50 protein-coding genes and 3 pseudogenes (1 of these 53 running past the window's edge) are annotated in these 56,171 nt (G+C 70.6%); 26 read left to right on the top strand and 27 right to left on the bottom strand.

The features are described 5' to 3' along the window. From GAS53_RS14075 to GAS53_RS14050, 6 genes and pseudogenes are all read left to right on the top strand, one after another. Nucleotides 1–141 carry the end of a cation-translocating P-type ATPase gene (locus tag GAS53_RS14075; protein WP_151477878.1) on the top strand. The gene continues 2,613 nt to the left of window position 1, outside the view, so 141 of the gene's 2,754 nt are visible here — the last part of the coding sequence; its start codon lies off the left edge, out of view; it ends in the stop codon at nt 139–141. A 163-nt stretch (nt 142–304) separates the two neighbouring features. Further along, nucleotides 305–766, top strand: a complete 462-nt coding sequence (locus GAS53_RS14070; protein ID WP_151477877.1) for a GntR family transcriptional regulator — start codon at nt 305–307, stop codon at nt 764–766. After that, nucleotides 763–1,263, top strand: a pseudogene (locus tag GAS53_RS58780) (ATP-binding cassette domain-containing protein); the annotation flags it as partial. The gene GAS53_RS14070 and the pseudogene GAS53_RS58780, both read left to right, overlap by 4 nt. A gap of 407 nt (nt 1,264–1,670) precedes the next feature. Continuing rightward, nucleotides 1,671–2,657 carry a transporter gene (locus GAS53_RS14060; RefSeq protein WP_225858913.1) on the top strand — a complete coding sequence of 329 codons (987 nt, stop codon included), beginning with the start codon at nt 1,671–1,673 and terminating at the stop codon, nt 2,655–2,657. 91 nt (nt 2,658–2,748) lie between these two features. After that, entirely contained in the window at nt 2,749–3,552 is an 804-nt protein-coding gene (locus tag GAS53_RS14055) for a class I SAM-dependent methyltransferase (protein ID WP_151477875.1), read from the top strand. A gap of 17 nt (nt 3,553–3,569) precedes the next feature. Next, nucleotides 3,570–5,150 (top strand): glycosyltransferase family 39 protein, encoded by a 1,581-nt coding sequence (locus GAS53_RS14050; RefSeq protein WP_151477874.1) that lies wholly within the window; start codon nt 3,570–3,572, stop codon nt 5,148–5,150. Between the two features lie 22 nt (nt 5,151–5,172). Here GAS53_RS14050 and GAS53_RS14045 read toward each other — a convergent pair. Continuing rightward, nucleotides 5,173–6,501: pseudogene (locus GAS53_RS14045) on the bottom strand (peptidoglycan recognition protein family protein); the annotation flags it as partial. Nucleotides 6,502–7,244: 743 nt separating this feature from the next. Here GAS53_RS14045 and GAS53_RS14040 point away from each other — a divergent pair. Beyond that, on the top strand, nt 7,245–8,189 hold the full coding sequence (locus tag GAS53_RS14040; RefSeq protein ID WP_151477872.1) for an NAD-dependent epimerase/dehydratase family protein: 945 nt from the start codon (nt 7,245–7,247) through the stop codon (nt 8,187–8,189). A gap of 7 nt (nt 8,190–8,196) precedes the next feature. Continuing rightward, nucleotides 8,197–9,120, top strand: a complete 924-nt coding sequence (locus GAS53_RS14035; RefSeq protein ID WP_151477871.1) for an RNA polymerase sigma-70 factor — start codon at nt 8,197–8,199, stop codon at nt 9,118–9,120. Nucleotides 9,121–9,235: 115 nt separating this feature from the next. Here the strand turns inward: GAS53_RS14035 and GAS53_RS14030 are convergent, their stop codons facing one another. The 3 genes from GAS53_RS14030 to GAS53_RS55135 all read right to left on the bottom strand — a co-directional run bounded on the left by GAS53_RS14030 (nt 9,236) and on the right by GAS53_RS55135 (nt 12,067). Next, on the bottom strand, nt 9,236–10,972 hold the full coding sequence (locus tag GAS53_RS14030; protein WP_151478015.1) for a VanW family protein: 1,737 nt from the start codon (nt 10,970–10,972) through the stop codon (nt 9,236–9,238). A gap of 650 nt (nt 10,973–11,622) precedes the next feature. Further along, on the bottom strand, nt 11,623–11,889 hold the full coding sequence (locus GAS53_RS14025; protein WP_225858912.1) for a hypothetical protein: 267 nt from the start codon (nt 11,887–11,889) through the stop codon (nt 11,623–11,625). A 37-nt stretch (nt 11,890–11,926) separates the two neighbouring features. Beyond that, nucleotides 11,927–12,067 (bottom strand): hypothetical protein, encoded by a 141-nt coding sequence (locus tag GAS53_RS55135; protein WP_192583106.1) that lies wholly within the window; start codon nt 12,065–12,067, stop codon nt 11,927–11,929. A 399-nt stretch (nt 12,068–12,466) separates the two neighbouring features. Between GAS53_RS55135 and GAS53_RS14020 the strand changes: the two genes are divergently transcribed. Beyond that, nucleotides 12,467–13,246: a class I SAM-dependent methyltransferase gene (locus GAS53_RS14020; RefSeq protein ID WP_151477869.1), complete on the top strand. Its 780-nt coding sequence runs from the start codon at nt 12,467–12,469 to the stop codon at nt 13,244–13,246. Between the two features lie 337 nt (nt 13,247–13,583). Here the strand turns inward: GAS53_RS14020 and GAS53_RS14015 are convergent, their stop codons facing one another. From GAS53_RS14015 to GAS53_RS14005, 3 genes are all read right to left on the bottom strand, one after another. After that, the gene (locus tag GAS53_RS14015) at nt 13,584–14,750 is read right to left on the bottom strand and encodes an MFS transporter (RefSeq protein WP_151477868.1); all 1,167 of its coding nucleotides are present in this window, start codon (nt 14,748–14,750) and stop codon (nt 13,584–13,586) included. 247 nt (nt 14,751–14,997) lie between these two features. Further along, nucleotides 14,998–15,831, bottom strand: a complete 834-nt coding sequence (locus GAS53_RS14010; protein ID WP_151477867.1) for an alpha/beta fold hydrolase — start codon at nt 15,829–15,831, stop codon at nt 14,998–15,000. A 101-nt stretch (nt 15,832–15,932) separates the two neighbouring features. Continuing rightward, nucleotides 15,933–16,811 (bottom strand): alpha/beta fold hydrolase, encoded by an 879-nt coding sequence (locus GAS53_RS14005; protein WP_151477866.1) that lies wholly within the window; start codon nt 16,809–16,811, stop codon nt 15,933–15,935. A gap of 660 nt (nt 16,812–17,471) precedes the next feature. On the opposite strand from GAS53_RS14005, the gene GAS53_RS14000 reads away from it, so the two are divergent. Further along, nucleotides 17,472–18,842, top strand: coding sequence for an SAM-dependent methyltransferase (locus GAS53_RS14000; protein WP_151477865.1), 1,371 nt, complete (start codon nt 17,472–17,474; stop codon nt 18,840–18,842). 198 nt (nt 18,843–19,040) lie between these two features. Beyond that, entirely contained in the window at nt 19,041–19,673 is a 633-nt protein-coding gene (locus GAS53_RS13995; RefSeq protein ID WP_192583105.1) for a LysE family translocator, read from the top strand. Here the strand turns inward: GAS53_RS13995 and GAS53_RS13990 are convergent. Both GAS53_RS13990 and GAS53_RS13985 read right to left on the bottom strand, forming a co-directional pair. Further along, entirely contained in the window at nt 19,657–20,661 is a 1,005-nt protein-coding gene (locus tag GAS53_RS13990) for an LLM class flavin-dependent oxidoreductase (RefSeq protein ID WP_151477863.1), read from the bottom strand. The two genes, GAS53_RS13995 and GAS53_RS13990, sit on opposite strands and share 17 nt — an antisense overlap. Beyond that, nucleotides 20,658–21,869 (bottom strand): saccharopine dehydrogenase family protein, encoded by a 1,212-nt coding sequence (locus tag GAS53_RS13985; RefSeq protein WP_151477862.1) that lies wholly within the window; start codon nt 21,867–21,869, stop codon nt 20,658–20,660. Before GAS53_RS13985 ends, GAS53_RS13990 begins: the two co-directional genes overlap by 4 nt. A 244-nt stretch (nt 21,870–22,113) precedes the next feature. Between GAS53_RS13985 and GAS53_RS13980 the strand changes: the two genes are divergently transcribed. Both GAS53_RS13980 and GAS53_RS13975 read left to right on the top strand, forming a co-directional pair. Continuing rightward, entirely contained in the window at nt 22,114–23,583 is a 1,470-nt protein-coding gene (locus GAS53_RS13980; protein ID WP_151477861.1) for an FAD-dependent oxidoreductase, read from the top strand. Continuing rightward, the gene (locus tag GAS53_RS13975) at nt 23,570–23,938 is read left to right on the top strand and encodes a hypothetical protein (protein ID WP_151477860.1); all 369 of its coding nucleotides are present in this window, start codon (nt 23,570–23,572) and stop codon (nt 23,936–23,938) included. Before GAS53_RS13980 ends, GAS53_RS13975 begins: the two co-directional genes overlap by 14 nt. Nucleotides 23,939–24,316: 378 nt before the next feature. Here the strand turns inward: GAS53_RS13975 and GAS53_RS13970 are convergent, their stop codons facing one another. Both GAS53_RS13970 and GAS53_RS55130 read right to left on the bottom strand, forming a co-directional pair. Further along, entirely contained in the window at nt 24,317–24,760 is a 444-nt protein-coding gene (locus GAS53_RS13970) for a phage tail protein (protein WP_151478014.1), read from the bottom strand. 142 nt (nt 24,761–24,902) lie between these two features. Continuing rightward, the gene (locus tag GAS53_RS55130; protein WP_192583116.1) at nt 24,903–25,058 is read right to left on the bottom strand and encodes a hypothetical protein; all 156 of its coding nucleotides are present in this window, start codon (nt 25,056–25,058) and stop codon (nt 24,903–24,905) included. A 202-nt stretch (nt 25,059–25,260) separates the two neighbouring features. Here GAS53_RS55130 and GAS53_RS56245 point away from each other — a divergent pair. The 3 genes and pseudogenes from GAS53_RS56245 to GAS53_RS13955 form a co-directional block, all read left to right on the top strand. Further along, nucleotides 25,261–25,386: pseudogene (locus tag GAS53_RS56245) on the top strand (DUF4157 domain-containing protein); the annotation flags it as partial. Between the two features lie 319 nt (nt 25,387–25,705). Beyond that, nucleotides 25,706–26,413 carry a helix-turn-helix transcriptional regulator gene (locus GAS53_RS13960; protein WP_151478013.1) on the top strand — a complete coding sequence of 236 codons (708 nt, stop codon included), beginning with the start codon at nt 25,706–25,708 and terminating at the stop codon, nt 26,411–26,413. A gap of 236 nt (nt 26,414–26,649) precedes the next feature. After that, the gene (locus tag GAS53_RS13955) at nt 26,650–26,964 is read left to right on the top strand and encodes a COG4315 family predicted lipoprotein (RefSeq protein ID WP_225858909.1); all 315 of its coding nucleotides are present in this window, start codon (nt 26,650–26,652) and stop codon (nt 26,962–26,964) included. Between the two features lie 212 nt (nt 26,965–27,176). Here the strand turns inward: GAS53_RS13955 and GAS53_RS57600 are convergent, their stop codons facing one another. Next, nucleotides 27,177–27,299 (bottom strand): hypothetical protein, encoded by a 123-nt coding sequence (locus GAS53_RS57600; protein WP_263974136.1) that lies wholly within the window; start codon nt 27,297–27,299, stop codon nt 27,177–27,179. A 385-nt stretch (nt 27,300–27,684) separates the two neighbouring features. Between GAS53_RS57600 and GAS53_RS13945 the strand changes: the two genes are divergently transcribed. Further along, entirely contained in the window at nt 27,685–28,266 is a 582-nt protein-coding gene (locus tag GAS53_RS13945; RefSeq protein WP_225858908.1) for a sigma-70 family RNA polymerase sigma factor, read from the top strand. A 174-nt stretch (nt 28,267–28,440) separates the two neighbouring features. On the opposite strand, the gene GAS53_RS13940 is transcribed toward GAS53_RS13945, so the two are convergent. The 4 genes from GAS53_RS13940 to GAS53_RS13925 form a co-directional block, all read right to left on the bottom strand. Next, nucleotides 28,441–28,932, bottom strand: a complete 492-nt coding sequence (locus tag GAS53_RS13940; RefSeq protein WP_151477857.1) for a hypothetical protein — start codon at nt 28,930–28,932, stop codon at nt 28,441–28,443. A gap of 246 nt (nt 28,933–29,178) precedes the next feature. Continuing rightward, complete coding sequence (locus GAS53_RS13935) at nt 29,179–32,238, bottom strand: AfsR/SARP family transcriptional regulator (RefSeq protein WP_151477856.1); 3,060 nt, start codon at nt 32,236–32,238, stop codon at nt 29,179–29,181. A gap of 202 nt (nt 32,239–32,440) precedes the next feature. Beyond that, nucleotides 32,441–33,832 (bottom strand): amidase, encoded by a 1,392-nt coding sequence (locus tag GAS53_RS13930; RefSeq protein WP_151477855.1) that lies wholly within the window; start codon nt 33,830–33,832, stop codon nt 32,441–32,443. Next, nucleotides 33,819–34,034 carry a hypothetical protein gene (locus tag GAS53_RS13925; RefSeq protein ID WP_151477854.1) on the bottom strand — a complete coding sequence of 72 codons (216 nt, stop codon included), beginning with the start codon at nt 34,032–34,034 and terminating at the stop codon, nt 33,819–33,821. The genes GAS53_RS13930 and GAS53_RS13925 overlap by 14 nt, the downstream gene beginning before the upstream one ends. 144 nt (nt 34,035–34,178) lie before the next feature. On the opposite strand from GAS53_RS13925, the gene GAS53_RS13920 reads away from it, so the two are divergent. Further along, nucleotides 34,179–35,135, top strand: a complete 957-nt coding sequence (locus GAS53_RS13920) for an MBL fold metallo-hydrolase (protein WP_151477853.1) — start codon at nt 34,179–34,181, stop codon at nt 35,133–35,135. A gap of 72 nt (nt 35,136–35,207) precedes the next feature. Here GAS53_RS13920 and GAS53_RS13915 read toward each other — a convergent pair whose 3' ends face one another. Together GAS53_RS13915 and GAS53_RS13910 are read right to left on the bottom strand one after the other, a co-directional pair. Then, nucleotides 35,208–36,488, bottom strand: a complete 1,281-nt coding sequence (locus GAS53_RS13915; protein WP_151477852.1) for an FAD-dependent monooxygenase — start codon at nt 36,486–36,488, stop codon at nt 35,208–35,210. A gap of 94 nt (nt 36,489–36,582) precedes the next feature. After that, the gene (locus tag GAS53_RS13910) at nt 36,583–36,930 is read right to left on the bottom strand and encodes a hypothetical protein (protein WP_151477851.1); all 348 of its coding nucleotides are present in this window, start codon (nt 36,928–36,930) and stop codon (nt 36,583–36,585) included. Nucleotides 36,931–37,144: 214 nt separating this feature from the next. Between GAS53_RS13910 and GAS53_RS13905 the strand changes: the two genes are divergently transcribed. Beyond that, on the top strand, nt 37,145–39,220 hold the full coding sequence (locus GAS53_RS13905; RefSeq protein ID WP_151477850.1) for an ATP-binding protein: 2,076 nt from the start codon (nt 37,145–37,147) through the stop codon (nt 39,218–39,220). Between the two features lie 142 nt (nt 39,221–39,362). Here the strand turns inward: GAS53_RS13905 and GAS53_RS13900 are convergent, their stop codons facing one another. Continuing rightward, nucleotides 39,363–39,935 carry a TetR/AcrR family transcriptional regulator gene (locus GAS53_RS13900; protein ID WP_151477849.1) on the bottom strand — a complete coding sequence of 191 codons (573 nt, stop codon included), beginning with the start codon at nt 39,933–39,935 and terminating at the stop codon, nt 39,363–39,365. An 89-nt stretch (nt 39,936–40,024) separates the two neighbouring features. Between GAS53_RS13900 and GAS53_RS13895 the strand changes: the two genes are divergently transcribed. After that, the gene (locus GAS53_RS13895) at nt 40,025–41,344 is read left to right on the top strand and encodes an MFS transporter (RefSeq protein ID WP_151477848.1); all 1,320 of its coding nucleotides are present in this window, start codon (nt 40,025–40,027) and stop codon (nt 41,342–41,344) included. Here the strand turns inward: GAS53_RS13895 and GAS53_RS13890 are convergent. The 3 genes from GAS53_RS13890 to GAS53_RS13880 all read right to left on the bottom strand — a co-directional run bounded on the left by GAS53_RS13890 (nt 41,276) and on the right by GAS53_RS13880 (nt 44,780). Then, nucleotides 41,276–41,848: a sigma-70 family RNA polymerase sigma factor gene (locus GAS53_RS13890; RefSeq protein WP_151477847.1), complete on the bottom strand. Its 573-nt coding sequence runs from the start codon at nt 41,846–41,848 to the stop codon at nt 41,276–41,278. The genes GAS53_RS13895 and GAS53_RS13890 overlap by 69 nt on opposite strands. Nucleotides 41,849–41,886: 38 nt before the next feature. Then, nucleotides 41,887–43,014: a hypothetical protein gene (locus tag GAS53_RS13885; RefSeq protein ID WP_151477846.1), complete on the bottom strand. Its 1,128-nt coding sequence runs from the start codon at nt 43,012–43,014 to the stop codon at nt 41,887–41,889. A 446-nt stretch (nt 43,015–43,460) separates the two neighbouring features. Continuing rightward, on the bottom strand, nt 43,461–44,780 hold the full coding sequence (locus tag GAS53_RS13880) for a M14 family zinc carboxypeptidase (protein ID WP_151477845.1): 1,320 nt from the start codon (nt 44,778–44,780) through the stop codon (nt 43,461–43,463). 44 nt (nt 44,781–44,824) lie between these two features. On the opposite strand from GAS53_RS13880, the gene GAS53_RS13875 reads away from it, so the two are divergent. Continuing rightward, a complete protein-coding gene (locus GAS53_RS13875; protein WP_225858907.1) occupies nt 44,825–45,439 on the top strand; it encodes a TetR/AcrR family transcriptional regulator in 615 nt (204 codons plus the stop codon). Nucleotides 45,440–45,536: 97 nt separating this feature from the next. Here GAS53_RS13875 and GAS53_RS13870 read toward each other — a convergent pair whose 3' ends face one another. The 4 genes from GAS53_RS13870 to GAS53_RS13855 form a co-directional block, all read right to left on the bottom strand. Then, nucleotides 45,537–45,782, bottom strand: coding sequence for a zf-HC2 domain-containing protein (locus tag GAS53_RS13870; protein WP_151477844.1), 246 nt, complete (start codon nt 45,780–45,782; stop codon nt 45,537–45,539). A gap of 151 nt (nt 45,783–45,933) precedes the next feature. Further along, a complete protein-coding gene (locus tag GAS53_RS13865) occupies nt 45,934–46,458 on the bottom strand; it encodes a MarR family winged helix-turn-helix transcriptional regulator (RefSeq protein ID WP_151477843.1) in 525 nt (174 codons plus the stop codon). A gap of 124 nt (nt 46,459–46,582) precedes the next feature. Further along, nucleotides 46,583–47,374: a DUF3152 domain-containing protein gene (locus tag GAS53_RS13860; RefSeq protein WP_151477842.1), complete on the bottom strand. Its 792-nt coding sequence runs from the start codon at nt 47,372–47,374 to the stop codon at nt 46,583–46,585. A gap of 271 nt (nt 47,375–47,645) precedes the next feature. Then, entirely contained in the window at nt 47,646–49,718 is a 2,073-nt protein-coding gene (locus GAS53_RS13855) for an ATP-binding protein (protein ID WP_192583104.1), read from the bottom strand. Between the two features lie 372 nt (nt 49,719–50,090). On the opposite strand from GAS53_RS13855, the gene GAS53_RS13850 reads away from it, so the two are divergent. The 4 genes from GAS53_RS13850 (at nt 50,091) to GAS53_RS13835 (ending at nt 54,732) form a co-directional block, all read left to right on the top strand. Then, entirely contained in the window at nt 50,091–51,212 is a 1,122-nt protein-coding gene (locus GAS53_RS13850; RefSeq protein WP_151477840.1) for a catalase family protein, read from the top strand. Nucleotides 51,213–51,461: 249 nt separating this feature from the next. Further along, the gene (locus GAS53_RS13845; RefSeq protein ID WP_225858920.1) at nt 51,462–52,217 is read left to right on the top strand and encodes a GNAT family N-acetyltransferase; all 756 of its coding nucleotides are present in this window, start codon (nt 51,462–51,464) and stop codon (nt 52,215–52,217) included. 108 nt (nt 52,218–52,325) lie between these two features. After that, nucleotides 52,326–53,456, top strand: coding sequence for an FAD-dependent oxidoreductase (locus GAS53_RS13840; protein WP_151477839.1), 1,131 nt, complete (start codon nt 52,326–52,328; stop codon nt 53,454–53,456). A 271-nt stretch (nt 53,457–53,727) separates the two neighbouring features. Further along, nucleotides 53,728–54,732 carry a YdcF family protein gene (locus GAS53_RS13835; RefSeq protein ID WP_151477838.1) on the top strand — a complete coding sequence of 335 codons (1,005 nt, stop codon included), beginning with the start codon at nt 53,728–53,730 and terminating at the stop codon, nt 54,730–54,732. 117 nt (nt 54,733–54,849) lie between these two features. On the opposite strand, the gene GAS53_RS13830 is transcribed toward GAS53_RS13835, so the two are convergent. Beyond that, the gene (locus GAS53_RS13830; RefSeq protein WP_151477837.1) at nt 54,850–55,269 is read right to left on the bottom strand and encodes a hypothetical protein; all 420 of its coding nucleotides are present in this window, start codon (nt 55,267–55,269) and stop codon (nt 54,850–54,852) included. Between the two features lie 257 nt (nt 55,270–55,526). Between GAS53_RS13830 and GAS53_RS13825 the strand changes: the two genes are divergently transcribed. Further along, nucleotides 55,527–56,021: a hypothetical protein gene (locus GAS53_RS13825; protein WP_151477836.1), complete on the top strand. Its 495-nt coding sequence runs from the start codon at nt 55,527–55,529 to the stop codon at nt 56,019–56,021. Nucleotides 56,022–56,171 lie beyond the last annotated feature (150 nt).

Raw genomic sequence — 56,171 nt, 5'->3', positions numbered from 1 at the left:
GCGCGCACGGTCTTCGGGACCGTGCCGCTGACCGTGACCCAATGGGCCGTGTGCCTGGGCACCGCGTCCACCGTGCTCCTCGCCGAATTCGTCCTGCGCGCCGTACGGTCGGCGCTGCGCGGGGAGGACGTACGAGTCTGACCGCACGCCCGCCCAGGCCGACGAGCGGCACGAGTTGCTGGGCCACCGCGGCGAGGGGCGGCGCAACAGCGACGACAGCCGCTCGGGCAGTGCTCCTGTTTGACATCTCTGCGACCGCTCCACCATGCTTGTATTAATTCATTAATGGAAGCGTACTGGAAGCATGGAAGGTGACGTGGTCGAGTACCGGATCGACCGTGGCAGCGGCGTACCGGCCTACGTGCAGATCGTCGAGCAGACCGAACGGGCGCTCCGGATGGGCACGTTGAAGGTCGGGGACAAGTTGCCCACGGCGAGGGAGGTGGTGGCGGCGACCGCCATCAACCCCAACACCGTGCTGCGGGCCTACCGCGATATGGAGCAGGCCGGCCTGGTCGAACTGCGCCGGGGGCTGGGTACCTTCGTCACGCGGTCGCTCGCGCGGCCCGGCGCGGAGGACGACTCGCCCCTGCGCACGGAGCTCACCGACTGGACGGCACGCGCGCGGGCGGCGGGATTGGAGCGGGCCGACATCCTCGCCCTGGTCACCGCCGCCCTGGACGCCTACGACAACGAGCAAGGCGAGCACCATGAGCAACACGAGCACCCCTCGGGCGACCGGGAGCGGAAAGAGGAGGACGCATGACCGGGCCTGACGCGCCGGCCGCACTGCGCGCCACGGGACTCGGATTCCGGTACCGGAAGCGGGGCGGCTGGGCCCTGCGGGACTGCGAGTTCACCGTGCCCAGCGGACGCATCACCGCCCTCGTCGGACGTAACGGCGCCGGCAAGAGCACCCTGCTGCACCTGGCGGGCGGCCTGTTGCGCGCCGACTCCGGGGAGATACGCGTACTGGACGCCGCACCGGGCACACCCGAAGCCCGCGCCCGGGTCGCCGTGCTCACCCAGGACAAGCCGCTCTACCCCCGCTTCACCGTGGCGGACACCCTGCGGATGGGCGAGAAGCTGAATTCCTCGTGGGACCGCGCGGCGGCCGAGCGGACCGTCCGCGAGGGCGGCATCCCGCTCACCGCCCGCGTCGGCGAGCTGTCCCCCGGACAGCGCACTCGCGTCGCACTCGCCCTGGCGCTCGGCAAGCGGCCCGAACTGCTGCTGCTCGACGAGCCGATGGCCGACCTCGACCCCGTGGCGCGAGGCGAGATCATGGCGGCGCTGATGGCCGAGGCCGCCGACCGCGGCATGAGCATCCTGCTGTCCTCGCACGTCCTGCCCGAACTGGAGCAGACCTGCGACTGGGTACTGCTGCTGCGGAACGGCCGTATCGAGCTGAGCGAGGACGCCTACGCGCTGCGCGAGAGCCACGCCATGCTGACCGGACACGCCGACCAGGCCGACACCCTGGCCGCACGACACACCGTCGTACACCGCCGGACCGGTGGCAGACAGCTGACCGCCCTCGTACGGCAGCACGGACCGCTGCACGGCGACTGGCACGTCGAGCGGCCCAAGCTGGAGGACATCCTCATCGGGTACCTCCAGGACGATGACATGGTGCGCTCCGTGGCCGCCGAGCGGACGGAGGCGGCGGCGTGAAGGGTTCCCTGCGGAACGGCTCCCTCTGGAACGGGTGCCTCTGGCTCGCGTGGCGCCAGCAGCGGGTGCTGGTCAGCGTCGGCGCGGCCGTCCTGGTCGCCGTTGCGGCGATCGCCGCGTACTCCCGGTCGGGCATGCTGGACGATCTGGGCAGCGGGCTGTTCGACCACTGCGATGCCGGGCCCATTCACTGCACGCGTCCCGACACCGGTGTGCCCCTGCTGCTGGACATCGAGCCGCTGCAGTACCTCGGGGCGCTGAACATCGCCCTGCCCGTCATCATCGGCGTCTTCTGGGGCGCCCCGCTGCTGGGCCGCGACCGGGAACTGGGCACGCACCGCATGGTTCTGACCCAGGGAGTGAGCCGCGGCCAGTGGTTCGCCTCGCGGTTCGCCCTCGCGGCGGCGACCACGGTGGCCCTCTCCGGCCTGCTCGCGGGAGTGTTCGCGTGGTGGTGGCGACCGGCCGCCGACCGGAGCTACGGCCTGTTCTGGTACGAGACCACGGCCCTGAGCGGCTCGGGCCCACGCGCCGTCGCAGCCGCCCTGTTCGGTCTGGCGGCCGGCACGCTGCTGGGTCTGCTGGCCCGCCGGGTCCTGGAGGCCATGGCACTGACCCTCCTGGTCACCGGGGCGATGATGCTCGTGCTGGAGTGGACACACAGGATGCGCCTCCTCGTCCCGCCGCACAGCTACATCAGCGCCGGCGGCGTCCCCAAGGCGCCCATGGGCGAGAAGTGGTCGGCCGGCCACTACGGCCTGATCACCGCATCCGGCCGTCGCGACGACGTGATGAACTGCCCCTTCCCGTCAGGTGCCCAGCTCAACGAGTGCATGGACCGGCACGGGTACGTCGCCCGCTTCTACGAGGCCAACCCGGCCGGCGACTACTGGACCTTCCAGTGGATCGACACCGCCGTCCTCGGCGGCCTCGCCCTCCTGCTCACGGCCCTCACCGTGCTGCTCCTGCGCCGCCGCGTCTGACCGCGCCGCACCACCGCAGCTGTCACCCCCTAATCCCCTAATCCATTCATCCCCTCACCCGGGGCCCCCTTTGCACGGAGGTCGATTAGCCATGCCCGCTGACGCCAAGACACCGAAGAAACTGCGCAACAACCGCGCCGCCCTCACCCACAAGGTCGGCTACGCCCTGCGCCACCCCGGCCGCGTGTCCCCGTACCTCCGCCGGGCCGGCCGGGACGCCTGGCTGCGCCTGAAGCACCCCGACCACGTCGGCTACTACCGAGCGGTGATGGCCTCGGACACCCGCCGCAACCCGGAAGCCGCGGTCGGCAGTCAGACCCACGAACGCTGGCTGGCGCTCGGGCAGATGCAGTTCGACTACCTCATCGAACACGGCCTGCGCCCCGAACACCGCATGCTCGACATCGGCTGCGGCAACCTGCGGGGCGGCTGGCGCTTCATCGACCACCTCGACACCGGCCACTACTACGGCATCGACATCTCACCCGACATCCTGATGGCCGCCAAGAAGACCCTCGCCGAGCGCCACCTCCAGGACAGGCTGCCGCACCTGACCATCACCGGCGACCTCACCCTGGACTTCCTGCCCAGCGACCACTTCGACGTCATCCACGCGCACAGCGTCTTCTCCCACTCGCCGCTGAACGTCGTCGAGGAATGCCTCACCCATGTCGGCCGCGTGCTGACCGACACCGGGTTCTTCGACTTCACCTTCGACCGCACCGAGGGCACCGAACACCAGGTGCTGCGCGAGGACTTCTACTACCGCACCGAAACCCTCCTTGCCCTGGCCCACAAGCACGGCCTGCACGCGCGCTTCATGGAGGACTGGGAGCAACGCCCGCACGGCCAGTCGAAGATACGCGTCAGCCGCTCAGCCCTGCCCACCACCTGAGACGGCCGGGATCCGACATGCCGCCCCCCATAGTGTCCCCGGGCACCCTGCTCGACCCACCCACCGTCACCACGCCCCGGCCACCCGTCGTCCTGCGGCCGCCCGTGCCGCTGCACATCACACGGCCCGGCCCGAGCCGGGCGCTCACGGCAGCCGTGCCCGCGGGCCTCGTGCTCGCCCTGGGCCTATGGGGGATCACCCGCCAGGACAGCATGTGGCGCGACGAGGCCGCCACCTGGCAGGTCGCCCACCGCAGCCTGCCCGAGATCTGGCATCTGCTCGGGCACGCGGATGTCGTCCACGGCCTGTACTACGCCCTCATGCACGTGGTGTTCGAGGTCTTCGGCGACAGCCTCCTGACGCTGCGGATACCCTCCGTCCTCGCCATGGCCGTGGCGGCCTCCCTCGCCGCCGACCTCGGTGCCCGACTCGCGGGCCGATGGAGCGGGCTCGGCACGGGGCTCGCCTGCGCACTGCTGCCCGCCCTCCAGACGTACGCGCAAGAAGGCCGCCCGTACGCGATGGTGACCGCCGCCGTCGCACTCGCCTCCTGGTTGCTGGTGGCCGCCCTGCACCGCCCGCGCGCCCGCACCTGGAGCGCATACGCCCTCGTCGTCCTGCTCGGCGCGTTGCTCAACTGGTTCTCCCTGCTCGCGCTGCTCGCGCACGCCGCCACGCTCGCCCTCGCCCGGCCCCACCGCACCATCTGGGTGCACTGGCTCCTCGCGGCAAGCACCGCCGTACTCGGCGCCCTGCCCCTCGTCCTGGCCAGCCAAGGCCAATCCAGGCAGGTCTCCTGGATACAACCCACCACCCCCGGCACGACGTACGCAGTCGCAGCCACCATCCTCGCGGCCGGCGGCTGCGCACTCCTGGGCCGGGCACGCAAACCCGCCGGTCCGACTCCGGCTGCGGCGGGGAAACTGAGCCTGGCCGCTGTGGCCGTCCCGCTGTGCGCCGTCCCGCAGCTGACGCTCATCGCCGTCTCGCTCACCTGGCAGCCCCTGTACGTCGGCCGCTACGTACTGTTCGCCTACATCGGACTCGCCCTCCTCCTCGGGGCATTGACCGCCACACTCGCCACGCACCTGCCCACCCACCCCGGAGTTCCGCTCGCCGCCGTCACGGCACTCGCGTTCCTCGCCCTGCTACCCGCGGAACAGCACGTACGCAGCGCACACAGCCGCGTCGACGACGTACTGGCTGCGGCGACCCTCGTGGACGCAGCACGTGGACAGGGCGGCGCGGTCGTCTTCATTCCCTCAGCCCGACGCGACACCGCCCTGGTCACCCCAGGCGCGTTCCGCGGACTGCGCGACATCGCGCTCGCCCAGAGCCCGGTCGAGTCCGACACCCTGCACGGCATCGAAACAGACCCGGACACCACAGCCCGCGCACTGCTGCGCGAACGGCACATCATCCTCATCAGCGACGCAGACACCCGCCCTGCCCACAACGCCCGCGACCGCGCCAAACAACGCGTCCTGCGCGAACACTTCGTCAAACGCTCCACCACGATCCGACGCGGCCGCAGCCTCACCCTCTACGAACGAATCGACCGCCCGCAGCACAACCAGCCTGCCGCCAACAGGTCGTAAACCGACCACTTCAGCGTGAGTCAGAGACCTGACCGCCTGCCCAGGAGCGGATCGTGGGCAGCTGGTTGTAGAAGGCGTCACCCGGGCACTGAGTGTTGTAGCCGTCTCGGTGACCGTGGATGGCCGGGAACGTCAACTTCGCGCCCTTGGCCCAGGACTTGCGGAAGTAGTTCGTGCCATCCGCGCCCGCGGTGAGGGTGGTGGTGCCAGTCGGGTCGACGCCGTATTGGCCCAGCTTCCAGGCGGCGATGCGGGCGACCGAAGTCATCGCCTCCTTCGACGGGGCGGCGTCCGCGTATGTGCCCAGGACAGAGACGCCGGTGGTCTCGGCGTTGAAGCCGTAGGCGTGCGCGCCCATGACCGGCTTGTCCACGCCGCCCTTGCGGCCCTCGTACAAGGTGCCGCACTTGTCGACGAGGAAGTTGTAGCCGATGTCCTTCCAGCCCAACTGTTTCACGTGGTAGGCGTAGATGCCCCGGACGACCGCCGGGGCCTGTTCGCAGGTGTAGTTGTTGGACTCGGCAGTGTGGTGAACCACCACCGCCTTGACCTTCCCGCCTGGCAGATAACCCGGCTTCTCCGGGCTGATCGACTCGTCCGCGCCCCAGCCGGCACGCGAGGTGATCGCGGGCTTGGGCGCAATGGAAGGCGGAGCCGCGGGGACGCTTGTGGAAGGGGAGGGCGAGGCCGAGCCTGAACCCGAGGGTGACGTGCTCGGCGTGGAACTCCCGGACGCCGACTGCGGGGCGGAGGGCTCGGTTGTCGCCGTCTCGGACGTGGACACCTCCGGCGAGGCTGTCGCAGTGGATTCCTCCGCGGTGGGTGTGTCGGTTTCCGCCGTCGCGTGTGCGGCCGGTTCCAGCCCTGAAGCCGTGGCGTTCCCGGGGTCGATCATGTCCAGGCGCAGCCCTTTGGGCAGCCCCGCCGACGCCTTGCCGTCCACCCGTACTTCCACCCCGTCGGACTGCCCCACCCACGCCGGTTCGGTGCCGCCGCGTGCCGCGCCGGCCTCGCCCTTGCCGCTGTTCCCGTCCAGCTTCAGCCAGCTCGACCATTCGCCGGTCCTCGCGTCCCGGGTCCGGACCTCGACCACTCCCGCCACCCTCGCGGACGCGTCCGCCCAGGTGACACCGAGCATGCTGAACGGTTCTGTGTCCCGTTTGCCGAGCTGGGCGGATACGCCGTCGTCGGCCACCTCCAACTGGGCCGTTCGGGCCTTGCTCTCGACGGGCCGGGACTTCCCGTCGTCCGCCGAACCGTCCGTCGGCCCACCGGTGACGCCCTGGACGACCAGGGCTCCGGAGACCGCCGCGGCCACCACAGCGGTGGCACCCCACCAACGACGTCTCATGTCGACGCGCACATCCTTCTCCCATGAATGGGAAGCCAAAAGAGATCGAAGAAGAGCTTTTCTGCGCTCGCCCCGAAGACCCTCTGTCCTGGACGGAGCCGAAAAGCCAGGCAATTGGTCTCCTGCCGCCGCAGGTCAGCTGCATATCCCGGTGAGGAGCAGGCATGCGATCGCCTGTGCGGCGCCCATCAGCTGATAGGTGTTCAGTTTCATTGGTCCGATTTCAGGGGCAGCAACTTCAGCGCCTCTCCCTCCACCGATCCGTAAGGATCTGTGCTTTCCGGTCGAACGGCCCGTCGATGAAAGACATGGGCGCGCGCAGCATCGTGCGTCGTCCGTTCCTGGTGCACACGGCGACGTGGCTTACGCCCAAGGTGCGCTGGACGTCCAGCCGAAGGATGTCGGTCCATGGAATCTGCCGACGGCGGTCACCGTGGACAACGAGAGCGTCCTCGCTAATGCTCACGCCGTGGCTACGATAGAGGAACGCGGTTACCGCGCAGGCCACCACCGCGGCCGACACGCATTGTCCAAGTTCGCTTAGCTCCATTGGGCCAGGCGGGAGAATCAGCTGAGAGATTCTCGGGGCTGCTCGATCCGGCCGAATCGCACGCCTTCGGAGATGCCGACGCTTCGGAGTGCCCGGCGGCGCAACCGCGCCAGACTGTGACCTGGGTAACTGCCGGTCATGGGGCGCCGGGGCATCTCGTCTCTAGTTGGTGAGCACAACGAACGGAGACGTCATGAAGATCTTCATTGCCGGAGCGTCCGGCGCGATCGGCAGCCAACTCGTTCCCCAGCTCGTGGCACGCGGCCACGTGGTCGTCGGCACCACCCGCTCGGCTGCCAAGACCGGCGCGCTGCGCGCGCTCGGCGCCGAACCGGTCATCGTCGACGCGCTCGACCCCGACTCGGTGGCCGACGTGGTGGCCAAGGCCGAGCCCGATGTGATCGTCCATCAGCTCAGCGCGCTGGGCGGACCGATGAAGATGCGAAACGTGAAGCGGATGGTGGCCGCCACCAACCGGCTGCGCACCGAGGGCACCGACCACCTGCTGGCCGCCGGCCGCGCCGTCGGCGTCCGCAAGTTCGTGGCGCAGAGCAACTACGCATTGCTGGAACGCACCGGTGGGCCGGTCCTCGACGAGAGCGGGCGGATCGATCTGAGCCCGCCCAAGGACCTCGCGGAGGCGGTGGCCGCGTTGCGTCACGTGGAGGACGCGGTGACCGGCATTACCTGGGCCGACGGCATCGTGCTTCGCTACGGTGGCTTCTATGGCCCCGGGACCGGCATCGAGGCCGCGCCGGACGCGGGCATGGCCGAGTTGATCCGCAAGCGAAGGTTCCCGATCGTCGGTGGCGGCGGTGGGGTGTGGTCGATGGTGCATATCGCCGATGCGGCGTCGGCCACGGTCGCGGCGATCGAACGCGGCAAGCCCGGGATCTACCATGTCGCCGATGACGAGCCGGCGCCGGTGCGTGAAGTGCTGCTGGAGCTGGCCCGGGCGCTTGGCGCCAAGCCGCCGCGCCGCGTGCCGGCCTGGCTCGTCCGGCTGCTGGCCGGCAAGGGCGCGGTGGAAATGATGACGCGGGCCTGCGGGATCTCCAGCGAGAAGGCCAAACGCGAGCTGGGCTGGACGCAGCGGTACCCGAGCTGGCGAACGGGTTTCACCGAGGGATTGAGCTGACTTCGACATGTCCGTCTCGGATCTGTACGGCGAGCTGCGACCGCGGGCGTTCGCCATCGCCTACCAGATGCTCGGCAGCGTCAGCGAAGCCGAGGACGTCGTGCAGGAAGCGTTCCTGCGGATGCACCAGACCCTGCAACGGGACGAGCCGATCGCCTCGCCGCGAGCGTACATCGCCACCCTGGCCACCCGGCTGGCCATCGACCAGCTGCGCTCGGCACGGGTGCGGCGGGAGAGTTACGTCGGTGAATGGCTGCCGGAACCGATGGTCACCGATCCGACGCCGGCCGAGCAGGCCGAGACCGCCGACTCGCTGTCGCTGGCGTTCCTGGTGCTGCTGGAGAGCTTGTCGCCGCACCAGCGGGCCGCGTTCCTGCTGCGTGAAGTGTTCGAGTACCCGTATACGGAGGTCGCCGAGATCATCGGGACCGATGTGGACAGCACTCGGCACCTGGTCGCGCGGGCTCGCAACCACCTCCGCACGCGCCGACCTCGCTACCACGCCTCGCGGCGGCAGCGAGAGGAGCTGACCCGGCGCTTCTTCGCCGCCGCCGAGCAGGGCGATCTGCGGGCACTCGAGGTGCTGTTGGCCCAGGACGTGGCGCTGCACGGCGACGGCGGCGGCAAGGTGCCGGCGCTGGGCCGGCCGATCAACGGCCGGGGGCGCGTGGCACGGACCATGCTGGCCGGGCTCGCCGCGTTCGCACGCCTCGGCGGCCGCATCCACGTCACCGAGGTCAACGGCCAGCCCGGCGCCATGGCGTACGACGCGCAGGACCGACTGGTCGGGGTCATGGGACTCGACATCGCCGACGATCAGATCCAAGCGATCCACTCCATCGTCAACCCCGACAAGCTGCGCCACCTCGACGAGGTCAGCGACCTCGGCACCCGGCTACGCCCGGGCCGACGATCCAGCGGCGACGGCTGATCCGTCGGTCACGGCGCCGCCGTGACCGACGGCCTGCCTTGCACTGGAGCCGGGAGGGCCAGTCCACGGATGATCCTCTATTTCCTCGGAGAACTCACCTTGCGTATCGGTGCCGTCACCTAGGGTCAACCGGCTCTGCGTCGCAGGTGACCTCGTCGCGGGGCGCGTAGTGGGTGTTGAAGGTCTCGCGTTTGACTTCCTTGCCGTCGGATGTGAAGACCCGGTCGACTGCGACGTTGAAGCCTTCCAGCGGGGTCTGCGGCAGGCAGTCCTTTTCGGCCCCCGGGCGGCTGCTCGGCTCCTTCACCTCGGTGCGCGGGCCGGTGACCGCTTCGACCGCGTCGTATTTCTTGGTGCCGAGGAAGGTGACGGTGATCGAGGTGTCCGTCGCGGACGCCTGGATGTAGATGGCGTTGCCCGAGTCGTTGGCGAACCTCAGGTCCAGACTGCCCCACACCACCGTTGCCTCCCGGCCTTCGGGGTAGCGCTCGATGTAGAACGAGTGCGCCCCGTGCTCGAGCGGTTTGACGCCGGCGAAGAACAGGGCGTTGAAGACCGTGGTGGCGACGGCGGAGACGCCGCCTCCGGCTGCCTTCTCGAACTGGTTGTTGTTGATGATGATGCCGTCCACGAAACCGTTCGCCTTGGTCCGCTCGCCCACGGTGCGGTTGAAGCTCCAGTTCTCGCCGGGCCGTACGAGGGACCCGTTGAGGAGTTCCGCGGCGCGGCCGATGTTCTTCGTGCGGTACGGGGCGGGCTCGAAGTTGACCGTGAAGGTGGACATCTTCTCCTTGATGCCCAGCGGGCCGACGGTGTCGCGGGTGAGCGTCGGCTGCACCGTCTCGGCGGCCACCGCGCCGGTGCGGGCCGTCCCCGTCTTGGTCAGCAGCGGCAGGACCGCCTGCTGGATCGCCTTGGAGGTGACCCGCTGCCCGGGTTTGCCGTCCGAGGCCACCACGACCCGCTCGCCGTCCAGACCCAGCCTCGCCTCGACCGCCTTGCCGGTGGCCGGCCCCAGGGCATTGACGACCGTCGGATCGTCCCGCAGCCCTTGGCCGTCGAGCCGGGGTGCCAGCCGGTTCGACTTGTCCGGTTTCATCGTGAGGTGGTTGCCGACCGTGACCGGGCCGATCTCGATCCGCCGGCCGCCGGTGGTGAGCGTCACCGGCGCCGACATCGCGGGCGTGGCGAACTCCTTCATGGCGCGGTTCACCTCTGCCGCGTCGACCCGGGGTCGGCTCTGCCGCACCGGCAGCCGGACCGGGTCGCTGCGCAGGCTGGGGTCGGCGGAATCCAGGGCAGCCAGCGAGCGGTCCACATCCAGCGACTGCCCGCTGCGCGGCTGTACGACCACCGGTTTGCCCCCGTGGAAGGTGACCGCCCCTTCGCGGGCCGTGCGGTCGTACTCCTTCGCCGTTTTGGCCAGTACCGCGCGGGCCTTTGCCTGGTCCATGCCGGTCACCGGCTCGATGTCGCGCTTCCCGGACGAGAACAGGCGGCCGATCGCGGTCAGCGGGCCGGACCGCGGCTGGACGGCGCGGGCGACGGTTGCCTCGCTGTCCAGCCTGAGGCCGGCCGCACGCGCGTCGACGGTGGCACTGCGGTCGCCGATACGCACCTTCAGCGGCGACGCCCAGGTCTTGCCCAGCTCCTGGTCAAGCTTCTCCTCGGCCTGGGAGCGGCTCAGCCCCCCGATGTCCACGCCGCGCACCCGGGTGCCGTCAGGGACGTCCGCGCCGGACACCAGCAGACCCGTGACGTAGAGCCCGCCGAAACCGAGAGCTGCCGCTCCGCCCGTAAACGCGACGAGGCGTATTCGGCGACGACGGGCCGGCGTGGTGCCGGCGGGCATGCCGCGGCGCTGAAAGCGATGCACAGGTTCTCCTTGTCGATGGCCGTCGCGCCGCACAGACATGCCTCACGCAATAGGTCGCCAATCCGGCAATCGTAGTAAAACCCTCGTGATAGGTCTGTGAGCTGCGTCTCTGCCCGTCTCACGAACCAGCCGCCGCCGCGCCGCCCTGTCTGGACGCAGGAGCTCGTTGGGCCGGGCTTGGGCCCCGGAGCGGGCGGGACGGCACGGCACGGGACGGGTTCGGGACCACCAACATTCGGTTGTTCTTCAGCGGACGCTGCGGCGAAGGAGCGGCACGACTACTGGCAGCACATACACCGTGAGCTCCTCGGGGTGGACTACCGGTTCCCGTGGGGACGGAGCGACTGGTTCCGGGCTCGCTGGTCCATGAACCGCCTGGCGGGCGTCACCGCCGGTGAGGGCGGCGCGCACAGCATCTTCGATGCCGTGGCGGCATAGCGCGCCGGTCCGCACTCTGAGGTTCGGCCACCGGGCGAGGCGACGAGCCAGGCTGAACTCTCGTCGCAGGCGACGCCCGCGCGCCCACGGGCCCTCAGTCCTCTCCGTCCCCTCGGTACTCTGCCCGCGTGACCGGCACCCTCGTGCGGAACCGCGAGGGATCCCTGCCCCAAGGGCCGAGCCGTACGTCACCCGGCGGGTTCGATTCGGAGGACGGCGGCGGTGTCGCGGATCTCGACGACCTTCAGGCTCATGGTGTCGTTGATGGTCGCGGCGGGTCCCTCGCCGCAGCTCAGCCCGACGCCGCCGCCGCTCTCCGACGACACGCCGCCGCCACCGGCACAGCCCGAAACGCTGAAGCCCGACCCCTTCAGCGGCGCGGCCATCTCGACCCTGCTGCCGGTGATCGCGTTCACCTTGATCGGCCCGAGGCCGTACGTTTCCGGCACCGTCACGACGTCCCCCACGGCGACCTTGATCTCGCACGTCCCGTCAGCGCACGGCCCGGTCGGCGAGGACGACGGAGTGGCCGACTCCGTGGGAGTTGGCGTGGGGTCGGATGCCGGTGACCCGGAGGCGGACCCGCTGGGCCGGCCCCCGGCGGGGGACCCGTCCGAAGAATCCGAGGAACACGACGTGAGAGTGGCGAACACGACAGCGACAACAGCGGCGACGACGGTGGTGGATGACGTTCTACGCATCATGGTCGCCATGGAACCCCGCCCCGACCGGGACCCCTCCCGGCCCAGGAAGCGGGCCGCGTTGCCGGGATCGGCGAACTCATGGGCCACTTACGGGAGTTTGAGCTGATGGTTCCCGGCGAGTCCGTCCAGCAGTTCATCACCGAGAACACCTGGCCTCAAGCGCCGCGTCCGCCAACTGACGCAGGAACACCGGACGACGCTGCGTCGTCGAACTTCGTGCGACGTTGGGTCACCTTGACCAGCAACTGCCGGACATCGGGACCTGATCCGCCGGACAGGCCCTGGCCTCCCCGCTTCGGTTCGGCTTGGGCACAGTTAAAGTAACCGCGTGGAAAAGGACGAACGGCTGCTTCACGCCTCGTCGTTCGGCGCGGCGGCGGTCGCATACGCCGAGCACCGTCCGGACTACGCGCAGGCGGCGGTGCGCTGGGCGCTTGAGCCCGCGCCGGGCCCGCGAGTGCTCGACCTCGGCGCCGGAACCGGCAAGCTCACCGCCACGCTGGTCGCGCTGGGCGCCGAGGTCATCGCGGTCGAGCCCGACCCGGCGATGCTGACCGAGCTGAGCCGCGCACTGCCGACTGTCCGTGCCCTGCCGGGTAGCGCCGAGGCGATACCGCTGCGGGACGGTTCCGTCGATGCCGTGCTGGCCGGCAACGCCATGCACTGGTTCGACATGGCCGTCGCGGGACCCGAGATCGCCAGGGTCCTCGCACCCGGCGGCATCCTGGCCGGCCTGTGGAACGTCATGGACGACCAGGTCGAATGGGTTGCCGAGCTCGCACGGGTCAGCGGGAGCGCGGCCATCGGCCCGCGTGACACGCCCACCAGCTGGCGCGCCGAGACGGCCGACGCACACCTCCCAAAGACCGGCGTGGAGGCCCGGTTCGGCTCGCCGAAGCAGGCCGAGTTCCCGCACGGGCAGCGCCGCACCGCCGACTCCCTCGTCGCGACCATCGCGACGCGCGCGGGGGTGCTGGTCATGCCGGAACAGGAACGTGAGACCACGCTCGGCCGGATCCGTGCATTCCTTGCCGGCAGACCGGAGACCGCCGACGGCGAGTTCACCCTCCCGCTGCTGACCGCCGTACTGCGCGTGCGGCGGCTGTGAGAGCCATCGACCGCCTGGGCCGGGCAGGGCCGTCGGGCCGCTGCAGACGGCTGCGGGCCCAGTCGCGGAGGCTGCTGTAGGGCACCGGCCGGCCCTGGGCGGCAAGATCCTCGCGCAGTTCCTTGGTGGAGATGGCGCCGGCGGTCTCTCGATCAAGGCCCGGCCGCGTGAGGCTTCTGCGGTGATGGATGCTCCGACGGGGCAAGGAACCGTCGCCTGAAACGGATCACGCAATGGGTCTCTCAGTAGTGCTTGTGTACGTGGGTTGGGCCCTCTGCCTGGTGGTGAAGCTGCCGAACAGACGGGACCTCGGGGGGGGCTTGGCAGGGACGTGGTGTCAGCCCGCTGTCGCCGCACGTCGTGTCACGAATCCGATGACCGCGGCCGACGCGGCCAGTGCGGCCACACTGGTGAGGGCGGCGGGAAGGGAGAACCAGTCCGCCATGAACCCGATGGCGGGTGGTCCCAGGAGCATGCCGCCGTAGCCGAGTGTGGACGCGATCGCGACTCCGTCGGGGCCGGCCAGCATGCCGGCGCGTTCGACCGCGACAGGGAAGAGGTTGGCGAGGCCGAGCCCGGTGATCACGAAACCGAGGATGGCCATCCACAGGGACGGAGCGAGCGCGCCGAGCAGCATGCCGACCGCGGCGGTCATGCCGCCGGTCACCAAGGTACGGGTCTGGCCCAGGCGTTCGAGCAACCTCGTGCCGGTCAGCCGGCCGATGGTCATGGCGAGCGCGAAGCAGGAATAGCCGATGGCCGCCACGCCCGGTGTGGCGTCCAGGTCCTGCTCGAGGTGCAGGGCGCTCCAGTCGGCGAGGGCTCCCTCGCCATAAGCCGTGCACAGGGCGATCAGACCGAAGGTGATCACGAGAGTACGGGTGCGGGCGTCCAGGCGGCGCGGCGCGGACTCCGCCTGCGGTGCGTTCTCCGATTGTGTCGGAGGCGGGATGCGCAGCAGGGTGCGGCCCGCGAGGACGGTGACGAGCAGCCCGATCGTGGTGAGGCCGAGCAGGTGTTGTGTGGGGGACAGGGCTCCGGCGACCAGTGCACCGAGTCCGGCTCCGATCATGCCACCGAGGCTGAACGCGGCATGGAAGCTGGGCAGGATGGGCCGTTGCAGGGCCCTCACCAAGTCGACTGCGGCGCTGTTGAAGGCGACGTTTATGCCGCCGTACGCGCTGCCGAAGATCAGCAGCACGGCGCCCAACGCGAGCGCCGAGTGGGTGAGCGGGGGCAGTGCGATGCTGAGCGAGAGCAGGATGCCGCAGGCGACAGTGACGGGGTGGCTGCCGTAGCGGCGGCAGAGTCGGCCGGTGAGCGTCATCGTGATGACCGCGCCGGCGGAGACGCCGAGGAGTGCGAGGCCCAGGGCGCTGGCGGAGGCGCCGGTCTGTTCCTTGATGGCGGGGATGCGGACGACCCAGCCGGCGAAGATGAAACCGTCCAGGGCGAAGAAGACGGTGAGCGCGATGCGGAGTCGGGTGAGGGCGTTGCCCGGCACGACGTTGTGCGTTCGGGCTTTGTTTATTAGCGGCACAAACTCAGGCTAGGTGGGAGCCGGTGGCTGGGCAAGGGAGTTGACGGGGGCCTGGGCGCCCCGAGCCGTCCGGTGTCCGGGGCGGCAGCAGGTCACACTCAGCCCCGGGCGGTCCAGGACTTACACGGAGAAAAGACACTCCCGACGCCTTCGGACTCCGTGCCGTTGGGAGACACGGAGTCCGAAGGTGAGGTGCCTGGACGCGGGGTGGTTATGCGGCGAGGAAGGCGAGGAGGGCTTTGTTGACCTCTTCGGCGTGGGTCCAGAGCAGGCCGTGCGGGGCTCCTTCGACGACGACGTACTCGGCCTCGGGCAGCGCGGCGTGGAACGGTTCGGCGGTGGCTTCGATCGGCAGGATGCGGTCCGCGGTGCCGTGCAGAATGAGCGCCGGGACGTCGATCTTGGGGAGGTCGGCGCGGAAGTCGGTGGTCCAGGTCGGGACGGCGGCACGTGAGGCGTAGGCGGACGCGCCGGCGGCGGTGTTCCAGTTGGCGCGGACGACGTCTTCGCTGATGCGGGTGCCGAGGTTTTCGTCGAGGTTGTAGAAAGCCTGGTAGAAGTCGGTGAAGTAGGCGTACCGGTCTTGGGTGACGGCCGAGAGGATGCCTTCGAAGACTTCGCCGTCGACGCCTGTCGGATTGTCCTCGGTCTTGAGGAGGTAGGGCTCAAGTGCGGCGAGGAATACCGCCTTGGCTATCCGTGCCGAACCGTAGGTGCCCAGGTAGCGGCCGACTTCGCCGGTTCCCATGGAGAAGCCGACCAGGACGGTGTCGGTGAGGTCGAGGGTTTCCAGCACCGTGTGGAGGTCGGCTGCGAAGGTGTCGTAGTCGTAGCCGGTGGTGGGCCGGCTGGACTGGCCGAAGCCGCGGCGGTCGTAGGTGATGACACGGTGTCCGGCGTCGAGCAGGGCGGGCAGTTGCTTCTCCCAGGAGTGTCCGTCCAGGGGATAGCCGTGGATGAGGACGACCGGCTGTCCGGTCCCGTGGTCCTCGTAGTACAGGTTGATGTCGGTGCTGTTCTCCTGGCCTACGGTGATGAAGGGCATGGCTTCTCCTCTTGGGAACGGGCTGTGGGTGAGGTGGGGTGCCGGCTCTGGGCCGGCAGGACGTGCGCTGTGCCTTCTCCCGCCGGGCCGGCGCCGGCGAGTCAGCGGGCGGTTGCGGTGGCGGCCTGCTGGATGACGCGGCTGACGGCGTCGGGGCGCGAGACGGGGACCGCGTGAGAGGCCTTGACCTCGACGGTGTGCGCGTCGGCGCGCTCGGACATGAAGCGCTGGGAAGCCGGCGGGATGTTGAGGTCCTGGGTGGCGATCAGCGACCAGGAAGGAATGGTCTTCCAGGCGGCCTTGGTGGCCTTCTCCTCCAGTGCCGCCGCTGCGATGGGGCGCTGCATCGCGGCCATCAGGGCGGCCTGGCGGCGGGAGACGTCGGCGGCGAACTGCTGGCGGAACTTGTCCGCCTTGATGTACACGTCATTGCCGCTCGTGCCACCCGGCAGGCTGTAGGGCACCGCTTCGATGGCGTCGCCGAGTGTGCTGCCGGGGAACTTGTTCGACAGCCCCAGGGAGGTCTCGCCCGTGTCGGGGAGGAACGCGGCGATGTAGACCAGTGCCTTGACCTTGTCCTCGTGGCCCGCGGCCGCGTCACTGATCACCGTGCCGCCGTAGGAGTGGCCCACCAGCACCACCGGCCCGTCGATGCGGTCCACGATGCTGCGCAGATAGCCGGCGTCACTGGCGGGTCCGCGCAGGGGGTTCGCCGCGGCCACCACGGGATACCCCGACTTCTCCAGCCGCTCGATCACACCGGTCCAGCTGGAGGTGTCCGCGAACGCACCGTGTTCCAGCACAATCGTCGGCTTCACGCCCGACGCCGACGCCGACGCCGCCCCCGATCCTGACCCGCCCGACGCACCCGCCGTACCGGACAACGACACAGCGGCGAGGACACCGGCGGCCACGCCGACCGCCACCACACCGCCCGAAGAACGACCGAACACCCGACGAGCCGAGGACGCACGAGACATTTGCTTACCCTTCGATGGGAAGAACCTGATGAGGTACGGGAGTTGGCGGTGAGCCGTGCTGCACGCATGCGCTCGGCTCCTCCAACTAAAAGCAGTTGGTTAGCTTTAAGTACCGTAGACCCTGCCACTGGCTAACGCAAGGACTTAGCTTTAGCGTGCTTCGGGCCCCGGGCCCCGGGGTGGAAGCGGCGGGTGAAGGTGGTGGGCGGAGACGATGGGCGGAGGCCGCACGGTTGCCCGCGGTGTGCTGCAGGGCGAGAACCTGGGCCGGGGACAGCTGCTTCCCGGCGCCGTTCCCCACAGGGGCGGCCGTGCCCTGTACGGACGGGTGGGATTTCCGCCGCGACGCCTTGATGCGTGTCGCCGTTCGGGAAGGGCCGGAGGGTGGACACGGTGCATGGTTGCTTTCCTTCCGAGGGCCACGGGACGAAGGGCTTCCGCATTCCAGGGCGGAGGCGTTGGCGCCTGTGCCGAATGTGACCGAGGCAGCGGCGACGGGCAATGGACGAAGAGGAAGGTCCCAGGGCAGTTTCGCGGGGCCGATGGGGCATCGCGCCGCAGCTTGCGGGCCTGCGCACGGCGGTGAATCGCTCTCGGGGCGCGGCCGTAGAGCCGAACGGGCCGTCAGGACCGGCGGCACGCGGTGTGAAGAGGAGTCCGATGGCTGAGGCAGCCGCAATCCTGGCCCGTTTCACCGAGCAGGTGCTGGGCGTGCCCCTGCCCGTGGGCATCCGCCTCTGGGACGGGAGCACGGCAGGGCCCGTGGACGGGCCGGTCTTCGTCCTGCGCGACCGCGAAGCCCTGCGGCGTCTGCTGTGGAGGCCCGGAGAGCTGGGGCTCGCCCGCGCCTGGGTCGCCGGAGACCTGGAGGTCGACGGCGACCTCTACGAGCTGCTCGACACGATCTCGTCGCTGCTCTGGGAACGGGTCGAGCCCGGCGACCGCGCCGCGGCGGTCCGCAGACTGCTGGGCGTGCTGGCCAGCCCCGGCAGCCTGCGCACACTCAGCCGGACGCTCGGCCTTGCGGGCGGCTGGGTCCCGCCGCGACCGCCCGCCGAAGAGGTTCCGCGCCGTCTCGGGCCCGCGCACAGCCTGCGTCGCGACCGGGCGGCCATCAGCCACCACTACGACGTGGGCAACGACTTCTACTCGCTGGTGCTGGGCCCGTCACTCGTCTACTCCTGCGCCTACTGGGCAGGGGAGCCGTCGTCCGGCGACAACACGCTGGAGCAGGCCCAGGAGGCCAAACTGGACCTCGTCTGCCGCAAGCTCGCCCTGTGCGAGGGACAGTGGCTGCTCGACGTCGGCTGCGGGTGGGGCTCGCTGGCCATGTACGCGGCCGGGCACTACGGAGTACGGGTCGTCGGAGTCACCATCTCCGGCGAGCAGGCCGCGTCGGCGCGCGAGCGTGTCGCCGCGGCGGGGCTCGGTCACCTGGTGGAGATCAGAGTGCAGGACTACCGGCAGATCGCGGACTCCCCCTTCACCCCCTTCGACGCGATCAGCTCGATCGGCATGGCCGAGCACGTGGGCAGGCAGCGGTACCGCTCGTACGCGGATGTCCTGCACGGGCTGCTGAAGCCCGGCGGGCGGCTGCTCAACCACCAGATAGCGCGCCGTCCGGTGCGGGACGAGGGGGAGTACCGCATGAACGCCTTCATCGACAGGTACGTCTTTCCCGACGGGGAGCTGGCTCCCGTCGGCTCCACCGTGTCGCTGCTGGAGGAAGCTGGTTTCGAGGTCCGCGACGTGGAGTCCCTGCGCGAGCACTACGCCCTCACACTGCGCGCGTGGGTGGCCAACCTCGAAGCGCGCTGGGACGAGGCGGTCCGGCTGGCCTCGCCGGGGCGGGCCCGGGTATGGCGCCTGTACATGGCTGCCTCGGCGATCGGGTTCGAGAACAACACCATGGGCGTCAACCAGGTACTGGCCGTCAGGACCGCCGATGCCGGCCGGTCCGGCATGCCCTTGCACCGGGACTTCCTCCGTCCCGGGCCCGGGCCCGGGGTTGACGCGACGCGGGTCGCGTAGCCCCGTGGTTCGAGACGGAGCTTTCCGGGCTGGTCGGGGTGCGGCAGGCGGACCGGCAACCGCGTAATGCCGACTGACCGGTTCACTCATAGGCCGGTGAACCAGGGGGGCCATTCTCTCGTGATCAGCGTTCGGTACAGGGCCCGTGTCCGACAGATGGCGGCATGTGGTCTGCCATTTTCGAGAGAAGAGAAATCCGTGATTAATTGGACCGGCTTCGTTCCGGCCGCTCTGATCATTTCCGTCTCGCCGGGCGCCAATCAGCTGTTGTGCATGCGCAACACGGTCCGCTACGGCGCGGCCTCCGCGTTGACGGGGGTCGCCGGGCGGCTCGCCGGCCTCGGCCTGCTCATCGGGCTGGCCGTGGCCGGAGTCGGCGCGGCGCTGGCGGCCTCACCCGTCGCGCTCGACGTGATCAAATGGTTCGGCGTTTCCTATCTGATGCTCCTCGGCCTCTGGAGCCTGCGAAGTGCGTTACGCACCCAATCCCCGGATGCGGAGACGCAGTCGGAGAATTTTACGGCGGGTCTGCGTGGCCTGGTGTTCAAGGAGTTCAGCGTTGCTTTCACCAATCCGAAGGCGCTGCTCCTTTTCGCCGCGCTGCTTCCTCAGTTCATAGGCGGGCAACAGGACGGCAGGGCCGAGGCGACGGCAATCCTCGGTGTGGCCTACCTGGGCATCGAACTGGTGGTGAGTTTCGGATATATCGGTGTCGCCTCACGCCTGAGAGCACTCGGCATATCCGCCCGGCGTCAGCGCGTCATCGACGTCATCGCCGGATTGTGCCTTCTCGTCATCGCGGTACTGTTCGCCTTCAGCGGCAACGACTAGCGGTTCCGACGTCGGAGAGCCCCGCGACCAGCTCAAGAGAACGAGCACGGTCTTCGGGGTCGTACACCGGCATCGTCAGCATCAACTCGTCCGGGCGGACCGCCTCGGTGAGTCGCGCCAACTGCCGCGCGACCGTCTCCGGAGAACCGACAGCCTGCCACCGGCGCCGTTCCTGGACGAATACGCGCTCGTGTTCGGTGAGCCGGTGGGCACGGGCCTGCTGGGGGGTGGGCAGTGTTGCCGCCCACCGCGTGGTCAGCTCGTACTCGAAGAGGTCGGCCGGGCGCATCAGTTGGTCCGCCCGCTCGTCGGTCTCTGCACAGACCACCTCGACGGACACCATGACGCGTGGACGGTCCAGCCGGGCCGAGGGGCGGAACCGCTCGCGGTAGCGGGCCAGGGCCGCGCCGGTCGCGGCAGGGCGGAGGTGATGGGCGAACGAGAGCGGCAGCCCGAGTCCCGCAGCCAGCCCGGCGCCCGACTCGCTCGACGAGAGCAGCCAGATCTCAGGCACGCCGTCCCGCAGCACCGGCGCGGGGCTGTCCTCGGTGAACAGCCCCAGAACAGTGGTCACGTCGTGCGCGTACTCCTCGGCCGACACCGGCCCGGCGCCGCGGCGCAGCGCCCTGGCGGTGGTCTCGTCGGCGGTGCCCGGCCCACGGCCCACGCCCAGATCCACGCGGTCAGGAGCGAGAGCGACGAGGGTGCCGAACTGCTCGGCGACGACCAGCGGTACGTGGTTGGGCAGCATCACCCCGCCCGAGCCGACACGGATCCGCGAGGTCGCGGCCGCGAGGGCGGCGATCAGCACGGCCGGCGCTGATCCGGCGGTGGCAGGCGAATTGTGGTGCTCCGCGACCCAGAACCGGTGGTAGCCGAACCGCTCGGCACGGCAAGCCAGGGCGATCGTGGCGGACAACGCCTCGGCAGCGCGGGTACCTTCCTGGACTGGCGCCAGGTCAAGAACGGACAGGGGCAGGCCGGTCATCGGTCACCATGCGTCTGCGTATCTGCTTGCGGCTGCTCGGTGACGCCGAAAGACATCACCGAGCGTTCGCTCAGGCGCTCGATCAGCCCGTCACCCAACAGCGCACCAGGCGTCCACATACCCCCCGGCGCTTGCGGCCGCCGCCGCACCAGGCAGACCACGGCCTCGACGGCCATCTTCGTGGCGGCGTCGTAGCCCGGGATCCCCTGGCCGGCCACGGTCGCCGTCATGCCGCGTCCGGCGTCCTGTCCGCGTAGGTACAGGTGGTAGGAAGGTGCGTCCCCGGCAGGGGCGGCCGCCGCGTCGGGGTGTGCTCCCGGAGCGGTGAGGGAGGCCATCATGGCGGTGATTCCCTCCGCGGTCCGCCGCCCTTCCTCACCCGGACCGGCGATCAGCATCTCGTCATAGCTGAAGTCCTTGCTCCACACGTAGTCCTGCAAGGTGTTGGAGCGGTGGAGGTTGCCGGTGTTGATCGGCCCCATCACCCAGGGCGCCGTCCACACCTCCAGGTCTTCGTCGTACCGCGGTCGCGTCGGATGAGGCTGCGCCGGTCCGCCGAGTCCAGGCGTGAGGACGTAGGGATCGCTGTAGAGGGCGCCCGCGGCCGCGTCCGCGCGGGCCGCGTCGGCGGTGGCCAGCAGGCTGGCGGCCGTGCCGCGCGAGAAGCCGCCGGCGTCGTGGAACCCGATCCGGCAACTGACCTGTGGCAGTGGCTGCCCCCATCGCTCCAGCGCGGCGGACTGGAGGAGTTGCACGCCGAGTTCCATCGGCAGGGAGTCGAACCCGCAGGAGAAGACGATACGTGCCCCGCTGCGGCGGGCTGTCGCTTCGAACCGGTCGATCATGTCGCGCATCCAGAGCGGTTCACCGCACAGGTCCGCGTAGTCGGTGCCTGTCGCCGCGCATGTTCCGACGAGCAGCGAACCGTGGCTCTGGTAGGGACCCACCATGCTGAGCACGGCACCGGTGCGCTCGCACATCGCACGCAACGACGCGCCGTCGTGGGCGTCGGCGACAACCAGCGCAAGGCCGTCACCCGCTCCGATCTCGTCACGGAGACGGCGCAGCGCGTCCGCGTCGCGGCCGCCCAGTGCCCACCGCAGACCGGTGTCCCGCGCTGCGAGGTAATGGGCGGCCAGACGTCCTGTGTATCCCGTCGCCCCCCACAGGATCAGGTCGAACTCCGGTGATGAGGCGCTGCGTTCCATGGGGCATCCACTCTCTGCGTTGTGACGACGACAGTTGACCGCCGTCACCCTGCCTCCGAACGCTTGGTGCCGTCTTGTCACTTTCTTGTCGTGCCGACCCCGGCTCCTTCTCGTGCCGACCCCGGCTTCTTGTCGTTTCCGACCCCGGACCGACGCGTGGCGTGGCAACTGAGCAGGAAACCGGTCTGGAAGGTGAGCAGTCATCCGGCGAAAGGTGAGGGCATTCCCTGACGAAGGAGTTCCCATGGCCCACGTAGTGATCATCGGAGCCGGTCCTGTCGGCCTTGTCACCTCGATCCTGCTCGCCGCGGACGGCCATCGCGCCACCGTGCTCGACCGGGATCCCACCGCCGCACGCACGGTGGAGGCCGCCATCGGCGGTGACTGGCGACGCCCCGGCGTCAAGCAGTTCGGCCACACACACATCCTCATGCCGGCCGGCTACCGGCTCCTCGACAAGGAGCTGCCCGGCGCCGTCGACCGTATCCGCGAGGCGGGCGGCTACACGTACAGCATGCTGTCCGGCGCCTGGAAGGTGCCGGGCGCCGACCCGGGGCAGGCGGGGGACGAACGCTTCGAGACCATCACCGCCCGGCGCCCGGTCCTGGAGGCCGCACTGTTCGCCACCGCGGCCGAGACGCCCGGCGTGCGCATCCTCGGCGGGACCAAGGTGGTGTCCCTGTTCGTGGGCGAGGCCCGCACCTCCGGCCGCCCGCACATCGCCGGGGTGGTGACCGACTCCGGGGCGCGCATCGAGGCCGACCTCGTGGTCGACGCCTCCGGTCGGCGGACCGACGTACCCGAGCTCCTCGCACAGGTCGGTGGCGCACCCGAAGTAATCCGCGAGGAGGCCGGATTCCGCTACTACACGCGGTACTTCCGCGCCGACGAGCGGGGAGTACCGGCCCCGCGGACCTGGCCGCTGACCCACCACAACAGCATCTCGGTCATCACCGCCCCCGGCGACGGCGACACATGGTCGACCACCCTCGTCACCTCCGACCGCGACCAGGAGCTCCGCCCGCTGAGCCGGGTGGACGTGTGGAACCGCGTGCTCGCCCTCTACCCGCACGCCGCCCACTGGAACGAAGGCGTCCCGCTGACCGACGTACACGTGATGGGCGGCACCCACAACACCCTGCGCTGCCTGGTCGCCGGCGAACAGCCCGCCGTCACCGGGATCCTGGCCATCGGGGATGCGCGGATGACCACCAACCCGCAGTTCGGCATGGGTATGACGACCGGTCTGCGGCACGCCGTACGGCTGCGTGACGCGCTGCGCCTGCTCGGTACGGACGACGCCGTCGAGCTCGCTCTGCACGTCGACCGCGGCATCGACGCGGAGTCCGGGCCCGGGTGGGCCGACGACACAGCCTGGGCCCGGCACCGTACAGCCGAGATCGACGCCGAGATGCGCGGCGAGCGCTATGCCACGGACGACCCGGCCTGGGCGCTGCGCACCGCGGTGGAGGCCGTCTTCCTGAAGGACCCCGAGATCCTGCGCGCCTGGGGCGACGTCGGTTCCATGCTCGCCACCGCCGACGCGGCCTTCGTGGAGACCGGCCTGGTGGAGCGGGTCATCCAGCTGGGCGCCGAGGCACCCCGCTATCCCGAGCCGGGCCCCGACCGGGCCGAGCTGCTCACCGCCGTGCGCGACGGGGAGCCGGGCCCGCACCGGGGGAGGCTGCTCGTCGCCACGCGTGACGGTGAGTGAGGCGCTCGGCTCGCCTTCACGGGCGGTGCGGTGCGGTGGCCGGACGCGGCAACTCGTCGCCGTGGCCCCGGCGCACGCCGAGCCGGTGTCCGTCGCCACGACGGACGTCGGCACCCTGGCCCGCGACCAGGACCAGCACCTCGACCTCGACGAGACCGTGGCGCGGGCCGGCCGCACCTGGTCGAACTGGTGGTCGGGCCCAGTGCCGAGGCACCTCCTGACGGGTGTTGACGCCGATCCCGCCCATCTGCGGGACTGCTTCCGCGCGGTGATGCTGCCCAGCCTCGGAGTCCCGTCGGTGGATCCGGACCGGACTTCGTTCACCTTGCTCGTCGGCTCAGAGGCATCCGTGTGAACCGCATCGTGGCCCGGGATGTCGTGCCGGTGGTGGCGCGTGGGTGCCGGTGGTGGTGGGCGGTCTCGACCACCCACCACCACCGCACCCGCTTCTGCCCCGCACATCGCGATACCGCGGGAACGAGAGAAGGCAGCACATGCGCGCACAGCGGCGGACGGGGATCTGGCAGTTCCACGTCACTCACATGCGGGAGATCAAGCAAGCCGGGGTGAGCACTCTTCGAAGTCGAACTCGGTGCGCAGCGGCGGCTGTTCGGCCGTCTCGGAGGTGGGGGCGCCGCCTCGGCCGCGGCTTCCGGCGCGGGCATACCGGAATCCGTGGCCGCCGCGGTGCTGTCGGCCGCCTTGGCAGTCGATCTTGACAGTGACCGGCGCATCACGTGATGTCGATCTCTTCGAAGGTGATCGTGACCGTCTCGGTCAGGGCTGCCGCCTCGCCTACCTTGAGCGCGCTGACGGACATCTTGGAGCACCATGCGTTGCGCATGTTCCACTCCTTGACCGGGTTGTTCTGGTGGTCGTTCATGACCACGGTGGCGTTCTTGCGGGCGTTGGCCATGTCGCCCCGTACCGAGGAGCCGATCCATTCCGTGAACGCCGGTGACTCGGTCATCCCACGGACGACCGTGATCTGGCCGGCCTTCTGGACACCGGGCGTCTTGGCGACCTTGCGAAGGCCCCCCATGGTGACCTGTTGGAACTCGATCACGTCCTGCTCGATCTCGATGTTCGAGACCTCCTGGAGGAATTCCGCGAAGACGCCATCGATGTTGAGGGCGAAATTGTGTGAAGTGAGAGCGTCGCCGGGCTGAAGAGTCATGACTCCCGAACCCTTGGCAATCGTGCCGGAGAAGAAGAGGAGGACGAGGAAGGAGAAAAGGATGAAGAAGGCGGCGTAGAAAGGGGCGAAGAAGGGAGTGAAGAAAGGGGCGTAGAAAGGGGCGAAGACGAGGACCAGCCCCCTACTCCTCGAGCTCGCCGCCACCGCTGGAGAACTGTGCGAGGCAGAAGACGACGAACTCGGCGGGCCTGACCGGGGAGACACTGATCTGGTCGATGGGACGTGACCCACCGGCCACCTCCTCGACGTACACGCCCGGCGACAGGTAGGACGGCATGCTGTGTTCTCCTCGGTGGTGCGGGGGAAGGCCGGCTGGTCTCGGCTGCCGATCGGCGTACCGGGCGGACGTGTTGTGGCCCGCGGCGTTGTGGCCTGCGGTGCCGCCCGTCCGCTGCCCGGCTTCGGTCCGGGCGGTGATCTCATGCGCTGTCTACGTGGGTATCCGGTGATCGGTTCACCGCGCCACGGGCAGACGTTTCCAGCAGCGCCGCGGGCCGGTCGACGGGACCGACAGCGGAACCGGACTGCGGATATCCGATCCCTCCGACCGCTTCGAGCGCGAGGCCGAGGCGAACGCGGTCAGCGTGCTGCGCGCGCCCCTGCCACAGGAGGACGGCCGAGCCTGACCGGGTCGAGCCTGACGGGTCGATCCTGACCTGGCCGTGCCGCAGGTGTGGGCGTCGCGGAGCCGCCTGCCCTCCCCGCGGGCCGGTGCTGCCGGGGCCGCTCCCGCGCACAGGCCTGACTGAACCATGTGGGGCACGCCCTCGTAGACGCCGCTGTAGGGCAAAGCGCGTGGCGCGGCTCAATGAGCAGCCGCGGCTGCCGGGCGTACTGACCGTGTGACGACCGTCCCACGGCCGGATGCCCCGCGGGAGGCGCTATGACGCAGAGGGGGACGAACGCGTGACAGCGCAACGAGGCATGCCTGGTGACGGCGGCGGCGACGGAGCGTGCTTCCCGGTCGCGGAAGCGCCGGGACCGGGGCCTGTGACCGGCCCGGCGCGAACGGGCGGACCCGTCACCGCGACGGTGCACGCGTCGGACCCGATCACCGCCGCCGGGGTGAGTGGCCAGCTCAGACAGGACCCTTCGATCCGCATCGTCACGCAGGCCCAGCAGGGGCCCGGCTCCGTGGCGGTCGTCGCGGCGGAGACGATCGACAGCGCGGTGATTCTCCTGCTGCGGCGCCTGGTGCGTGGCGCCGGCGCCCGGGCCGTGCTCGTCACCGAAGCCGTCCGCGAGGCCGAACTGCTGGACGTGGTCGAGTGCGGTGTCGCGGCCATCGTGTGGCGGCACGCGGCCACCGCGCAGCGCCTGCACCAAGCGGTGCACACGGCACACAAGGGGGAGGGCGACATGCCGCCGGACCTGCTGGCCCGCCTGCTGGACCAGGTGGCCCAGCTGCAGCGCCGGGCGGCCGACGAGGACAGGCCGCTCGCGGGGTTGTCCGCGCGGGAGAGCGACGTCCTCCGCCTGGTCGCGGACGGCCTGGACACCCGTGAGATCGCGGGCAAGCTGGCCTACTCCGAGCGCACAGTCAAGAACGTCCTGCACGGAATGACGACCCGCCTGAACCTCCGCAACCGGGCCCACGCTGTCGCCTACGCACTGCGCGAGGGCTACATCTGACGGGACCTCAGCAGTCCCCGTCGCTGTCGGCGTCCCGCCCGGCGAAACCTTTGAACCAGACCGCCGGTGCGCGCGTTGGGCAGGGATGACATAGCCCTCTTGAACCGAGTGTGTGGGGAAATCATGTTCCGTAGCCGTGCCGCAATCCTTGTCGCCTCCTCTTCAAAGGAGACGGCCGCAATCCATCCAAGGCCACCTGCAATGACGCCTGCGCCGACAAGTGGCCGCCCGCGTTGGTGAACACCGTCACGCGTGCGGACGGCACTGTCCAGCTCACCCTGGGAGGCTGGCCGCTGTACCGCTTCAGCGGGGACGTACGCAGCGGTGACGTCAACGGCCAGGGCCAGGACGACAAATGGTTCGCGATCGGGGCGGACGGCGAGGCGATCCAGTCTCTCGACGGAGACAACGGCGGTGGCAACACCGGTGGCGGCAATGGCGGCAACACGGGTGGCGGCAGGCAGGGTGCCATCACGCTGCTTTCCGAACCGAACGACACGTCCGAGAACAACCCGGCGCGGCGCGGCGCATCTCCGGCGCCGGCTGCGTGAGCGTCGCCCCGGATGACGTCGCGTCCGCCATCCGCGACATCTCGCCGGCCAACTCAGGGCACGCCGGTGAAGATCTGGACGGAGCGCGGCTGCACGGGGCGCTCGGCCGAGGTCGACGCCGACATCCTGGACCTCGGCACCGTCGGCTTCGACAACGAGATCTCGTCGGTGTCCTTCGGCTGAGCCACCTTTTCCGGCCGACGCGCGTCTCCTCACGGGGCGAACCGGCTGCTGACCCGGTCGAACACGGTTTTGGCGGTGCCGCCGAGGTAGTGCCTCGCCAGCCACACCGCCGGGTGTCCCCAGGCGCTGAGCAGCGATGCGTGCGGTGGCACGGCGCGGGCAGCGGCTCGGCCTCCACCGGGGCCGGCTCGGGATCGCTCACGCCCTGGGCCCCGGCGATGTCCCCGGGCACCTCCTGGCCGGGATGGCCGGCCTCCCGTATGCGCTCGACCTTCCAGAACCCCGCGATGACCGGATGGATCGGTGAAGTCCGCTTCCTCGCGGGCCCGTTCGTCCAAGCTCCGGCATTTCGTGGTTACGGAGCCCGCCTGCCGCTCATTCCGAAATCCCCGGGAGCCTGGCGGAACGGGAAAAGAACGCGATGGCGCAAGAATTCGGCAAGAAACGTCCAAGTTCGTCCCGCCAGTGTGAACCCGCCCTTGTGTCTACCCGGGGCACGCCACAACGAACCTGATCGATGGATGAGGACGCCACCAGATGAGGCGGACCACGGACCCCGTGCCCGGCATGAACACCGTCGGTATGACGAAGCATTTCAACGAGGCCCTGAGCGACAGATGTGGGGAGTTCATCCGAGAGCTGTACGCCGAGCACGGAACCCTGCTGCTGCGCTACGCCGCACGCCTCCTGGGAGGCGACTGGCACCGTGCCGAGGATGTTCTCCAGGAGGCCGCGGTCCGCGCCTGGAAGCACGCGTCCGCACTGGACATGAACGTGACCGAGGCGCGGCCGTGGCTGTACACGGTCGTGAAGAACCTGGTCATCGACCAGCATCGCGCGCGGCAGATCCGACCCGCGGAGGCCATGTCGTTCGAGTTCCTGGACGCTTCCGTGGCGGACGGGACGGACAGCCTCCTCACGTCCCACCTTGTCATCGAAGCACTGGGTGAACTGAGCGAGCAGCACCGCGAGATCATCAAGCTCATGTACTACCTGGAGTGCAGCGTGGCTCAGGTCTCCGCGCACCTCGGCATCCCCCCGGGCACGGTCAAGTCCCGCTCCTACTACGCCCTGCGCGCCCTGCGGAAGGAACTGGCCTGCCGGGGTGTCACCGGCTGACCGCCTCCCGCGTTCGCGCCGGCCGTACGAGCCCGGCTCCGGCGCCTGGGGTACAGGGCGCCGGAGCCGGCAGCCGGGCTAGGAGGGGGCCTTCGCCCGGCACCCGCTGCTACGAGCCGGGACACGACCCGGTTCACCTGTCGTCCCGGTCCTCCGGACGAAGGGCCCGGCTTTCTAGGTCCGGCGGGTGACGCGTACCAGTCTGTCTGTTCTGTCGCCGTCGGACGTCAGGACCTCGAACGCCGCGATGTCGTCAGGGGACAGGGAACTTCCGCTGGTCAGCTTCAGTTCGTCGGGGGCGCCAGGCACTCCGTATCCCTTCTTCGGGACGGTCCAGTGGGCCACGACCACCTGTCGGCCGGAGCGGGAGACCGCGACGAGCGAACACGTGCGCGGGCCCCGCACCCCTCCCAGGGAGAGCGACACCTCGGTGCCCCAGCCCTTCTCGCGCAGGGCGACATCGGCGCGTACGCCGGTTCCGGCGTCCGCGGCCCGCAGGGTCTCCCCAGCTGTCGTGGTGCCGGTACCGGAGTCCTCGTCCGCGAAGAGACCGGCCGTCGCGCCGCGGGCCCGGGCGACGGCCGCACCGGGATCCGGTACCGGTATGCCGTCCCATTCGTGCGGTGCGACACCGGCCAGCAGGAGGGCGACGTCGCGCAGTGCCACGTCCTCCTCCTGGCATGTACGGCAGCCCCGGAGATGGGACGCAAGTGCCGCGTCCCGCGGCTCGCCCCGGCCGGTCAGCGTTTCGGCCGCAAGGCCGAACTTCAGTTGCTCGCAATCCATAGACCACTTCCAGCGCCTGTCCGCCCCCGCGTGACACCCATGCAACGGGGACGGATACCGGTAGGTTCACCGGCGCGCCGACTTCCATGTTTTCCTCCGGTCCGGTCGGCCCTTCCTCCGGTCAGGTCAGCCCTCGGCCAGTCCCGCCAGCCGCTCCTTGATCTCCGGGACCCGGTGCACCTCCGGGCGCTCCTCGGCGAGTCCCAGCGCGAGAGTCCACGCGGTTCTCGTGGCCGTCCGGTCGCCCCTGGCCAGCTGGGTGTCTCCGAGGCGCAGCAAGGTGCCGACTCTGGTGTACGAGTCCCCGGCTGCTTCCATCAGGTCCAGGGCGTGCCGGTAGCAGGAGGCGGCCTGTTCGTGGTCGCCGAGATGGTGGTGTACGTAACCGAGGCTGTCCCATGCGAACGCCTCGCGCTGATGCACGCCGCCGATCCGGCGGAAACCCGCCACCGACCGCCGGCAATGGGCCAGGGCCTCCTGGTGGCGGCCCAGCACCGCCAGGACCCAGCCCACCGCGTTACTGGCGTCCGCCTCCAGCACCTGGTCCGAGCAGCGCCGCGCGATGGCGAGGGCTTCCATACCCCTGTCCAGGGCGGGGCCGTTGCGGCCGGCCGAGTGCAGCAGGCCCGCGAACGAGAGGTGCACGATGGCCTGTTCGACGGGCTCGTCGGCCGATTCGAGGAGGTCCGACGCCGCCTCCAGGTGGCACCTGGCGTCCTCGTACCGGTCCGCGCGCCCCAGGCAGCCGGCCAGCGCCCGGTGCAATCGTGCCTGCTCCACCCGGTCGTCGGCGCGTTCGACGGCCTCCAGCGCGACGGCCAGGATCGAGGCCGCCTCCGACGAGCGCCCCTGAGTGTCCAGATACCCCTGGAGCCGCCAGGCCAGCTGCGAGGCGTGTGTGTCGTACCCCGCGTCCGCGGCCTGCCGCAGCACGGCTCGGAGCACCGGCAGCTCCGTGGCGTACCAGGCCATGACCCGGTCCGCGTCCGGCAGGTGCTGCCGGACGACCCCGGCGGCGACCGGTGACACCGCGGGCCGCGGCGTACGGATCAGGCTCGGACCACCGGCCGAGGCGGTCTGGAGGTAGTGGTCGTACATACGGGTACGGGCCGCGGCGCGCGTGTCCTCCGTCTCCTGCTCCTGGGCCAGTTCCCAGGCGTAGACGCGCAGCAGGTCGTGGAAGGCGAAGCGGCCCACAGAGGGCTCGTTGACCATGCGGGTCCGGGTGAGTTCGGTGAGCAGGCGGCGTGCCTCGGGCACCGGCAGCGCCGCCAGGCTCGCCGCCGCGGCGGCGGAGACCTCGGGGCCCGGGTGCAGGGCCAGCAGCCGGAAGAGCCGGGCGGCAGGACCGGTCAGCGCGTGGTACGACCAGGAGAAGACGGCGCGTACGTCGGCGACGCTGTCCGTACCGATGAAGGCGTCGAGGCTTCCCTCCGTGGCGCGCATCTCCTCGGCGACGGCGCGCAACGAGAAGTCGGGGTGCAGTGTCGCGCGCGCGGCGGCGATGGCCAGGGCGAGCGGCAGTCCCGCACAGAGGCTGATGATGTCCTCGACAGCCCGCGGTTCGGCCGCGACCCGCTGCGGTCCCAGGCGTCTGGCCAGGACGGCCCGGCCCTCGGCCACCGGCGGGACGTCGAGCGTCAGCGCCGCGGCGCCCTCCGTGGTGACGAGGCCGTGCAGTTGGTTGCGGCTGGTGACCAGCACCATGCATCCGGAGGTGCCGGGCAGCAGCGGCCTGACCTGCTCCTCGCCGCGGGCGTTGTCGAGGACGAACAGGACGCGCCGCCCGGACAGCACCGTGCGCAGCAGGGCGGTCCGCGCGGTGGTGGAGGACGGCACCGCCCCGGAGCGGACGCCGAGCGAGACCAGGAACCGCTCGAGGATCTCGGCCGGTTCGGCGATGCGTCCGCCCGGATCGAAGCCCCGCAGGTCGGCGAAGAGCTGCCCGTCGGGGAACCGGTCGGCGATCCAGTGCGCGAACCGCAGCGCGAGCGTGGTCTTGCCGACGCCGGGAGCTCCCCCGATCACGGTGACCGGGGCCGTGGCGTCCGCGGCACCCTGGCCGGAGGGATGCGGCAACAGCGCCGTGAGGGCGTCGAGTTCGGCCCGGCGGCCGGTGAAGTACGCGGACGCCGAAGGAAGCTGCGCCGGACGCTCGGCCGGCCGGACCGGCGGAAGCCCGGCGGAGGCGGCAGCCGACGCCGAGGTATCCCACTCGTCCGGCGCCGTGGAGTCCGCGGTGGCCGGAGCCGGCAGCGGCGCCGGCCGGTCGCCCCGGACCTCTGTGACGCCCCGGACCTCTGTGACGCCGAGCTGCGGCGACCGCGGCGGAAAGCCGCTGTCGTATCCCGCGGTGACGATGGACAGGGAGGTATGCCTGATGAACCCCAGGTCGTGGCGGAGGATCGCCGCCTGCAGGCTGCTCACCGACGGGCTCGGCTGGAGGCCGAGTTCCTCGGACAGGTGCTTGCGCAGTTCCTCGAAGCGGGCCAGGGCGTCCGCGTGCCGGCCGGTGAGGTACAGGGCGCAGAGCAGCAGGCCCCACGCCACCTCCCTGAGCGGATACCGCTCCGTCAGCGCCTCGGCCGCGCCGACGGCCTGCTTCACGTCGCCGTCGTGCATCAGGGTGCAGATGAGCAGTTCTTCGGCGGCGACCCTGCCCTCCTCCAGCTGTGCGGCCTGCCGCGCGGCGAACAGATGGTCCCGGGCGTCCTCCAGCGCCGCGCCCCGCCACAGCGACAGGGCGTGCTCGATCTCCCGGCGGGCCTCCTTCACCCGCCCGTCATGCAGGGAGCGGCTCGCCTGGGCGACCCCGTGTTCGAAGCGGACGGTGTCGCGTGCTTCGGCGGGCACGCGCAGGGCGTAGCCGTGGGACTCGCGTACGAGCAGACCCGACTTGCCGTGCGGCGGCCTGAACGGTTCCAGTACGGCACGCAGCCTGCTGATGTGGGCCTGAAGAGAGGCCACCGCCCGGGACGGCGGGCGTCCTGCCCACAGGTCCTCGCAGAGACGGTCGGTGGAGACGGCGCGCCCCTCCTCCAGGAGCAGGCGCACGGCGAGTACGCGGCGCTTGGGCGGCCCGAGATCCAGCACCACCCCTGCCCGCCGGATCGTCAGCGGTCCCAGAAGGCCGCACCAAAGGCCTCTTGCCCCGCCCGGCATCTCGTTGTCTGGTGTGGGCTTCACTGCTCTCGTCCCTGCTCGGGTGTCGGCGACGGCCGGCCGCCGGGCGGCCTTCCGTCAGGCCCGTCGGCCACGGGCACGACCCGGTCGCACCTCGCGGGGTCATGCCCTGCACGGACCTACGGGGCAGTGGGGTGTGAGGTTCGAGTACCAGGAGAAGGGAACCGCCTGCCCGGGCCGTGCGGGCGCGCCAGGCCGTCTCCTCCTACGGCACCGGCGCCAGGCCGCGAGCGGTCCCGGTCCGCTCGTACGCGTGGCCCGCGCGCAGCAGCGCGGCCTCGCCCAGGGTCCTGCCCATGAGCTGCATGCCGATCGGCATGCCCGCCGAGTCCTGCCCGACCGGCAGGGTCAGCGACGGCACACCGGTGATGCTCGCCGGGGCCGACAGCCGTACATACGCGTCGGAGACGCTCTCTTCCGTGCCGTCGTCCCAGGTCACGGAGGACTGGCCGGCCTTCACGGCCGTGAGGGGAACGGTCGGCGCGGCGACCATGTCGACCGTGTCCAGCATGCGCTGCCAGGCCTGCCGCATGAGCGTGCGGGCGCGCTGGGCGCGAAGGTAGTCCCCGGCGGTCATGAGTTCGCCCGCTTCCAAGAGGACGCGGACGTCCGCCGCGTACAGCTCGGGCACCGTCCGCAGCGTCCGCTCGTGGTAGGCGGTGGCCTCGGGGACCATCAGCCCCCACTGGGTCGCCTGGATGTAGCGCGTCATCGGGATCTCCACCTCGACGAGCCGCGCGCCGAGCGCCTCCAGCCGGCCGATCGCGTGCCGTACGGCGGCCTCGACCTCGGAGTCGACCCGGTCGAAGTAGTAATTGCCGGGCACGCCGATACGTAGCCCTGTCAGGTCCGTGCCGGGCCCGGGCCGGTAGTCCACGGACGGTGCCGGAACGGAGGCGGGGTCGCGCGGATCGTGGCCGACCAGGGCACCCAGCACCAGCGCGGCGTCCTCCACCGTGCGCGTGATGGGCCCGACATGGTCGAGCGACCAGGCCAGCGCGGTGATGCCGTGCCGGGAGACGAGCCCGTACGTCGGCTTCAGGCCTACCACTCCGTTCAGTGCGGCGGGCACCCGGATCGACCCTCCGGTGTCGGTGCCCAGTGCGAAGGCCGCCGCCCCCGCGGCCACGGCGACCGCCGAGCCGCCGCTGGAGCCGCCGGCCACCCGGCCCTGGTCCCAGGCGTTGCTGGTCTGTGGCGTGGTCAGGCCGTAGGCGAACTCGTGCGTGTGGGTCTTGCCGACGAACGCCGCGCCGGCCGCCGACAGTCGTGCGGCGACCGCGCTGTCCGCCTCCGCCCGGTGGTCCGCGCGTACCCGGGAACTCGCCGTGGTCGCCATCCCGGCCACGTCGATCAGGTCCTTCAGCCCCGCGGGTATGCCGTGCAGCGGCCCCCTGACGCCGTCGGCGGCGACCTCGAGCGCGGCCCGCCGCGCCGCGCTCCGCGCGTGGTCGGCCGTCACCAAGGTGTAGGCCCGCAGGCGGGGTTCGACCCGCTCGATACGTTCCAGCACGGAGTCCACCAGCTCGACCGGGGACAGCTGCCGGGTCCGTACGGCCACGGCCGCGTCGGCGACGGAGAGCTCATACGGCTCCATCGTGCCGCTCCTCTCCCGCACACGCGCGGTACGCGGCGGACGGCGGCGTATCGCCGAAGTCCAGCTCCCGCAGGACGGAGACGACGGACAGGATGTGGTCGGCGGTGGCCGCCACTGCCGAGTGGCGTTCGGGGGGAAGCGGGAGCCCGGATCGTGCGGCCCAGCGGGCCGCCTCCGGGGGCGTGAGCTCAGCGGCGGACATGTCTGTGCCCTTCCTGGTCTTCCTGATCATGCTGAGCGGCGACTGCCGCTCAGCCTTAAAGCTAACAGCTTGCGTTAGTCGTCGGTAGGTCCTACGGTCCCTTAAGGCAAACCAATTGCTTTTGAGGTGAAGGAAACCGCCACCATGCGCACATCACCGCTCACCGAGACCGTCACGTCCGCCACCGCCCCGCCGTCGGCCACCTCTCCGTCCTGGACCGTCGGCGGCATCACCGTGCATCGCGTCGACGAGATCCCCCTGCCCCGGCAGACCGGCCCCTGGCTGCTGCCGGGCGCCACCGCGGACGTTGTGTCCCAACAGGACTGGCTCCGGCCCGACTTCGCGGACCGCGACGGGGTCCTGCGCCTCGACAGCCACAGCTTCGCGCTGGTCACGGACGGACTGCGCGTCCTCGTCGACACCGGCATCGGCAATGGCAAGACACGGGCGAACCCGGCATGGCACAACCTGCGTACCGACTACCTCGCACGCCTCACGGACGCCGGATTCCCCCCGGACTCCGTCGACCTGGTGATCCTGACCCATCTGCACACCGACCACGTCGGCTGGAACACCCGGGCGGCGGACGGCGGATGGGTGCCCACGTTCCCCAACGCCCGCTACCTCACGGCGAAGGCCGAGTACGACTTCTGGGCCGGGTACGACATGGACGCGGCGCGCCGAGCCATGTTCCGCGACTCCGTGTACCCGATCGAGGAGGCGGGCCTGCTCGACCTCGTCGATGTGCCGGCCGAGGGTGCCACCGTCGCCGCCGGCCTGCGCCTGGTGCCCGCCCCGGGGCACACCCCCGGTCACGTCGCCGTCCAGGTGGGCGGCGGAGACGCCGCGGCCCTGATCACCGGGGACAGCGTCCATCATCCGGTTCAGCTGGCGCACCCGGGCATCGGCAGCTGCGTGGACATCGACCCCGTACAGGCGGAGGCGACCCGCCGCGCGCTGCTCGCCTCGCTCGCCGACACCGGCACGCTCGTGCTGGGCACCCACTTCCCCGCGCCGACCGCCGGCCGAGTGGTCACCCGAGGGAACGCCTACCGACTGGAGCCGGTACGCGCCGACGGCCCGGCCCTCGCCACGGTCTGACCCGTGCGTGACCCGGGCCCCCGGTTTCTCGGCGGCGGGACGACCGCGGGGAGTGCCTCGCCCGACGCCCCCTCACCAGGCAGTCCTGGTCCTGCCGCCGGTGAGCGCCGCCAGGAGATCGGCGCGCGCGGGGCCCGTACGGGATGTCCTCGCGGCCCGTACCGCCACGCCGGAGAAGTGGTCCTGCAGATCCCGAGCGAGGCCCGCCGAGTCGAGTGCCGGCCCGGCCGGCACGGCGGCCGACGGCGCACCGGACCGTGCCCCGCGCCGCGTCCGGTGCCGTTCCTCCCAGTCCGCGACGCGCCGGTAGACCGGCGTCAGAGTCTCCTCGGTGAGCCGGTCGAACCGTACGGCGACCTCGTCCAGGAAGGAGCCGCCGTCCCGCACGGCTTCCCGCAGCAGCAGGGCGTGCAGCACGCCCATGGACGGACTCAGTCCGAGCAGCGGGTCGGTGGCCGCCCAGGCGTCTCCGACGCTGACGACGCCGGTCGCGACCGGCCGCCCGCCGAGGACGAACCGTCGGTGGCGGCCCTTCACCCGCGAGGTGATCCGGACGCCGGGCAGCGGGCTGCCGACCTGCCGCGGCATCAGGGGCTCGTACAGGGCCGCCGCTCGGTTCCAGGCGAACGGTCCGGCCAGAGGGCGCAGTTCGCGGTCCTCGTCGTCGATGCCCAGCGTCATCGACCAGGTCCGCTCACCGGCCGACAGCACGGCCACGCAGACGCCGTCGAAATGGCGTACCGACCACCCCGCGTGGTGTGCGCCGGTGCCCGGTGGCGCGGCGAAGCGCCGCGTATAGAGGCGGAAACCGGCGTTCGGCCGCTCCTCGGCCGGCTGCGGGGCGCCGATCTCGCCCAGCATCGCGACGATCTGGGAGTCGCGTCCCGCCGCGTCGACCACCAGATCGCTGAGCACGGTCTCTCCGGTATCGGTGCGGACGCCGCGCACATGCGGTCGGCCGGGTGTGCGCTCCCAGCCGGGCAGCAGGGCACCGACGCCGACCCCGTGCACGGTGGTGATGCCCTCCGTCCGGGACAGCTCCGCGGCCAGTGCCGACGTGGCGGCCGCGCGGGTCGCGACGACATTCGCACCCGCCGCGGTGACGGCGCCCGCCGAGAGGAGTTCCCGGGTGGCTCCCGGCAGTTCATCCGACAGCAGGCGCAACGCCTCGCGCAGGAACAGCAGATGGGGTCCGTCCGCGCCGCGCGGCGTACCACTCGGTGCGGTGTCGGCGGAGACCGCAGGCTCGGCGGACCGGCGGCGGTCGAGAACGGTCACCTCATGGCCCTCCGCGGCCAGCAGCAGCGCGACCAGCGAGCCCGCGGGACCTGCCCCGCAGACCACGACACGCATCTACCAGCCCTCCGTCGAGTACGGACGTTGTCGGCGGTGGTGGGTTTTGGGCATGTGAAGACCTTCAGTGTGGGGAGTGTGGGGGAGAGGGGACTCAGTCGGTCGGCGAATCGGCCGAGGACGCAGCCCGTGAGGACCTGGACGCCGTGCCGGAGGCCGTACGGAACGACGGCGCTTCGTTCCCGTGGTGCCGGCATCCCCGGACCACTGGGCCCGCCAGTGTCGCGAAGAGCACGCCGCAGGCGACCTGGAAGGACCAGCGGAGCCAGCCGTCCGGAGCGTTGTCGACCTGGTCCATGAGCGGGTGGGCGAACGGGTGGGCCAGTACCGCCCCGACGGCGACGAGCCACACCGGACCGTTCCAGCGCCCTCGGGCGAGGACGACGACCGCGAGGGCGATCACGACGACGCCGATCATCGCCCCGGAGTAATTGATCTGCATGGCGAAGGCTTCCCGCTCTGTCCGAATGCCCGGTCTGGGGTACGAGGCGTACCTCGCGGCGCTTGCCACGAGGAAGCGGCCCATCGGGTTCACCGGAGTGCGGGGCGGGCTGGGCCGAGTGCCCGGCTTCGGCGAGTTGCCGGGTTAGCCTGCCCATGGGGTGTGGATCACGTGACTGGGGTGTGGATCACGTGACTACGGAGGGGGAGAGAGCATGGGGTTACGTGAGGGCGGTGCGCTGGGCGATGTCCTGGGAGCCGCGAGGGACCGGGCGTTTGTGGGACGGGCGGTCGAACTCGCCCTGTTCCGGTCCGCATTGACGGGTGATTCGGGTGCCTGCCCGGTCCACTACCTGCACGGTCCCGGGGGAATCGGCAAGTCGACTCTCCTGCGCCGGTTCACGCGTGAGGGCCGCCGGGCGGGGCGCCCGGTCGTCGAGGTGGACGGCCGGACGGTCGCCCCGACGCCGCAGGGCTTCACCGCGGCCGTCGGCGAGGCGGTCGGGGAACCGGGACTGGTATTGATGGTGGACACCTTCGAGCGCTGCCAGGGTCTGGAGGGCTGGCTGTCCGAGCAGTTCCTGCCCGGCCTGCCGACGGGCAGCGTGGTGGTGATCGCCGGGCGCCTGGCACCGGACCCCCATTGGACGTCCGACCCGGGCTGGGCGGACCTGCTTCGGGTCACGGCCCTGCGGAACCTGCCCCCCGACGACGCCGCACGGTTGCTGCACGCCCGTGGCCTGCGGCCGGAAGCCCACCAGGCACTGCTGTCCTTCACCGGCGGCAACCCGCTGGCCCTGTCGCTGGCGGCGGCGGTGGCCGTAAAGGAAGAGGAAGCCCGGGCGGAGGGAGGCAGGGCGGAGGGAGCCAAGTCCGGCTGGAAGCCGAGCCAGGACGTTATAGCCACCTTGCTGGCCACGTTGCTGGGCGACATACCGAGCGCGGCGCACCGCAGGGCCCTGGAGATCTGCGCCCACACCTATGTCACCTCGGAAGCGCTGCTCCGTGCCCTCATGGGCGAAGGGGCGCCCGAATTGTTCGCCTGGCTGCGCGAACAGCCCTTCATCGAGTCGACGGACGCCGGTCTCTTCCCGCACGACGTGGTCCGCGAGGCACTCGAGGCCGATCTGCGCTGGCGCGACCCGGAAGGATTCGCCGACATGCACAGAACTGTTCACCAGCAGCTTGTGGAGCGCGTCCGTACCGCACCGGAGGAGCAGATGCTCCCGGCCACCAGCACCCTGCTCTACCTCTACCGCAGGGAGGCCTCGGCGAACTTCCGCAAGTGGCGGGAAGGGGGCCATGTCGAGGACGAGCCGTACGAGGCGGCCGACCGGGGACGCGTGCTGGAGCTGGCCGAAACCGCCGAGGGCGAGGAGTCCGCGGCCATCTGCCGGTTCTGGCTCGACCGGCAGCCCGAGGCGTTCCGTGTCTTCCGCTCCACGCAGACCGGCGAGATCGTCGCCTTCTTCGCTTGGCTGCGACTGCGTGAGCCGCTGGACACCGACGTCGACCCGGTTGTCGACGCCGCCTGGGAGCATGCGCGTTCCGCGGCCCCGCTGAGGCCCGGCGAGCACCTGGCGCTGGCCCGTTTCTCCGTGCATCCGCCGCTCTATCAGCGCACCTCGGCGCCGATGGACCTGATGCACTGGCGTGCGCTGGGTGAGATCTTCCGGGCCGACCGGTTGGCCTGGACGTTCGTCGTCATGCGCGACAACGGGTACTGGGACGACTACCTGAGCTACTTCGCCATGCCGCCCGCTGCCCGACGGCCCCACGTCGGGCAGCACGCCTATGCGCTCTTCAGCCACGACTGGCGGGCTCAACCGGTCGGCTCGTGGCTGGAGGCCAGGTCGAACGCCACCCTGACCGATGACCCCGCGTCGAGGACACCGTCCCGCACACCGGAACACGACGAGGAACTGGTCGTGCTGTCCAGACCGGAGTTCGACACCGCGGTCCGCGACGCCCTGCGCGCCCTCCGGCGTCCGGACGCGCTCGCCGCCAACCCCCTCAACCGCAGCCGCCTGGTCACCGAGAGCGGTACGAATCTCGCCGGACTGCTCGCCTCCGCCGTCGATGCCGTCCGGGAAGGACGCTCGGGCGACAAGCATCACCGGGCCCTCGGCATCACGTACCTCGAAGGAACCCCGAGCCAGGAGGCCGCCGCCGAACGCCTCGGCGTCCCGTTCAGCACCTACCGCAGACACCTCACGAGCGGGATCGACCGCCTCACCGACCTCCTGTGGCGCAGCGAGCTGAACGGAACGAGGATCACCGAGGCGAACTAAGCGCTCCGCTGGAAGCACAGTGATGAACCCGCGGGCCGGTGGGGGCTGGTCGCGCAGTTCCCCGCGCCCCTACGGGGCGCGCCATACTGCACCGGACTTCACCAAGGCCGCTTAGCCGACGCCCCGCCGGCGTAACGGCCGGTCAGCCGGCCGTGCCGCGTCGCTCCAGCGCTTCCCCGACCAGACGGTGTGCGTAGGCGGCGGCCAGACCGTCGGGACGGAAGAGGATGCGGTACATGATCGGTGCCACGACCCGGTCGATGACGGTCTCGGCGTCCGGAGTGTCCTCGTCGCGCTCCGTGGCCCGGCCGAGAATGATGCCGATCTGCTCGGCCGCGTACGCCGAGCACCGGCCCGCGTTGTCACCGTCGGGGTCGCCGAGCAGGGCGTCGCGGATGTAGGCGCGGCCCCCGGGAGAGGCCATCTCGTCGAGGAACTGCTCGGCCCAGTTCCGCAGGTCCGCCGACAGGGATCCGTGGTCCTCCGGCGGAGCCTCCGGGCGCAGACGTTCCACGGCGACGTCCGACAGCAGTTCCTGGAGGTCGCCCCAGCGGCGATAGATCGTCGAGGGAGTGACGCCGGCACGGGCGGCGACCAGGGGAACGGTCAGCGCCGGCCGGCCCACTTCCGCTTCCAGCTCGCGCACCGCGGAGTGGACCGACGCCTGGACGCGGGCGCTGCGGCCGCCGGGGCGCACCATCGATTTGCGACTCATGCATCTATCTTAAAGCAAAGATATTGCTTCACGGTGAGAGTGGCCCTAGCCTCACTAAGGCAAACCAATTGCTTTAAGTGAGGACTCCCATGACCAGCGCTCCCACAGTCGGAGCCCGAGGCGCCCTGGGGCGCCGCACCCCCGCGCGGCGTATACCGTTCGTTCTGGACGCGTCGATCCTGATCACTCTGCTGGCGGCGTCCAGCGCGCCCACTCCGCTCTATCCCGTCTACCAGGACCGGTGGGACCTGTCCGCCCTGGTCGTGACGGTGGTCTTCAGCGCGTACACCATGGCTCTGCTGGCAGCCCTGCTCACCACCGGCGCGCTGTCCGACCACGTCGGCCGACGCCCCGTCCTGGTGGGCGCGCTGGCCCTGGAAGCGGCCTCGATGGCCGCCTTCGCCGCCGCCGACGGCACGGGTGCGCTCATCGCCGCCCGCGTTCTTCAGGGACTTGCCACCGGCGCGGCCACCAGCGCGGCGGGCGCCGCGCTCGTCGATCTCGACGAACCGGCGCGTCCCGGCCGGTCCGCGCTGACCAACAGCATCGCCCCGGCGGCCGGCATGGCGGCCGGGGTACTCGTGGCCACGCTGCTCATCCGCTACGCACCCGGCCCGACCTCCACCGTGTATGTCGTGCTGATGCTCGTGTTCACCGCGCAGGCCGTCGCCGCCGCGCTCTCTCCGGAGACAGCCCGTCCGCACACCGGGGCCTGGCGCTCCCTGCGCCCGCGCGTCACCGTGCCGCCCGTGTCCCGCCGCGCCTTTCTGCTCAGCGGCGGGGGCGTCGTCGCCGTATGGGCGCTGGGCGGTTTCTACTCGTCCCTCGGCCCGGCCTTCGTCCGCCTGCTGGCTCCCGACGCCCCGCGCGCGGCGGGCGGCATGGTCTTCTTCACCCTGGCCCTGTCCGCGGCCCTCACGGTGTGGGCCACGCGCGGACTGCGACCCGTGACCGCCACGCTCCTCGGCTGCGCCGCGGTCCTGCCCGCCGTCGCCCTGTCCCTGACCGCCCTGCGGCTGATGCATCTGCCCGCCGTGTTCACCGCGGCCGTGCTGGCCGGCGTCGCCTTCGGCGCGGTGTCGCAGGGCTCGCTGCGCATGGTTCTCGCCCCGGTCCCGCAGCCGGACCGGAGCACCACCCTGGCCGCGTACTACGTCCTCAGCTATGTGGCGATGAGCCTGCCCGCGGTGGGCGCGGGCCTCCTCACGGAGCTGTACGGGCTGCGGACCGCGGCCCATGCGTACGCCGCCCTCGTCGCCCTGCTCGCCACGGCCGCGGCGGTCGTCCTCGCCGTGGCGCCGCGCCCTGCGTCCGTGTTCGGCGCGCGGCTGCTCCAAGGGTCAGGACCGGACGACACCGCGTGCCCGGAGGGTGTCGCGCAGTGCCCGCAGAGCGTAGTAGCTGCGTGATTTGACGGTGCCCGGTGGGATGCCGAGGTGTTCGGCGGCCTGTACGACGCTGTAGCCGCGGTAGTACGTCAGGGTGAGCACCTTGCGCTGGGCCGGGGTGAGCAGGCTGAGCGCGTCCAGCACGATCTGCGTGGTGAGTATGCGATCGATGGCATCGTCGACCGGCAGATCGAGATCCTCGATGGCCTGGGTCTCCGACGGCCGGATGAGCTGAGCGCGGTGGTGGTCGATGGCGAGGTTCCGCACGACGGTGAACAGCCAAGGACGGATGGACACCGGATCTGTGCCGGCGGAGGCGAACTGCCGCCACGCGCGAGCGGTGGCTTCCTGCAGCAGGTCCTCCGCCTTGTGCCAGTCGCCGCCCAGCAGGCGGGCCGCGTAGCGCAGCAGCGGGGTGGCGTGGTGGTGGTAGAGGGCACGTACGAATTCCTCGCAGTCGTCGGACCGCGGAGGGCCGGGACTGGCACCGGGTATCGATGTCCCGGCTTCCGGAGTCCGACTCATGTTCTGAGACCCTTTGCTCATCAGTGGACCAGTCCTCCTCATACGCCGGTGCCGCTTCGCGCGAGCGTCTCCACGAGCTGGGCGCGGGACGGGCCCGCCCGAGTGGAGGAGGCGGCGTCGGCCGCCACCGCGGAGAACCGGGCCAGCAGATCGCGGGCGAGACCCGCCGGTTTCGTGTCCGGTCCGGGCAGCGCCCCGGATACGGCAGCCGCCCCGGGAAGGCCCCGCCGGTTCCCCGGGCCGTCCGAAGACCAGCCGTCTCCTGCCTGTAGTCCTTCCTCCCAGTCGGTGATCCGGTGGTGGAGCGGCGCCAGCAGATCCTCGGTGAGGCGGTCGAGCCGTACGGCGACCTCCTCCGGGCCGCCCTGCTGCACGGCGTCCCTCAGCAGGACGGCGTGCAGCAGTCCCATCGACGGCCCCAGACCGAGCAGGGGATTGGTCGCGGCCCACGCGTCGCCGACGCTCGCCGTTCCGGTCGCCACCGGGCGGCCACGCAGGACGAAACGCCGGTAGCAGCTCTCCAGGCGTGAGGTGACCCACACACCGGGAAGAGGGCTTCCGCCGAGGCGCGGCAGCAGCGGCGCGTACAGCCCGGCCGCCCGGTTCCACGCGGACGGTCCCGCGAGCAGGTACAGCTCCAGGTCTTCGTCGCCGATGCACAGCGTCATCGACCAGTGGCCGTCGCCTGCGGACAGCACACCGACGGAAACGCCGTCGAAGTGGTGAAGAGACCACCTCGCCCGTCCGGCGGAGGTCTCGGCCGAACCGAAATGGCGGGTGTAGAACCGAAAGCCGGTGTCCTGGCGCTCCTCGAGCGGTCGGGGCGCGCCCACCTCGCTCAGCAGCCTGACCATCCGCGACTCGCGGCCGGCCGCGTCGACGACCAGATCGGCGAGTACGGCCTCGCCCGCGTCCGTCAGGACCCCTTGGATGTGCGGCCTGCCGGGGATACGTTCCGTGCCGGTCGTCAGCAGGGCGGCGACACCGACGCCACGTTCGGTCCTGACGCCCCGCGTACGCGACAACTCCTCGCTCAGCATCGACGAGACGACCGCCCGATGCGCGACCAAGTCCGTTCCCCCCTCGATGACGGTGCTCGCCGATGCCAGTTTCCGGGCGATGCCGGGCAGCTCGCGGGACACCATGCGCATGGCTCCGGGAAGCATCAGAAGAGGGGGTTCTCTGGTCGCGCGCAGCCGGTCGGACACGGTCCGGAGCTGCCCTCGGGTGCCCGGGTCCGCCGGCGGGGGACGGACAGGCCGCTGGTCCAGAACTGTTATCCGATGGCCCCCCGCCGCCAGCAACAGGGCGACCACCGCGCCCACCGGACCCGCACCGCACACCACGACATGCATCACACAGCCCTCCGCCGATCTGGACGGTGTGAGCATGGCGGCTTCCGCTGCTCACTTCCCAGACCGGTTTCCTGCTCAAACGCGGCCTTCCGGGGGGCGCGAACGCGCTCTGGATCGGGGCCGCATCGTGTGTCGGCGTGCCAGGCCGGTCGGTTCGGCGGCCTCGGGCGTGAACAGCAGGACGGGTGGTCCCGCTCCGATCCACAGGCACGGCAGCCTGTTCATGAGGCACGGCAGCCCGTTCATGTTTCCGCCCGTCATGGTGCGGCCTGTCGTGTGGCGGCGGTACCGCCCGCCGTTCGGGAGGCGGCGAGCAGGACGGCGCCCAATTGCACCGCGACCAGCCTGCGGATCTCGATCGCGGGGCCCGGGGACTCGGCCTCGGCTTCCCCGAACCAGCGGTCGAACCGCTCTGTGAGGAGGCGGTGCTGCGCGCGGATGGCCGGTGTCGGGTTGCCCGCGGTGATCTCGGCGTCCAACATGCGCAGGAACACCCCGAGCAGGCGGAGCCGCAGCAGATGCACCGCCTGACGGCTGTCGAACTCCTCGGCGAGCGTGGCCAGCCGGTCGAGGCCGGCCGGCGCTTCTGGCTGTTCGGCGAGCTTGCGCAAGGTCTCCAGCGTGCTCTCGGTGGAGCGGCGGAACGGCGACCGCACGGTGAGGTCGTCCGAGACGGCTCGCAGGGCCGCCTGGAGCGTCTCGATCAGCTCACGCCGGGCCGTCGCCCCGGCGGTGGCGATCGCCTGGTGGGTGCGGCCGGATCCGGTCCGGTCGGACACACGCGCGTCGGTCCAGTAGGGCACCTCGGTCACCAGGTGGAGCGCACCGAACCGGGCCGCGTAGTCGGCGCTGCTGCCGCCCGCCCCGAACGCGGCGGCCACCTGCGCCCCACTCGGAGTGGTGTGGACGGCCGGGGCGATCGGTTTCGAGCCGGGCAGTTCCGGCTCGCCGTGATGCAGTGGGAGGCCTTGCAGGCCGGGCAGTTCGGCCAGTTGCTCGGCGAGCGGAGCATCGTCGCGGTTCAGGTAGAAGTACGCCCCTTGGTACTCCCCGTTGTGCAGGGAACAGACCAGGGACGGTTCCACCTCGTCCATGAGCCGCATCAGCGCCGCCGTCTCCGGCAGGGTGCGGTCGAAGTGGTAGTCCTCGTCGATCAGCGGGAAGGTCCACTCGACCTGGTCGGGCAGATTGGGCCGGTAGAAGTGCTCGACGTAGGCGCGGCGGTCGCCGGGACGGCCGTACCAGCCCTCGTTGAGCCTGGCGCCGTCCGGGTCGGCGCACGGCAGGAAGTGCCAGCGGTGGCCCAGTTCGGCCCGCAGTGCGGCGTCCTCGCAGAGCAGCTCGATCAGGGCGCTGACGGTGAGGGTCCCGACCGGCTCGTTGGGATGCGGCCCACCGATGACGACCGCGTCCGCGGGCCCGTCGCCGACGGTCAGCACGCGCAGCGGCTCACCCAGGCGTGAGGTCCCGACACGCCGTAGTCGTACCAGGCCGGGGTGGGCGGCGGCCACCGCGTCGAGCTCGGCGTGGATGACGTCGACGGACGGGAACACCGCATAGCCGGGCACCCGGCTCATGTACTCTCCAACATTCATAATCAAATTACTGTAATAATGGGATTATGAGAATGACAAGGGCCGAGACCAAGGAACGCAATCGCCGCGCCCTGCTCGACGCCGCGCGCCAGGCCGTGGCCAGGGACGGCCACCGCGCCCGGCTCGACGAGATCGCCGAGCAGGCCGGCCTGACCACCGGCGCCGTCTACTCGCTGTTCGGCAGCAAGAACGGCCTGATGACCGCACTGGTCACCGACTACCTCGGTCCGCACTACGAAGGCATGGAGCAGGCCGCCCCCGTCGGACTCGACCTGGTGGAGGCGGTCGGTGCCTTCGCCCGCTACTACCGGCGCGTGTGCGACGACCCCGACGCGTTGCGGCACTTGTCGTTCGAGATCAGCCTGCAGGACATGGCGTTGCGCGACCCCGAACTGCAGACCAGGCTCGCCGCGTCCATCCGGGCCCACGAGGAACGCCTGGCGGCGCTGTTCGCCGGCAGATCGCACCATGGAGCCACGGTGACGCCACGGCAGGCGCAACGCCTGGCCACCGCGCTCAGAGCACTCCTCGTCGGCCTCAGTCAGGGAGTCGTCCTCGGCCCGGCCGAAGCGGCTCCGGAGTCGTACTTCTCCGATACCGCCCGCGCCCTGACCGCACCGGAGGTACTCGGGCCGCCCTGATCCCCCCAGGCCATGACGTGGTCTGACGGGGCATCCGCCTGGAGGTGAGAGCCCGAACGCGCGGCTTTCGGGAAACCGGCTGCCCGGCGCGTACGCGTCAGTCCCGGTCCGCCGCCGCACGGCGCGCGGCCTCGATGGCCCGCGCGGGATCGGGTGTCGGCACGCCGTCCAGTTCGTAGGGCATCACCGTGTCGAGCAGCGGGAGCACGCCGAGAAGTTCCTCCCGCTCGGAACGGCACGACGGGCACTGGTCGAGATGCGCCCGCAGGCTGTCACGCTCCGCCCCTTCGAGGATGCCGAGCACCTGCGCGGTGAGGGCGATACGGGCGTGCTCGCAATCCACAGGACCCTCCGAAACCGATCGGTCCGACCGTCGGCGTCATGGCCGGTACGGCGGCATTCCGCCGAGAGGTGACGCCGGAGTCCTTCCTACCCTATGGGCCCGCTGCCACGGCAGACCCCGTCACGGGGCGCCCCGCGCCCCGCGCGTCCCCTCAAGAGGCCGTCGACCTCCAGGGCGACACCGACGGTCCGGCCGACCGGGATCCCGCCCGCACGCGCGGGCGCCCGGCCAGGTCGTGCAGGGAACGGACGAGGGCGTCGTACTGCTCCGGCGAGTAGTGGAGTTCCTGCCGGGCCGACTCCGCGACGCGACGCGCTCGCTCCCGCAGGGCGTCCCCCGTCTCCGTGATGGACACCTCGAGCTGGCGTCCATCGCTCTGATTGCGCCGTCTGTCGACGATTCCCGCCTCCTCCAGGCGCTTCAGGAGAGGGGACAGGGTGCCGGAGTCCAGACTGAGCACCTCGCCCAGGTCCTTGACGGTGACCGGCCCTTGCTCCCACAGCACGAGCATGACCAGGTACTGCGGATACGTGAGTCCGAGCTCGGCCAGGAGCGGACGATAGTGGCCGACCGACGCCCGCGCCGCCACGTACAGGGCGAAGCAGAGCTCGTCCTGGAGCGGCGCGCTCGCGGAGAGGCGGCCCTCGTGGGCCGCCGGTGTCCGGGGCAGTTCCATGAGCGTGGTGACTCCCTTTGCCGTTGCCGGGCTCCACGGTCGCGGGGCCGCACGGTTCTACGACACGGGGCACGGATCGGTTCAACTCGGTCCGGCACCGGGCCGTACGTCCCTGGCCCGCGGCTCAGTCGACCGACGGCCCCTCGATGTACCGGCCCTCGCGGTCGTAGGGCCATGCGTTGGCCTTGCAGCCGTCGAGGCCCTTGATCTGCTGCATCATCGCGGGAGCGAGCTTCCCCGGGCCCGGGCAGCCTTCGTGTCCGTGTCCCAGGCGGTGCCCGACCTCGTGATTGATGATCAGAGCGCGGTACTCCTCGATCGGGCCGTCGAACTGCGGTGATCCGAGCTGCCACCGCCGGAGGTTGACGACCACCGTCGAGCCCACGGTGCAGTTGACCTTGCCCTCGGTGTCCAGGCCGGCGGCGCCGCAGATGGCGTCCACGGTCGCGGGGGTGGCGATCTTCACCGTGAAGTCCGTGGGTCCGGACGCGACCAGCTGGAAGGCCTCCCCGCTCGCCGTCCATCCGCGCGGATCCCCGAGGACCGCGTTCACCTCGCGTGCGGCCTCCGACAGCGGAAGGTCCAGGGAGTCCTCGATCTGCACCCGGTACCGGCGGGGCGTGCCGTCCCCGACGGGCCCGAGGCTCTCACGCGCGGTGGCGAACTCCCCGGATCCGTCGACCGGGATCGGCGAACCGGTCGGCTCGCTCGGTTCGTCCGGCGCGGGCCGCTCCTCCGACCACGCGGACGTCTCCTCCGCCACAGCAGGACGCCTCACGTCCACGTCATCCTTCTGCCGTTCCGGCAGACAGCCGTAGGCCAGTGCGGCGGCGCTCGTCACGGAGGCGAACAGCACGGTCGTCCTGGTGCGAAGTATCCGGGCCGCGGCGCGGTGGTGCGATCTCGTACGGGACATGGTTCTCCTCCAGCCGTGGACGGTGGCTCCACGTCCTGACTTCTGGTTACGCAGCGTTGCAACGTAGAAAATGGGTGCCTGGTTCACCCACCGGTCGGAACGGGGCTGCGCGGGGCCACGGCTGCGCGGTGAACTGTCATCGGCCGCGGGCCGTGAGGCTCACCGCGCACGAGCTTGACGGCGTCCCCGTTTGCGATCGGAGGAGCCGTCGCGTACGTACGCCGTACCGGGCGGTCCACCCGACAGCGGCAACCGCCGACGTGACCGGCTGTCAGGCCGGCCGGGCCGGCTCCCCGCTCCCGTCCCCGGCCGGCCCCGACGGCAGCGCGGTGCCCCGGAGTTCGTGGTGCCACAGCAGGTCACTCATCCGCTCCAGCGCGGACGTGAGATGCCGTCGGTACGTGCTGAAGGGCAGCCCGAGCCGTTCCGCCGCTGCCTCCTGGGTGAGCGCTCCCCGGAAGTAGGTGGCGGTCACCGCACGATGGCGCTTCTCGCCGCTCCGTTCGCCGAGCAGGCCCTCGGCGGCGGCCGCCAGAACCTCGGACAGACCGCGCCCGCTCTCGATGACCAGGCGGCTGCGGTTGAGCGGATTGTCGGCGAGCACCGCCGGCTTGCGCAGCGTACGCAGTGCTTCCCGGACCGCCGCGTCGAACTCGGGCCGTGACAGTACGACCAGCCCGCCGTCCGCCGGCGACGGCGAAGGGGGCATGGCTGCGCCCGACAGCATCGCGTTGCTTTTCTCCGTCAGCCAGGCGTCGGCCGGCTGCGCGCGCCAGTCATGGGCGAACAGCGCGTAGCGGTGGTCGCCGACCGCGGGCCGTTCGTCGGCGGGCAGCATGTTGAGGTCCCGCAGATAGTCGTTCCAGGATCCGTTGTCCTGGAACACGGCGTACGACCAGGTGAGCCCGTCGGCCCGGACGTATTCCGCGGTGGCACGCCACTGCATGAACGTCATCGGCGCCGATGGGAGCTGGTACTGCTCGGGATACACCGAGAAGCGGGCCAGTGCCAGGTGCTCGCCCGGTCTGAGCGGCCCGTTCGCCCGCGCGTGCCGCCAGGCCGCGGCGACCACCGGATCGACGTCCAGGCCTTCCGGCTCCTCGATGCGCAGCCAGGCGGAGAACGCGAGGACCTCACCGGTCCGGTTCGACCGGTACACGCGGAAGTCCTCGGGCCGGCGGTCCAGCCAGAAGGCGGCGACTGTCGCGGACTGTTCGCCCTCGGCCTTGCGCGCCAGCTCCAGCACGCGCTCGCGATGGGCCGGAGCGTACGGCTGGTCCTCGACCAGGCCCACCTCGCGCCAGCCGTTGAACTCCGACATGTGGCCGTCACTGCGGTAGAGGTAGGTCAGCGCGCCGGTGGCCTGGAGTATCCGGGACTCGGGCGCGGAGCTGAGCCGATCGAGGAAGTACCGGCGCATCTGCCCGTGCATCGCGGCGAACCCGTCCGGGTCCCGCCACCGCAGGTCCGCCTCCAGTGACTCCCGTACGACGTCGTGCGGGAAGAGCCCGGCGGCCGACGTCTCGACGTACGGCTGGACGCGCAGCCAGGAGAACAACTCCGGCGCGTCGTCGCCCATGAGAGCCCGTAACAGGGACTCGGAGGTGACGTACGCATGGGCGCAGATCTCCAGCGCCCGGCGGTGCAGGGGGCTCGGCGTGTCCCCGATCAGCAGGGGCAGGAGGAAGGCGACGGCGTCCTGATCCGGCCGCCAACTGGGTGCGGACGCCCCGTCCTTCACCGCGAGGGCGGCCGCCAGGGCGAGGGCGAGCGGGTTGCCGCCGGTGAACGACAGCAGCGTGGTGTGGACTTGGGACGGTACGCCCCGCGCGGTGAGGAACGCGGCGGCGTCCTCGGGCGCCAGGTTCCGCAGGGACGTCACCTGCAACAGGCCGTCCCAGCCGGGATCGGCGGCCCAGCGCGGATCGGGGGCGGCGCGCCCCGCCACGACCACGATCGCGCCGGCGGGCAGCTGCGGCAGGAAGCGTTCCCACAGCCAGCCCTCGAGTCCCTGGCACTTCTCGAAGGTGTCCACGAGCAGCACCACTCCCGGAGCCTGCACTTCCGGCCCGGCCGCCTCCGCGAAGCCCTCCGGCGTCGGGGCGGCGGTCCTGCCGTCCACGTCGACGACCGTACGGCCCGCCAGGCGGGCCTCTCTGGCGAGCCGGCGCAACAGCGTCGACTTGCCGATACCGCCCGGCCCGTGCAGGTAGTGGATGGGGCAGGCGCCCGCGTGGCCCGCCAACGCGGCCCTGAACAACGAGAGTTCCGCGTGGCGCCCGACGAAGGCACGGTCCCGGCCGGCGGCCAGGCTGTCGTCGATGACACCTTCGCCCCTGCTCATCGATTCCATGATCTCTCCCCCCGGCGAGCACTCCGCCCCAGGTTACGGCGTGCCTGTCCATGCCATGGACAGGCACGGCGTGAGCGCGACCCCTGACCGTGATCCCGGGCAGAGAGCGGCGGAGCACCGTTCGGCCGCGCCGCGGCAGCCCACCTCCTGGGCGTGCGGCCCGTATCGCCGGGTCCGTTGAACCCGCACTCCGGGCCGGCCGTTGTGCCTACGCGGCCACCTTCTGGCCGTGCGCGCGTGCCCCGTGTATTGACGCACCACCCCGGCCGGCACCGATGCGCCGCATTGCCCCACGCCCTCGCCCATCCGACGCGGGGGCAGGCCCTACCCGGCGATACAGCCGGAGAGACCGGAAAGAGAGCCATGTCATTCGTCCCCTTCTCCGCCTATCGGCAGAGCCTGCCCCCCGACTACCACGCCGACGAGAAGCGCCTCGTCGACGACATGGAGAGTTTCATGCGCGGCCGAGTCCGGGGCGAGGACGCCGGCCGGGCCCTGCGCGGCGCGCACGCCGAATCGTTCGGCCTGGTCGCGGGCGAGCTCGAAGTGCTCGACGGCCTGCCGAAGCAGTACGCCCAGGGACTCTTCGCCCACCCCCGCACGTACGACGCCGTCGTCCGGTACTCGAACGGTGTCGCGCACATCCGTGCGGACCGGTATCTCGGTCCCATCCTGGGCATGGGCATCAAGCTCTTCGGCGTACCGGGACGGTCGCTGCTGGACGGCGAGAACAGCGGAACGCTCGACATCCCGCTGGTCAACTCCCCGGTGTTCTTCGCGAACACGGCGCACGACTACCTCACGACCCAGCGGCTGCTGGAGGACCTCCCGGACTCGCTGGCCACCGCGGCATCGCGCAACAACGTCCTGCGGAACCTGCTCACCAGCGGCGGAACGGCCGAACCGGACGACTGGCGATGGGACGAACTGCTCGCCTTCGTATCCCTCCTGGGCATCGAGAGGCAGCACCTCTTCCTGTACCGCTACTACAACATCGGCGCCCTCCGCTTCGGGCGCTACATCGCCCGGCTCCGTATCGCCCCCACGGCGGGCACGACCGGCTCCGTGGTGCACCGCCGCGTCGACACGGACGCCGAGGACGAGCCGTTCCGGAGGACGCTCGTGGCCGAGACCGCCGAGCGTGCCCACACCTTCACCCTGGAGGCCCAGCTGTGCGCCGACCTCTCGACGACGCCGGTGGACAACAGCTCCGTGGCCTGGCCGGAGGAGCTCTCCCCCTTCCGCGCGGTCGCGCGGCTGCGCATTCCGGCCCAGAACATCTCGGACGAGCGCAACATCGAGGCAGCTGACGCGACAGCGATCAACCCCTGGCGTACGCGGCCGGAGCACGAGCCGCTCGGCGAACTGAACCGCCTCCGCAGGGAGGTCTACCGTCGCTCGGCCGAACTGCGGCGCCGTATCAACAAGCAGCCGCGGCGCGAGCCCTTCTCACCGGCCGACGCACTGAACGCCACAAGGCACTGAAGGCACTGAAGGCAGTGAACCGTGCGGTGTCCACCACCGTAGGACGGAGCGGAAGAGGCCGCGCCCTCATGTCGAAGGCCCCGGTCGCCGGGGCCGGCCACAGGACGCGAGGAGCGGTCGGGCACACGCGCTGCCCGGGTATCCGGCCTCTCCATGTCGCTGATCCCCCTCGCGCACGAGCCGCGTAGACCGCGGTGCGCAGGGGGCTACCGCTGAGTCAAGGACAAGGGAGCGAACGACGTGACGGACATGTTGACGGACATAGCGCCCCTGCTGGCCAACTGCCGTGCCTACGGGCTCGGTTGGGGAGCAGAGGAGCACCAGGACGAGGATCTCACCTACTACCGCAGCGGGTTGGCGCATCCCAATCTCAACGGGGTGCTGCGCCTGCGGAGTACGAAGCAGGCGGGGCTCGCTGTCGAACGCGTCACCGAGCGCCTGGCCGGGGTCCCGTGGATGTGGTGGGTGGGGCCCGATAGCGCGCCGGGCGTCGTGGACGTACTCGCCGAGCACGGGGCGGCGAAGGTGGGCGAGATGCCGGTCATGGCCATCCGGCTGGACCGGCTCGCCGACCTGGACGGCCCTGCCGGGCTGAAGATCGAGACGGTCGACGGCGCCGGGGCCCTCGCCGAATGGGTGCACGCCTACAGCCCGTCCTTCGGCGTCGACCTGCAGCTTTGGGACGACTCGCTGCGCATCGAGGCCGGACGGCCGGACGCCGCCGGCATCGTCCGGCTGGCCGGACGGCTCGACGGGGAGGTGGTGGGGACCGCCCTCATGCTCGAAGCGCACGGAGTGGCGGGCATCTACGTGGTCACGACCGCCGAGGCCCACCGTCGCCAGGGCATCGGCGCGGCTCTGACCTCGGCGGCCCTGCGCGTCGGCCAGGAACGCGGACTGCGGGTCGGCACGCTCCAGGCGAGCGAGATGGGGGAGCCGGTCTACCTGCGGATGGGATTCGAAACGGTGGCGAAGTATCAGCTGTTCCAGCTGCCGACGCCCTGACGACTGTTCCAACTGCCGACGCCCTGACGACGTCCCGATCCCTGATCCGTCACGGGGCCCTGCGGACCGGACCGCCAACACTCTTGCCAACATTCTTAAGGACACAGCATGTCCAGTTCACGCAACGTTCTGGTGGTCGGCGCGGGTATCGCCGGCCTGTCGGTCGCCCGGGCGCTGGCGCGGCGAGGCATGTCGGTGGAGATCATCGAGCGCAGATCCCGGCCCGCCTCGGGGATGGGCCTGTTCCTGCCGGCCAACGCGGTGCGCGCGCTCGCAGAACTGGGGCTCCAGGACCGTGTGGCCCACCTCGGCACGCCGGTCCGCTCCCAGCAGTTGCGCGACAGCCGTGGGGCCACCCTCGCGGAGATCTACCTGTCGGCATTGTGGAAGGACACCGGGGAGTGTGTGGGAATCACCCATGACAACCTCCGGGCGGCCCTGGCCGGAGCCGCGCGGGTGCCCGTCCGTACCGGCACGACGGTGCAGTCCCTGACCGAGTACGACTCGGGCGTCCATGTCGACTTCACCGGCGGCGGCAGCGGCGACTACGACCTCGTCGTCGGAGCGGACGGAATCCGCTCGCAACTGCGCCGAACCGTCAGTCCCGGGGCAGAGCCGCGGTACGCGGGTCAGATCTGCCGGCGTTTCCTGACGGACAATCACCACGCCATCGACCGGTGGACCGTGTGGCTGGGCCGCGGAACGACCTTCCTGGCCGTACCCGTGAGCAAGGACCGCCTGTACTGCTGCGCGGACCTGTCGGCCCCCTCGCCGCAGGGCGGGGAAGCGAGTGACGTGGCTGCATGGTCCGCGGAGCGATTCGCCAACCGCTTCGCGGGGTTCCACCCCGTCGTCGCGCACCTGCTGGAGACTCCCGAGGCCCAGGACTCGTACGTCTCACCGATAGAGGAGGTGTCCCCCCGACGGTGGGCGACCGCGCACACCGTCCTCGTCGGTGACGCGGCGCACGCCACGTCACCGAACATGGCGCAGGGGGTGGCCATGGCCGTCGAGGACGCTCTCGTCCTCGCCGAGTGCCTCGACCGGCCCGGCGAGACGCGGGACCTTCTCGAGGAGTACCGCAGACGCCGTCTCCCGCGAACCCGCTGGGTGCAGGCCCAGGCCCGCAAGCGGGACCGCACCCGGGGCATGCCGCCCGGCGTACGCAATCTCCTCCTCCGCCTGGGCGCGGAGCGCATGTACGAATCGGCCTACGCCCCACTGCGCGACAGACCGTGACAGGCCATGCAGACCGTGACAGGCCAACAGACCGTGACAAGCCATGCAGGCCATGCAGGCCATGACGGGTCGTGAGGAAAGCGCACCCGCATGCGCGGCGCACCATCGTCGGCGTCACCGAACCGGCACCACCACCCGTATGTAGAACGGGAACACGAACCCTCGCCCCTGGGCAGCGGCTCCGTGTCCGTCCGCTCGCCGGGCTCCTCATGAGGCCGGCGGCCTTCGCACGACCGCAACGTCCAGCCGAACCAACAGGGATGTCCACGCCGTGCTGATCTATGTCCTCGCAGCGGTGTCCACGCTGCTCTTCGCTCTCGGAGTCCTCAATGATCCGCGCCGCTTCAGCAACGCCGTCTTTCTCGGCCTCGCTGTCGCCCTGCTGACCATCGGGCTGATAGGCGAGGCCGTCAAAGCCGCCCCCGGGCCGGTGTCCGAACTGATCAGGGCGACCCTCATCGTGGTCCTGGTGGCCGCGGTCACGCTGCTCGCCTGCTACCTCATCGGGAACGGCGTGCGGATGGTGCGCAAGGAGGGCAGGCGCCTCGCCAACCTCCTCTCCCTCCTGGCGGGGACGGGCATTCTCGCCATCGGCGCCCTGTTGCTCGTCGCCATCGGCACAGGTCTGCGTCCGCTGTCGATCGCGGCCGGGATCACCTTCGTCCTGGTGAGCTACTTCGCCTTCCTCTTCGTGTGCTTCGTCGGGTACGGGTTCCTCTATGGGCGCATCAAGGTCCGCGAACCGCTGGACTACGTCATCGTCCTCGGTTCCGGACTCCTCGGAGGCAAGCGTGTCCCGCCCCTGCTGGCGAGCCGGCTCGAACGCGGTCGTGCCGTCTGGGAAGGCCAGGCCACGCTGCACGGCCGCACCCCGATACTGATCACTTCCGGCGGGCAGGGTCCGGACGAGGACCTGCCGGAGTCGCATGCGATGGCGCAGTACCTGGTCGAGCGGGGCTTCCCCGAGGACTTCATCGTGCGAGAGGACAAGTCCCGTACGACAGAGGAGAACCTGCGCTTCAGCAAGGCGATCATGGAGCTGTCCCGTCCCGACTACCACTGTGCCGTCGTCACCAACAACTTCCACGTCTTTCGCTCGGCCCTCGTCGCACGTGCCACCGGAGTGCGGGGGCAGGTGCTCGGTTCGCCGACCTCCCGGTACTTCCTGCCCAGCGCGACCCTGCGGGAGTTCACCGCCGTCGTCATGTCCCGCAAGCTGCTGAACGCTGCCGCATGCGTCCTGCTCGCCCAGCAGTGCTGGGTGACCATTTGGTGACCCGGCTCGGTCACAGCTGAGTGAGGGTTTCCCCCGGCGGTGACTTCGTCCGCGGACAGTGGGGCGCAAACAGGGCCCGACCGGCCGAGCGGTGGCGGTACGGGCCCTGTCCGGCCGTCACCCGGCGGCTGCGCCGAGCCGCTCAACCTGCTGAAGAACGCCCGCGGTTGTGTCTTCGCCGGCGAAGTACCCGGTGGTCCGGAATCCGGTGTCCAGGTCCTCGCCGGTGACAGTGAACCCGTCCGCGGGACCCGAGACATCCAGAATGCCGCGAAAGCGGAACACCTGGCCGTCAGGCAGTGTGCGGGTGACCAGTACCGTGTCACCGCTTCGCAGACCGCAGACGGTGCTGTGGGCATCGCTCGTTCTGCCGGTAGTGCTTGCGTGCGCAGCGTTCATGTGTGTCCTTCGCCGTCGTCCGGTCTGGCCTGGATGGTCGGGAGTCGCGTCCTCTTCACGCGGCGCGCTGTGCCGCTCCCGGCGCGGCGCGTGGGCGACTGCGCTCAGACCTACGCCCATGGAGTCGATCCGGTTCATCGCGGCCACGGCCCGGCGCGGGCGGCAAGCGCTCCGCGGCACAGGCGGCGTCTTTCGTGTCCGTCGTCGTTCACAGCCGTGCTGCGGCGTCCACCGGTGAACCGGACAGCGTGCGAGGCCGTAGTGCCCGGTGCGGACGACCTCCTCCGCGGCGCCGGTTCTGATGCCTCCCCACGAAAGGCGCCGGAACGGCCGGCGGCCAGGCGGCACAGGGGCCGCAGCGACAGCTCCGACTTCACCATCTCCAGGCGGTTCACATGACTTTCAGCAACGACCGGACGGCGCGCAAGTTCGCGCTCGGCAAGCTGCTCAACGAGATCCCGGGCAGCGACGATTTCCTCTTCTGGCACATCGTCGACACAACCGGATACCTTCGCTCTCCGAAGAACGTGATGATCGTCGAGCCCTACGGCGACGGATCCACGCTCAGACGACTGCGTCACGGTATCGATCACCTCACGCGCCCGGCAGGGGACGACACCGCCGTCGACGACCTGTGCGCGCTGATCTCCCACCTGTTCGGAGACTACGACCCCAAGCTCATCGCCTTCCTGGACCAGTACATGGCGGACACCGGTCGCAGGCACTGGCGTGCGGACGTCTGGACGGCGGACCTCGACATCGCCCTCCGCGGTCTCTCCGCCTCGAACGAACTGCTCGCGCTGCGCCGCAAGTGGATCAAGCGCCCTGCCGAAAGCATGCAGCGCCTCCGCGGCGACGACACGGTCCCGCGGGCCGCTCAGAGCGGCTGACGGAGCAGCGCCAGCGCACAGGTGGCGACACCGGCCCGTTGCCGGGCGTAGGCGCCGAGCACCACGTTCTCCAGCGCGCTGAGCCCGGGCAGCAGCGACGGCGTCTGGAAGGTACGCCCCACGCCCAGCCGGGCGATCCGTTCGGTGGCG

It is taken from the genome of Streptomyces albicerus, from assembly GCF_008905045.1.
Taxonomy (GTDB): Bacteria; Actinomycetota; Actinomycetes; order Streptomycetales; family Streptomycetaceae; genus Streptomyces; species Streptomyces albicerus.
Note: the sequence above shows the minus strand (reverse complement) of the source record. Positions and strands in the feature narration are given on the sequence as shown.

Coding starts and splice junctions, on each gene's coding strand:
- GAS53_RS14070 (WP_151477877.1), top strand. CDS start 305: ATGGAAGGTGACGTGGTCGAGTACCGGATCGACCGTGGCAGCGGCGTA.
- GAS53_RS14055 (WP_151477875.1), top strand. CDS start 2,749: ATGCCCGCTGACGCCAAGACACCGAAGAAACTGCGCAACAACCGCGCC.
- GAS53_RS14050 (WP_151477874.1), top strand. CDS start 3,570: ATGCCGCCCCCCATAGTGTCCCCGGGCACCCTGCTCGACCCACCCACC.
- GAS53_RS14040 (WP_151477872.1), top strand. CDS start 7,245: ATGAAGATCTTCATTGCCGGAGCGTCCGGCGCGATCGGCAGCCAACTC.
- GAS53_RS14035 (WP_151477871.1), top strand. CDS start 8,197: ATGTCCGTCTCGGATCTGTACGGCGAGCTGCGACCGCGGGCGTTCGCC.
- GAS53_RS14030 (WP_151478015.1), bottom strand. CDS start 10,972: ATGCCCGCCGGCACCACGCCGGCCCGTCGTCGCCGAATACGCCTCGTC.
- GAS53_RS14010 (WP_151477867.1), bottom strand. CDS start 15,831: ATGCCCTTCATCACCGTAGGCCAGGAGAACAGCACCGACATCAACCTG.
- GAS53_RS14005 (WP_151477866.1), bottom strand. CDS start 16,811: ATGTCTCGTGCGTCCTCGGCTCGTCGGGTGTTCGGTCGTTCTTCGGGC.
- GAS53_RS14000 (WP_151477865.1), top strand. CDS start 17,472: ATGGCTGAGGCAGCCGCAATCCTGGCCCGTTTCACCGAGCAGGTGCTG.
- GAS53_RS13990 (WP_151477863.1), bottom strand. CDS start 20,661: ATGACCGGCCTGCCCCTGTCCGTTCTTGACCTGGCGCCAGTCCAGGAA.
- GAS53_RS13985 (WP_151477862.1), bottom strand. CDS start 21,869: ATGGAACGCAGCGCCTCATCACCGGAGTTCGACCTGATCCTGTGGGGG.
- GAS53_RS13980 (WP_151477861.1), top strand. CDS start 22,114: ATGGCCCACGTAGTGATCATCGGAGCCGGTCCTGTCGGCCTTGTCACC.
- GAS53_RS13970 (WP_151478014.1), bottom strand. CDS start 24,760: ATGACTCTTCAGCCCGGCGACGCTCTCACTTCACACAATTTCGCCCTC.
- GAS53_RS55130 (WP_192583116.1), bottom strand. CDS start 25,058: ATGCCGTCCTACCTGTCGCCGGGCGTGTACGTCGAGGAGGTGGCCGGT.
- GAS53_RS13960 (WP_151478013.1), top strand. CDS start 25,706: ATGCCTGGTGACGGCGGCGGCGACGGAGCGTGCTTCCCGGTCGCGGAA.
- GAS53_RS13945 (WP_225858908.1), top strand. CDS start 27,685: ATGAGGCGGACCACGGACCCCGTGCCCGGCATGAACACCGTCGGTATG.
- GAS53_RS13930 (WP_151477855.1), bottom strand. CDS start 33,832: ATGGAGCCGTATGAGCTCTCCGTCGCCGACGCGGCCGTGGCCGTACGG.
- GAS53_RS13925 (WP_151477854.1), bottom strand. CDS start 34,034: ATGTCCGCCGCTGAGCTCACGCCCCCGGAGGCGGCCCGCTGGGCCGCA.
- GAS53_RS13920 (WP_151477853.1), top strand. CDS start 34,179: ATGCGCACATCACCGCTCACCGAGACCGTCACGTCCGCCACCGCCCCG.
- GAS53_RS13915 (WP_151477852.1), bottom strand. CDS start 36,488: ATGCGTGTCGTGGTCTGCGGGGCAGGTCCCGCGGGCTCGCTGGTCGCG.
- GAS53_RS13910 (WP_151477851.1), bottom strand. CDS start 36,930: ATGCAGATCAATTACTCCGGGGCGATGATCGGCGTCGTCGTGATCGCC.
- GAS53_RS13905 (WP_151477850.1), top strand. CDS start 37,145: ATGGGGTTACGTGAGGGCGGTGCGCTGGGCGATGTCCTGGGAGCCGCG.
- GAS53_RS13900 (WP_151477849.1), bottom strand. CDS start 39,935: ATGAGTCGCAAATCGATGGTGCGCCCCGGCGGCCGCAGCGCCCGCGTC.
- GAS53_RS13895 (WP_151477848.1), top strand. CDS start 40,025: ATGACCAGCGCTCCCACAGTCGGAGCCCGAGGCGCCCTGGGGCGCCGC.
- GAS53_RS13890 (WP_151477847.1), bottom strand. CDS start 41,848: ATGAGTCGGACTCCGGAAGCCGGGACATCGATACCCGGTGCCAGTCCC.
- GAS53_RS13885 (WP_151477846.1), bottom strand. CDS start 43,014: ATGCTTCCCGGAGCCATGCGCATGGTGTCCCGCGAGCTGCCCGGCATC.
- GAS53_RS13880 (WP_151477845.1), bottom strand. CDS start 44,780: ATGAGCCGGGTGCCCGGCTATGCGGTGTTCCCGTCCGTCGACGTCATC.
- GAS53_RS13875 (WP_225858907.1), top strand. CDS start 44,825: ATGAGAATGACAAGGGCCGAGACCAAGGAACGCAATCGCCGCGCCCTG.
- GAS53_RS13865 (WP_151477843.1), bottom strand. CDS start 46,458: ATGGAACTGCCCCGGACACCGGCGGCCCACGAGGGCCGCCTCTCCGCG.
- GAS53_RS13860 (WP_151477842.1), bottom strand. CDS start 47,374: ATGTCCCGTACGAGATCGCACCACCGCGCCGCGGCCCGGATACTTCGC.
- GAS53_RS13855 (WP_192583104.1), bottom strand. CDS start 49,718: ATGAGCAGGGGCGAAGGTGTCATCGACGACAGCCTGGCCGCCGGCCGG.
- GAS53_RS13850 (WP_151477840.1), top strand. CDS start 50,091: ATGTCATTCGTCCCCTTCTCCGCCTATCGGCAGAGCCTGCCCCCCGAC.
- GAS53_RS13845 (WP_225858920.1), top strand. CDS start 51,462: ATGTTGACGGACATAGCGCCCCTGCTGGCCAACTGCCGTGCCTACGGG.
- GAS53_RS13840 (WP_151477839.1), top strand. CDS start 52,326: ATGTCCAGTTCACGCAACGTTCTGGTGGTCGGCGCGGGTATCGCCGGC.
- GAS53_RS13830 (WP_151477837.1), bottom strand. CDS start 55,269: ATGAACCGGATCGACTCCATGGGCGTAGGTCTGAGCGCAGTCGCCCAC.
- GAS53_RS13825 (WP_151477836.1), top strand. CDS start 55,527: ATGACTTTCAGCAACGACCGGACGGCGCGCAAGTTCGCGCTCGGCAAG.